The sequence below is a fragment of the Sinomonas atrocyanea genome (genome assembly GCF_030811715.1).
In the GTDB taxonomy this organism is placed as follows: domain Bacteria; phylum Actinomycetota; class Actinomycetes; order Actinomycetales; family Micrococcaceae; genus Sinomonas; species Sinomonas atrocyanea_A.
In genome coordinates, this window is the sequence record NZ_JAUSRH010000005.1 from 168,921 (window position 1) to 225,472 (window position 56,552).

Annotated in this window: 52 protein-coding genes (2 of these 52 cut by a window edge); 26 read left to right on the plus strand and 26 right to left on the minus strand. The window is 71.4% G+C overall.

Features of this window, described 5'->3' with window-relative positions; translation table 11 throughout:
• The 7 genes in view from J2W21_RS10215 to J2W21_RS10245 are tightly spaced (at most 57 nt apart) and all read left to right on the plus strand, a layout consistent with a single transcriptional unit that may run on beyond the window.
• A protein-coding gene (locus J2W21_RS10215) for a carbohydrate ABC transporter permease (RefSeq protein WP_307114408.1) crosses the window boundary here: on the plus strand, positions 1-251 show its 3' end. It extends 592 nt beyond the left edge of the window; 251 of the gene's 843 nt are visible here — the last part of the coding sequence; the start codon falls outside the window, past its left edge; its stop codon occupies positions 249-251.
• 4 nt (positions 252-255) lie between these two features.
• Positions 256-675, plus strand: a complete 420-nt coding sequence (locus tag J2W21_RS10220; RefSeq protein ID WP_307114409.1) for a C-glycoside deglycosidase beta subunit domain-containing protein — start codon at positions 256-258, stop codon at positions 673-675.
• Positions 672-1,796, plus strand: coding sequence for a sugar phosphate isomerase/epimerase family protein (locus J2W21_RS10225; RefSeq protein WP_307114410.1), 1,125 nt, complete (start codon positions 672-674; stop codon positions 1,794-1,796). The genes J2W21_RS10220 and J2W21_RS10225 overlap by 4 nt, the downstream gene beginning before the upstream one ends.
• On the plus strand, positions 1,783-2,211 hold the full coding sequence (locus J2W21_RS10230) for a C-glycoside deglycosidase beta subunit domain-containing protein (RefSeq protein WP_307114411.1): 429 nt from the start codon (positions 1,783-1,785) through the stop codon (positions 2,209-2,211). Before J2W21_RS10225 ends, J2W21_RS10230 begins: the two co-directional genes overlap by 14 nt.
• Positions 2,211-3,218: a sugar phosphate isomerase/epimerase family protein gene (locus J2W21_RS10235; protein WP_307114412.1), complete on the plus strand. Its 1,008-nt coding sequence runs from the start codon at positions 2,211-2,213 to the stop codon at positions 3,216-3,218. The genes J2W21_RS10230 and J2W21_RS10235 overlap by 1 nt, the downstream gene beginning before the upstream one ends.
• Positions 3,219-3,232: 14 nt before the next feature.
• Positions 3,233-4,009 (plus strand): sugar phosphate isomerase/epimerase family protein, encoded by a 777-nt coding sequence (locus tag J2W21_RS10240; RefSeq protein WP_307114413.1) that lies wholly within the window; start codon positions 3,233-3,235, stop codon positions 4,007-4,009.
• A 57-nt stretch (positions 4,010-4,066) separates the two neighbouring features.
• Entirely contained in the window at positions 4,067-6,877 is a 2,811-nt protein-coding gene (locus J2W21_RS10245; RefSeq protein ID WP_307114513.1) for an alpha-L-rhamnosidase, read from the plus strand.
• A 65-nt stretch (positions 6,878-6,942) separates the two neighbouring features.
• Here the strand turns inward: J2W21_RS10245 and J2W21_RS10250 are convergent, their stop codons facing one another.
• From J2W21_RS10250 to J2W21_RS10285, 8 genes are read right to left on the minus strand one after another with little or no spacing between them, the layout of a single operon-like run.
• Entirely contained in the window at positions 6,943-7,914 is a 972-nt protein-coding gene (locus J2W21_RS10250) for a sugar phosphate isomerase/epimerase family protein (protein ID WP_307114414.1), read from the minus strand.
• On the minus strand, positions 7,911-8,888 hold the full coding sequence (locus J2W21_RS10255; protein ID WP_307114415.1) for a sugar phosphate isomerase/epimerase family protein: 978 nt from the start codon (positions 8,886-8,888) through the stop codon (positions 7,911-7,913). Before J2W21_RS10255 ends, J2W21_RS10250 begins: the two co-directional genes overlap by 4 nt.
• Entirely contained in the window at positions 8,885-10,087 is a 1,203-nt protein-coding gene (locus J2W21_RS10260) for a Gfo/Idh/MocA family protein (protein WP_307114416.1), read from the minus strand. The genes J2W21_RS10255 and J2W21_RS10260 overlap by 4 nt, the downstream gene beginning before the upstream one ends.
• Entirely contained in the window at positions 10,084-11,103 is a 1,020-nt protein-coding gene (locus J2W21_RS10265; protein ID WP_307114417.1) for a sugar phosphate isomerase/epimerase family protein, read from the minus strand. The genes J2W21_RS10260 and J2W21_RS10265 overlap by 4 nt, the downstream gene beginning before the upstream one ends.
• A 20-nt stretch (positions 11,104-11,123) precedes the next feature.
• Complete coding sequence (locus J2W21_RS10270; protein ID WP_307114418.1) at positions 11,124-12,041, minus strand: sugar phosphate isomerase/epimerase family protein; 918 nt, start codon at positions 12,039-12,041, stop codon at positions 11,124-11,126.
• Positions 12,038-12,427: a C-glycoside deglycosidase beta subunit domain-containing protein gene (locus J2W21_RS10275; RefSeq protein WP_307114419.1), complete on the minus strand. Its 390-nt coding sequence runs from the start codon at positions 12,425-12,427 to the stop codon at positions 12,038-12,040. Before J2W21_RS10275 ends, J2W21_RS10270 begins: the two co-directional genes overlap by 4 nt.
• Complete coding sequence (locus J2W21_RS10280; RefSeq protein ID WP_307114420.1) at positions 12,420-13,982, minus strand: GMC oxidoreductase; 1,563 nt, start codon at positions 13,980-13,982, stop codon at positions 12,420-12,422. Before J2W21_RS10280 ends, J2W21_RS10275 begins: the two co-directional genes overlap by 8 nt.
• 4 nt (positions 13,983-13,986) lie before the next feature.
• Positions 13,987-15,000 carry a VOC family protein gene (locus tag J2W21_RS10285; protein ID WP_307114421.1) on the minus strand — a complete coding sequence of 338 codons (1,014 nt, stop codon included), beginning with the start codon at positions 14,998-15,000 and terminating at the stop codon, positions 13,987-13,989.
• Positions 15,001-15,267: 267 nt separating this feature from the next.
• On the opposite strand from J2W21_RS10285, the gene J2W21_RS10290 reads away from it, so the two are divergent.
• The 6 genes from J2W21_RS10290 to J2W21_RS10315 are packed head-to-tail and all read left to right on the plus strand — an operon-like array spanning position 15,268 to position 21,304.
• A complete protein-coding gene (locus J2W21_RS10290) occupies positions 15,268-16,254 on the plus strand; it encodes a fumarylacetoacetate hydrolase family protein (protein ID WP_307114422.1) in 987 nt (328 codons plus the stop codon).
• Positions 16,251-17,231 (plus strand): cyclase family protein, encoded by a 981-nt coding sequence (locus J2W21_RS10295; RefSeq protein WP_373423098.1) that lies wholly within the window; start codon positions 16,251-16,253, stop codon positions 17,229-17,231. Before J2W21_RS10290 ends, J2W21_RS10295 begins: the two co-directional genes overlap by 4 nt.
• A 15-nt stretch (positions 17,232-17,246) precedes the next feature.
• Positions 17,247-18,389: an FAD-dependent monooxygenase gene (locus J2W21_RS10300; protein WP_307114423.1), complete on the plus strand. Its 1,143-nt coding sequence runs from the start codon at positions 17,247-17,249 to the stop codon at positions 18,387-18,389.
• Entirely contained in the window at positions 18,386-19,426 is a 1,041-nt protein-coding gene (locus J2W21_RS10305) for an amidohydrolase family protein (protein ID WP_307114424.1), read from the plus strand. Before J2W21_RS10300 ends, J2W21_RS10305 begins: the two co-directional genes overlap by 4 nt.
• On the plus strand, positions 19,423-20,403 hold the full coding sequence (locus J2W21_RS10310) for a fumarylacetoacetate hydrolase family protein (RefSeq protein ID WP_307114425.1): 981 nt from the start codon (positions 19,423-19,425) through the stop codon (positions 20,401-20,403). The genes J2W21_RS10305 and J2W21_RS10310 overlap by 4 nt, the downstream gene beginning before the upstream one ends.
• Positions 20,396-21,304 carry an alpha/beta hydrolase gene (locus J2W21_RS10315; RefSeq protein ID WP_307114426.1) on the plus strand — a complete coding sequence of 303 codons (909 nt, stop codon included), beginning with the start codon at positions 20,396-20,398 and terminating at the stop codon, positions 21,302-21,304. Before J2W21_RS10310 ends, J2W21_RS10315 begins: the two co-directional genes overlap by 8 nt.
• 40 nt (positions 21,305-21,344) lie before the next feature.
• Here J2W21_RS10315 and J2W21_RS10320 read toward each other — a convergent pair whose 3' ends face one another.
• The 7 genes from J2W21_RS10320 to J2W21_RS10350 all read right to left on the minus strand — a co-directional run bounded on the left by J2W21_RS10320 (position 21,345) and on the right by J2W21_RS10350 (position 29,625).
• Positions 21,345-22,271, minus strand: a complete 927-nt coding sequence (locus J2W21_RS10320) for a LysR family transcriptional regulator (protein ID WP_307114427.1) — start codon at positions 22,269-22,271, stop codon at positions 21,345-21,347.
• Between the two features lie 90 nt (positions 22,272-22,361).
• A complete protein-coding gene (locus J2W21_RS10325) occupies positions 22,362-24,407 on the minus strand; it encodes a sugar phosphate isomerase/epimerase and 4-hydroxyphenylpyruvate domain-containing protein (protein ID WP_307114428.1) in 2,046 nt (681 codons plus the stop codon).
• Positions 24,407-25,312, minus strand: coding sequence for a shikimate dehydrogenase (locus J2W21_RS10330; RefSeq protein ID WP_307114429.1), 906 nt, complete (start codon positions 25,310-25,312; stop codon positions 24,407-24,409). Before J2W21_RS10330 ends, J2W21_RS10325 begins: the two co-directional genes overlap by 1 nt.
• Before the next feature lie 30 nt (positions 25,313-25,342).
• Positions 25,343-26,164, minus strand: a complete 822-nt coding sequence (locus J2W21_RS10335; RefSeq protein WP_307114430.1) for an IclR family transcriptional regulator — start codon at positions 26,162-26,164, stop codon at positions 25,343-25,345.
• Positions 26,165-26,264: 100 nt separating this feature from the next.
• The gene (locus J2W21_RS10340; RefSeq protein ID WP_307114431.1) at positions 26,265-27,032 is read right to left on the minus strand and encodes an enoyl-CoA hydratase/isomerase family protein; all 768 of its coding nucleotides are present in this window, start codon (positions 27,030-27,032) and stop codon (positions 26,265-26,267) included.
• Entirely contained in the window at positions 27,029-28,300 is a 1,272-nt protein-coding gene (locus J2W21_RS10345; protein WP_307114432.1) for a CaiB/BaiF CoA transferase family protein, read from the minus strand. The genes J2W21_RS10340 and J2W21_RS10345 overlap by 4 nt, the downstream gene beginning before the upstream one ends.
• Complete coding sequence (locus tag J2W21_RS10350) at positions 28,297-29,625, minus strand: MFS transporter (protein ID WP_307114433.1); 1,329 nt, start codon at positions 29,623-29,625, stop codon at positions 28,297-28,299. Before J2W21_RS10350 ends, J2W21_RS10345 begins: the two co-directional genes overlap by 4 nt.
• A 228-nt stretch (positions 29,626-29,853) precedes the next feature.
• Here J2W21_RS10350 and J2W21_RS10355 point away from each other — a divergent pair, with 228 nt between their 5' ends.
• The 3 genes from J2W21_RS10355 (at position 29,854) to J2W21_RS10365 (ending at position 33,220) form a co-directional block, all read left to right on the plus strand.
• On the plus strand, positions 29,854-30,702 hold the full coding sequence (locus tag J2W21_RS10355) for an IclR family transcriptional regulator (RefSeq protein WP_307114434.1): 849 nt from the start codon (positions 29,854-29,856) through the stop codon (positions 30,700-30,702).
• A gap of 122 nt (positions 30,703-30,824) precedes the next feature.
• Positions 30,825-31,799, plus strand: a complete 975-nt coding sequence (locus J2W21_RS10360) for a LacI family DNA-binding transcriptional regulator (RefSeq protein ID WP_307114435.1) — start codon at positions 30,825-30,827, stop codon at positions 31,797-31,799.
• Positions 31,800-31,855: 56 nt separating this feature from the next.
• Positions 31,856-33,220, plus strand: coding sequence for an MFS transporter (locus J2W21_RS10365; protein ID WP_307114436.1), 1,365 nt, complete (start codon positions 31,856-31,858; stop codon positions 33,218-33,220).
• 98 nt (positions 33,221-33,318) lie between these two features.
• Here J2W21_RS10365 and J2W21_RS10370 read toward each other — a convergent pair whose 3' ends face one another.
• Together J2W21_RS10370 and J2W21_RS10375 are read right to left on the minus strand one after the other, a co-directional pair.
• On the minus strand, positions 33,319-35,160 hold the full coding sequence (locus J2W21_RS10370; RefSeq protein ID WP_307114437.1) for a glycoside hydrolase family 15 protein: 1,842 nt from the start codon (positions 35,158-35,160) through the stop codon (positions 33,319-33,321).
• Position 35,161: 1 nt separating this feature from the next.
• Complete coding sequence (locus tag J2W21_RS10375) at positions 35,162-36,184, minus strand: glucose 1-dehydrogenase (protein WP_307114438.1); 1,023 nt, start codon at positions 36,182-36,184, stop codon at positions 35,162-35,164.
• Positions 36,185-36,407: 223 nt separating this feature from the next.
• Between J2W21_RS10375 and J2W21_RS10380 the strand changes: the two genes are divergently transcribed.
• A complete protein-coding gene (locus J2W21_RS10380) occupies positions 36,408-37,208 on the plus strand; it encodes a VanW family protein (RefSeq protein WP_307114439.1) in 801 nt (266 codons plus the stop codon).
• Positions 37,209-37,279: 71 nt separating this feature from the next.
• Here the strand turns inward: J2W21_RS10380 and J2W21_RS10385 are convergent, their stop codons facing one another.
• The 5 genes from J2W21_RS10385 to J2W21_RS10405 all read right to left on the minus strand — a co-directional run bounded on the left by J2W21_RS10385 (position 37,280) and on the right by J2W21_RS10405 (position 42,115).
• Entirely contained in the window at positions 37,280-37,684 is a 405-nt protein-coding gene (locus J2W21_RS10385; protein WP_307114440.1) for a DUF779 domain-containing protein, read from the minus strand.
• Positions 37,684-38,718 carry an alcohol dehydrogenase AdhP gene (gene adhP, locus J2W21_RS10390; RefSeq protein ID WP_307114441.1) on the minus strand — a complete coding sequence of 345 codons (1,035 nt, stop codon included), beginning with the start codon at positions 38,716-38,718 and terminating at the stop codon, positions 37,684-37,686. The genes J2W21_RS10385 and adhP overlap by 1 nt, the downstream gene beginning before the upstream one ends.
• A 27-nt stretch (positions 38,719-38,745) precedes the next feature.
• The gene (gene adh, locus J2W21_RS10395; protein WP_307114442.1) at positions 38,746-40,269 is read right to left on the minus strand and encodes an aldehyde dehydrogenase; all 1,524 of its coding nucleotides are present in this window, start codon (positions 40,267-40,269) and stop codon (positions 38,746-38,748) included.
• 129 nt (positions 40,270-40,398) lie between these two features.
• Entirely contained in the window at positions 40,399-41,382 is a 984-nt protein-coding gene (locus tag J2W21_RS10400; protein WP_307114443.1) for a CapA family protein, read from the minus strand.
• 22 nt (positions 41,383-41,404) lie between these two features.
• Complete coding sequence (locus J2W21_RS10405; RefSeq protein WP_307114444.1) at positions 41,405-42,115, minus strand: hypothetical protein; 711 nt, start codon at positions 42,113-42,115, stop codon at positions 41,405-41,407.
• 96 nt (positions 42,116-42,211) lie between these two features.
• Between J2W21_RS10405 and J2W21_RS10410 the strand changes: the two genes are divergently transcribed.
• Positions 42,212-42,715: a LysM peptidoglycan-binding domain-containing protein gene (locus J2W21_RS10410; protein WP_307114445.1), complete on the plus strand. Its 504-nt coding sequence runs from the start codon at positions 42,212-42,214 to the stop codon at positions 42,713-42,715.
• Here the strand turns inward: J2W21_RS10410 and J2W21_RS10415 are convergent.
• Positions 42,679-44,553 (minus strand): glycoside hydrolase family 15 protein, encoded by a 1,875-nt coding sequence (locus tag J2W21_RS10415; RefSeq protein WP_307114446.1) that lies wholly within the window; start codon positions 44,551-44,553, stop codon positions 42,679-42,681. The two genes, J2W21_RS10410 and J2W21_RS10415, sit on opposite strands and share 37 nt — an antisense overlap.
• 10 nt (positions 44,554-44,563) lie before the next feature.
• A complete protein-coding gene (locus J2W21_RS10420; protein WP_307114447.1) occupies positions 44,564-45,040 on the minus strand; it encodes a hypothetical protein in 477 nt (158 codons plus the stop codon).
• A 286-nt stretch (positions 45,041-45,326) separates the two neighbouring features.
• Here J2W21_RS10420 and J2W21_RS10425 point away from each other — a divergent pair, with 286 nt between their 5' ends.
• The 5 genes from J2W21_RS10425 to J2W21_RS10445 all read left to right on the plus strand — a co-directional run bounded on the left by J2W21_RS10425 (position 45,327) and on the right by J2W21_RS10445 (position 50,501).
• Complete coding sequence (locus tag J2W21_RS10425; protein WP_307114448.1) at positions 45,327-46,703, plus strand: MFS transporter; 1,377 nt, start codon at positions 45,327-45,329, stop codon at positions 46,701-46,703.
• A 112-nt stretch (positions 46,704-46,815) separates the two neighbouring features.
• Positions 46,816-47,463 (plus strand): GntR family transcriptional regulator, encoded by a 648-nt coding sequence (locus J2W21_RS10430; RefSeq protein ID WP_307114449.1) that lies wholly within the window; start codon positions 46,816-46,818, stop codon positions 47,461-47,463.
• A gap of 31 nt (positions 47,464-47,494) precedes the next feature.
• Positions 47,495-48,283: an aspartate/glutamate racemase family protein gene (locus J2W21_RS10435; RefSeq protein WP_307114450.1), complete on the plus strand. Its 789-nt coding sequence runs from the start codon at positions 47,495-47,497 to the stop codon at positions 48,281-48,283.
• On the plus strand, positions 48,280-49,773 hold the full coding sequence (locus J2W21_RS10440; protein ID WP_307114451.1) for an amidohydrolase family protein: 1,494 nt from the start codon (positions 48,280-48,282) through the stop codon (positions 49,771-49,773). Before J2W21_RS10435 ends, J2W21_RS10440 begins: the two co-directional genes overlap by 4 nt.
• A 2-nt stretch (positions 49,774-49,775) precedes the next feature.
• Complete coding sequence (locus tag J2W21_RS10445) at positions 49,776-50,501, plus strand: maleate cis-trans isomerase family protein (RefSeq protein ID WP_307114452.1); 726 nt, start codon at positions 49,776-49,778, stop codon at positions 50,499-50,501.
• A gap of 79 nt (positions 50,502-50,580) precedes the next feature.
• Here J2W21_RS10445 and J2W21_RS10450 read toward each other — a convergent pair whose 3' ends face one another.
• Positions 50,581-51,195 (minus strand): TetR/AcrR family transcriptional regulator C-terminal domain-containing protein, encoded by a 615-nt coding sequence (locus J2W21_RS10450; RefSeq protein WP_307114453.1) that lies wholly within the window; start codon positions 51,193-51,195, stop codon positions 50,581-50,583.
• Positions 51,196-51,387: 192 nt separating this feature from the next.
• On the opposite strand from J2W21_RS10450, the gene J2W21_RS10455 reads away from it, so the two are divergent.
• From J2W21_RS10455 to J2W21_RS10465, 3 genes are all read left to right on the plus strand, one after another.
• Complete coding sequence (locus tag J2W21_RS10455; protein WP_307114454.1) at positions 51,388-52,860, plus strand: APC family permease; 1,473 nt, start codon at positions 51,388-51,390, stop codon at positions 52,858-52,860.
• Positions 52,850-54,472 carry an amidohydrolase gene (locus J2W21_RS10460; protein ID WP_307114455.1) on the plus strand — a complete coding sequence of 541 codons (1,623 nt, stop codon included), beginning with the start codon at positions 52,850-52,852 and terminating at the stop codon, positions 54,470-54,472. Before J2W21_RS10455 ends, J2W21_RS10460 begins: the two co-directional genes overlap by 11 nt.
• A gap of 112 nt (positions 54,473-54,584) precedes the next feature.
• The gene (locus J2W21_RS10465) at positions 54,585-55,169 is read left to right on the plus strand and encodes a dihydrofolate reductase family protein (protein WP_307114456.1); all 585 of its coding nucleotides are present in this window, start codon (positions 54,585-54,587) and stop codon (positions 55,167-55,169) included.
• A 15-nt stretch (positions 55,170-55,184) separates the two neighbouring features.
• On the opposite strand, the gene J2W21_RS10470 is transcribed toward J2W21_RS10465, so the two are convergent.
• Positions 55,185-56,552 carry the 3' portion of an aspartate ammonia-lyase gene (locus J2W21_RS10470; protein WP_307114457.1) on the minus strand. The gene runs 21 nt beyond the window's last position, so only the last 1,368 of its 1,389 coding nucleotides appear in the window; its start codon lies off the right edge, out of view; its stop codon occupies positions 55,185-55,187.

Sequence of the window (56,552 nt, forward strand, 5' to 3'; positions counted from 1 at the left end):
CAGCCACGGGCACCGTATCGATCCTGGCCGGCCTCATTGTCTGGAACGACTTCTTCACCGCGCTGATCTTCCTCAACGGGACGCCCTACCAGACGCTCCCCGTGGTCATGTACAGCTTCGTGGGCTCGCTCGTCTCCCAGTGGAATCTCATCTTCGCCGTGGTCATCATCTCGATGATCCCCATCCTCGTCTTCTACAGCTTCGCCCAGAAGAAATTCATCCAGGGCTTTGCCGGCGGACTGAAGGGCTGACCCAGTGCTCCCCGAACGAATCATTGATCCCGAAAGCTTCGCCGCCTCCGGCGAGCGTGTCCGACTCTCAATCCGCATGCCGTGGTACCGCGCCCTCCCGCTCTCCTCCGTGGCCGACGTCCAGTGGACGGTCGACGGCGCCGCAGTCCCGCGGGACTCGATCACCTGGACCGTCGGCGGCACCACGCGACGGCTCGACGAGCTGCCTCCCCGCCACGACGAGTGGTGGTACGTGCTGGACTCGGCTGTCCTGGAAGGCGCCGCGCCCGCGGGGGGCGACCGGCCGGCGTCGGACGCCGGAGAGCCCGAGCACGAGGTCGCGATCGTCCTCGCCCTGTTCATCCCCTACATCACCACAGACTTCGGCGTCCTCAAGATCGAGGAGTCCGACCGGAAGCGGATGCGGAAGAAGGCGATCGCATGAGCGGGCTCGGAACCCCCATCCAAGGCGTCACCCTGTACAGCTTCACCCGGCAGTTCCATGCGCGGCAGTTCGCCGTCGAGGAGCTCCTGCGGGAGGTCGCGCGCCGCCGACTCGGGCCGGGGATCGAGCTCGTCGGATTCCAGAGCTTCCGCGGCTTCCCGCACCTGGACGCCGAGGCCGTGCGCTCGTTCCGGACCACGATCGACGAGACGGGCCTCGTCCTCACCGCCCTCGCAGCGAACGCCGATGCGGGCCTGCGGCGGGACCGGATGCTCACCGACGACGAGCTTGTGCAGTACATGCGCCCGCAGATCGAGGCGGCGTGCGAGCTCGGCTTCCCGATCGTGCGCGTACAGATCTCCCTCACGCCCGATGACATGGAGCGGCTGCTTCCCGTGGCCGAGGCCAATGACGTACGGCTCGGGCTCGAGGTCCACTCGCACCAGCATGCCCGGCACCCGCACATCCAAGCGCTCCTCGAGCGGTTCGAGAAGCTCGGCTCCCCCTATCTGGGGTTCATCCCGGACTGGGGCGCGTCCCTCGTGGCTGTCCCCCGGACGCTCCTGCAGAAGTATCGGCAGCTCGGCTTCCCGCCGCAGCTCCTCGACAATCTCGAGGAGCTCTGGAAGCGGCACCATCGCGAAGGGCCGCCGCTCACCGACGAGCAGCACGGCCGCTGGTTCGGCGAGGTCATGGAGGCCGCCCACCGCGCCGGCGTCGGGGAGCGGGCCGTCGAGGTTGCCGTCAACCTCACGGGCCTGTTCGGGCACGCCCCCGTCGAGGACTGGACCCCGCTGCTGCCTTGGACCGTCCACACGCATGGGAAGTTCTACGAGATCGACGCTTCCGGCGAGGAGCCCTCGGTGCCGGTCCGCAGGCTCATTGACCTGTGGGTCCGCTCGGGCTATTCGGGGAGCATCTCGAGCGAGTGGGAGGGATTCCACTGGAACGACTGGGACGACGCCTTCGACGTCGTCGCGGACGAGCAGGCGCTCGCGCGCCGGGCGGCCGCCGCGAGCGGCTCCCGGATGGTCGTGGACGCCGCCGAGGCCCGCGGCCTCCTGGCCGACGCGCAGCAGAAGACCACACAGAAGAAGGGAGCGGTCCTTGGCGACCGATGACACCATCCTGACGGCGGAGAGCCTCTCCGCCCATCCCGACGGCCTCGCCGTCTCCCTCCAGATCCCCTGGTACCGCAGCCTGTGGCTCTCGAGCGTGAGCGACCTGTCCATCGAGGTCGACGGCGAACCCGTGCCGCGCGGCGACCTCAGAGTCGACGTGGCCGGCAAGTCCTTCCGCGTGGACGAGCTCCCGGAGCAATGGGACACCCTCTGGTTCGTCCAGGACCGGCTCGAGGTCATAGTGCCCCGCGACACGCCCCCTGCGCCCGGCGAGCGCGTCTCGGTCGAGGCGACCCTCGACCTGCGCCTGCCGTACATGCAGATCGCCCCCGAGGTGTACGTCACCAACCACGCCTCGAACCACCGGGAACTCGTGGTCCACGCCGCGCCCGCAGCCCAGGGAAAGGACCTTTGATGATCAAGCTCGGCACCACGCTCTACTCGCTGACCAGTGAATGGGCCGCCCGGCGCTACGACCTGGCCGGCCTGCTCGATGTGGTCGAGCGCGCCGGAATCGGCCCCGGCATCGAGATCGTCGGTTCCCAGACCCTGCGCACCTACCCGGCCGTGACGGACGAGTTCGTGCGCGAGTGGCACGACGCCTTCGACCGCCACGGCTTCGTGCCGAGCGCGTTCGGGCTCAACCTCGATATGGGCCGGCGCCACGACCGCGACATGACGCCGGACGAGGAGTACGAGTTCACCGCCGAACAGTTCCGCAGCGCCCATCGGCTCGGCTTCCACCTGGTCCGCATCCAGAGCGCCAAGCCGGCCCTCCTCCGCCGTCTGCTGCCGCTGGCCGAGGACCTCGACCTGACGATGGGCTGGGAGATCCACGCCCCCATGGGGCCGAACGCGCCGCACGTGGTCGAGGTGCGCGAGCTGTACGACGAGATCCAGTCGCCGAGGCTCGGGTTCGTCGCCGACTTCAGCTCGACCATGCACAGCATGTCCCCCACCCTCCTGCGGGCCCTGGCCAAGAAGGGCCTCGAGCCCCAGGACCTGGACGTCCTACAGCGAATCTGGGCGAAGGAGACGGGCATCAACGAACGCCACGGGGAGTTCATCGAGTACCTCGGTTCCCGTGGAATCGCCCCCGAATCCCTCGGTTCCTTCGCCCGGCTGGCCTTCAACATGCACGGGCATGTCGACCCCCGCGAATGGTCGGACATCATCCCGCAGATCGTCCACGTCCACGCCAAGTTCTACGACATCGACGAGAACGGCGACGAGCCGGCCATCGACTACCCGACGATCGTCGGCGAGTTCGTCCGCGGCGGCTATTCGGGCTTCTTCTCCAGCGAATGGGAAGGGCACGCCTTCGCCGACCTCGACGAGGCCGATCCCGTGGAACTCGTCCGCAAGCAGCATGACCTCATCCGGCGGTCCATCGCCGCCGTCTACGCCGAGACCTCGGCCTGAGAAAGGAAGCACCAGTGGCCTACCGCCTCTCCCCCAATGTCGACCTCCTCTTCACCGAAGCCGGGGACATCCCGGACCGCATCGCCGCCGCGGCTGCGGCCGGTTTCGACGCCGTCGAGCTCTGGGGCACCCTCGACCGCGACGTCGCGGCCATCAGACGCGCCGCCGACGACCACGGCGTCGAGGTCACCTCGGTCCTCGCCGAGCCGCGGACCAACTTCACCTTTCCCGGGACGGACCTGACCGCCTACTTCGACGGCCTCGCCCGCGGCGTCGAGAACGCGGCGGCCCTCGGTTCGCCGCGCATCGTCCTGGGATCCGGCATGGGCTTCCCGGGCGCGAAGCGGGGCGTGCAGCTGGAGAAGCTCGCGGAGGTCTTCGCCGAATCCGTCGAGCGGACCGCCGGGTCGGAAGTCAAGCTCATCCTCGAGCCCGTCAACGTCCGCGTGGACCACCCGGGCGCGCTCCTCGACCGCACCGGCGACGCCGTGGCCATTGCCCGCGCCGTGAACTCGGAGCGGTTCGGCATCCTCTACGACCTCTACCACTCGATCACCGAGGGCGAGGACCCCGCGGCAGAGCTCGCCGCTGCAGGGAGCTACCTGGACTATGTCCAGATCGCCGACGCCGCCGGCCGCGGCGAACCGGGCACCGGCTCGGTCGACTGGGCCCTCTCCCTCAAGATCCTGCGGGAGGCCGGGTACACCGGGCCGCTCGGCCTCGAGTATTTCCCGACTGTGGAGTCGGCGCGGTCCACTGAGTACATCCGCGCGATCGCCCAGGAGGCCTAGCCCTCAGCGCCCCAGCTGCTGTTAGATCCCTCGACTGAAGGAACCAGACCCGCCGTGATGCCACCAGACGTCCACGTTCGCGAACTCGCGGCCGGCCGTGCGCGCCAGCTCGTCGTCGACTCGGCGACGCCGCCGCTCAGCTGGCGTTCGGAGACCACGAGGACGGGGTGGCGGCAGGCCGGCGCGGACCTCGAGCTGGTGGCCGGCGACGGTACCCGCGCTGAAGCCAAGATAGAGGGGCGGGACTCCGTCCTGGTCCCCTGGCCCTTCGCACCGCTCGCCCCGGGCACCACGGCGTCGGTCCGGGCCCGGGTCCGCGGCGAGGACGGGAGCGAGAGCCGGTGGAGTGAGCCCCTGGAAATCGTGGTGCCGGTGGCCGACTTCGGCGCCACGGAGGCCATGGTCACCGTAGTTGGGGCCGCTGAGGACTCGGACGCCGCGGTCCACCAGTACCGCCTGCGGTTCACCCTGGCAGCCGAGCCAGTCGAGGCACGCCTCACGATCACCGCGCGGGGCGTCTACGAGGCCGAGCTCAACGCACGGAAGATCGGCGACGAGCACCTCGCGCCAGGCTGGACCGCCTACGACGACCGGCTCCTGGTGAGCACCCAGGTCGTGACCCCGATGCTCCGCGAAGGAGCCAACAGTCTCGGCGTCTGGGTCGGCCCCGGCTGGTTCGGCGAGGAGTACGGCTTCTTCGGGCGCACAAGCCGGGCCTACAGCGGGCCCCTCGGGGTGTGCGCCCGGCTCGAGGTGCGGTGTGCCGACGGCAGCGTGCTGCGCTTCGGCACCGGACCTGCCTGGGAAGGAAGGACGGGCGGCCACCCCCTGCTCGCCTCGAGCATCTACCATGGCGAGTCCTACGATGCACGGCTCCACACCCCCTTGTGGGCGATGGAGGACGACGGCGAGTGGCGCGCCTGCGTTCCGCTCGCCGTCGACCGCGGCATCTACCGGCCTGCCGCCGTCCAACCGGTCCGGACCACCGAGGTCCGGCGCCCCACTCTCACCCGCACACCGGCCGGCCGCCTGGTCGCGGACGTCGGAGAGAACGTCGTCGGCGTCGTCCGCTTCACGGCCCGCGCCGACCGGGGGCATCTGGTCACCTTCCGGCACAGCGAGGAGCTCGACGAGCACGGCGAGCCCTCCTACGCCTCCCTCAGGACGGCCCGTGCCACCGACACCTATGTGTTCTCGGGATCCGGACGCGAGAGATGGGCGCCCCGCTTCACGTTCCACGGGTTCCGCTACGTCGAGATCGACGGCTGGCCGGAGGACCCCGAGGCTGAGCTCGAGGTCGAGGTCTGGCACACGGACGCCGCGCCGACGGGCGACTTCGACTGCTCCAACCCGCTGGTGACCCAGCTCTTCCGCAACATGCGGCGAAGCCTCCGCGGAAACATCGTCTCGGTCCCCACGGACTGCCCTCAACGCGATGAGCGGCTCGGCTGGACCGGAGACCTCCAGGTGTTCCTGCCGGCCGCGACCTCGCTGTGCGACGTGGACGCCCTCGTCGCCTCGTGGCTCGAAGACCTCTCACTCGAGCAGGCCAAGGCCGGGGGCTCGGTGCCGGTCATCGTCCCGACCGTCCTGCCCGGGCATGCAGCGAGCGTCGCGGGATGGGGCGACGTCGCCGTCACTGCGCCGTGGACGCTGTACGAGCGGTACGGCGACGCCGCGATCCTGGGCCGCCAGTACGCGAGCATGACCTCGTGGATCGACACGGTCCTGCGCTCCGTCAACCCCGCGACCGGCCTGTGGGACATCGGCCTGCAGATCGGCGACCACCTCGCGCCGGGCCGCTCACCGTGGTTCCCCGGCAGTGCGCCCACGGACAATGTCCTGCTCGCCAGCGCGTATCTCTGCCGTTCCGCCGGCATCACCGCCGCGGCAGCTGGGGTGCTGGGGTACGACGACGACGCGCGCCGCTTCACGGACCTCGCCGACCGCACGCGTGCGGCAATCCTCGATGAGTACGTCACGCCCCAGGGGCGCGCGGTGAGCGACTCGATCACCGCGTACGCCCTCCTGATCGTCTTCGGGGTGGCGGAGGGCGAGATCGCCGCGCGGATGGGGCAGCGCATGGCCGAGCTCATCGCGGAGATCGACTACCGGATCGGCACCGGCTTCCTCGGGACGCCGCTGCTCATGGACGCCCTGGCGGAGACCGGCCAGCTCGACACCGCCGCACGCCTGCTCACCCAGACCCAGTGCCCCTCGTGGCTGTATCCCGTCACCCAGGGCGCCACGACCATCTGGGAGAGCTGGGACCTCCGCCGTCCGGACGGGACGCTCGCCAGCGGCGACTCCGCCTCGTCGAACCACTATGCCCTGGGCGCCGTCACGGATTGGCTCCAGCGCCGGCTCGCGGGGTTGGGCCCCGCCGCCCCCGGGTACAGCGTCATCCGGATCGCACCCTGCCTGCTCCCCGGGTTCACCTCGGCGGGGACCACGATACAGACGCCCTACGGCGCGGCCTCCGTCGAGTGGGTGCTGGAAGGCTCTGCGCTGACCGTGATGGCCCAGGTCCCACCGAACACCTCGGCGCTCGTGCAGCTCCCGGGCTCTGCCGAGGCCGTCGCGGTGGGATCGGGCCGCCACCGCTGGACCGTGCAGGTGGAGCAGCCGGCGCCCCGGGCGCGCGGGCCCGTCACGCTGGACACCCCGCTCGAGCAGATCGTCGACGATCAGGAGGCCCGCGGGATCGTCGTCGCGGCGCTGCGGGAGCACGAGCCTGCCCGGGCCGCGGCGTTGGAGGGCGCGATGGCCTGGCGCAGGGGGGTCCCGCTGCACGCGGCGCTCATGTTCGTGCACCCCTCGGCCCTGGACGCAGTCAGGAACGGCTTGGCAGCGCTCGCCCGCGGGTGAGGGGACACGCCGAAGGGGCGGCCCTGGAGGATTCCCTGCAGGGCCGCCCCTTCGTCCTCCGTTCCTCAGACCCGGGCCACCCCCAGCTCGTGCTGGATGAACCAGCTGTTGAGCATGGCGAGCTCGCTCGGGTTGCTGCCGTGATCGCTCTCGACGACGACCCAACCGCGGTAGTCCTGGGCGCGCAGCTCCGTCACGAACCCTTCGACGTCGACCAGGCCGCCCTCGGTGCCGAGCTCGTAGAACCAGCGCTCGATCCGGCGTCCCGCGCCGCCCCGGAGCATGGTCATCTCGGCGGCCGGAGCGAGGAACTCCTCCCCCGTGTCGGCGTACCGGGTGTCCTTGAGGTGGACGTGCGACACCCGGTCTCCGTGGTCCCGGAGGAAGGCGACGGGGTCGATCCCGGCGATGGCGAACTCGGCCGTGTCGAGGGCGAGGCCCACGAGGGCCGGATCCGCCGCCCCGAGGAACGTCTCGAGCTGGGCGCGGGTGTGGATCCCGGACAGGCAGTCGTAGTGCGCGGCGAGGCCGATCCCGGCCTCCCGCGCCTCCTGGCCGACCCGGTTCCACAGGGAGGCCACGAGGCCGATCGCGCCGTCATCGAGCAGGCCCGTCATCCAGGCGGAGCCGACGGGACGCACCACGAGCTGCTCGGCGCCGATGTCGGCGAGGAACCGGATGAACGGACGGGCTGCCTCCACGATCCCGTCGTGGTGGGAGGGATCGAGCGGGGTCCTGAACTCCCAGCCCTCCTCCTCGGCCGGCTGGCCCGGGTCCCAGAACATGCTGGAGACCCCGGCGAGCGAGCCCCGGCGGAGGAATGCTGTGAAGCCTTCGCTGCTGCCGTGGTTGAGCAGGATGGTCTCGGGCCGGCCGAGGTTGTCCCACCGGCCCGTGCCGGAGGAGAGCTCGATGTGCTCGAACCCCAGCACGGACACGGTGCGGAATGCCCTCAGCTGCTCCTCGTGCCGCACGAAGACATCCATCCGCGGGTTCCACTGGTTCAGGGCGTAGGCCCAGCGCAGAGTGTCCTTCACCGCACGCTCCCCTCGGTCACGAGCTGCGCCTCGGCTTCCGCCTGGGCTTGGCCGAGCACCGTGTCGATATACCACTTGGCCACGCACGTCGCCTCGGCGTAGCTGCCGCCGCCGAGGTCAGCCTTGTCGTGCTCGACCGTCAGCCAGCCGTCGTAGCCGGACGCGACGATCTCGCGCATGAGCGCCGGGAAGTCGACGAGCCCGCCCTCCGTGCCCATCTCGTAGAACCAGCGGTCCACCCCTGGGGCCATGAGTTCGGCGTCCGGTGGGGTCCGGTAGGCCTCGTTCGTGTCCACGGTATGGGTGTCCTTGAAGTGGAACCCGGTGCAGCGGTCACGGTAATCGCGGAACATCTGGATCGGGTCCACGCCGGCGATGGTGTGCTGGGCGGTGTCGCAGAAGAAGTGCACATAGCGCGGGTCCGTGTTCTCGAAGAAGAGATCGAGCTGCTCGCGGGTGCGGATCGCGCCCCAGAACTCGAAGTGGCACGTGGTCTTCAGGCCGTGCTCGAGGGTCATCTCGCCGACGCGGTTCCACAGCTCGGCCATGGCCTTGATCTTGTCGTGGGTGACCGGCTCCGTCTGGAAGTAGGTGCTCGAGGGCATGACGATGAAGTTCTCGACCGAGAGCCCCTCGAGCGCGCGGACCGTGTGGAGGCTGTCCGCGAAGATGCGATCGTGCGTCTCCCGGACGTGCGGCGCGGTGTACTCGGTAGCGTAGGGGTAGGCCGAGAAGATGCCGGTGATCTTGTCGAAGCCGTTGTCCTGCAGGAACTCCTCGAACTTCTTCACCGAGCCGTACATGCCCTCGAGCATCGGCAGGTAGAAGAAGAACGTGTCGAAACCGCGGAATCCGAGGGACGAGAGCTGCTTGATGTAGCGGTCCATGTGGGCGCGGTTGAACGACGGTGGGAGAGGCCCCTGCGGCGTCTGCGTCACCCAATGGTCCATGTAGGACCACTTGGTCCAGGTCATGACGTCACGCTCCTTTCGAGTGGGTGGATGTCGAGCCAGGCGGACCCTGCCTCGGAGCTGCGTTCGACGGCGTCCAGCACCCGCTGGACCTGCAGTCCGTCCGCGAACGACGGCGCGGGCTGCTTCCCCGCCGCGATCGCCCCCACGAGGTCCCTGACCTGGTTCGAGAAGCCGTGTTCGTAGCCGAGCCCGTGCCCGGCCGGCCACCAGGCCCCCGCGTAGGGGTGCTCGGGCTCGGTGACGAGGATGCGGCGGAAGCCGGCGTTGGCGCCGTCGGACGTCGTGTACAGCTCGAGCTCGTTGAGCCGCTCGAGGTCGAACGCGATCGCGCCCTCCGTGCCGCTGATCTCGAAGCGCAGGCCGTTCTTGCGGCCCATTGCCATACGCGTCGCCTCGAACGTCGCCACGCCGCCCCCGATGAGCGCTCCCGTGAAGAGGGCCGCGTCGTCGACCGTCACGGGCCCGCGCTCAGCGCCGCCCGTTCCCGGCAGGCCCACCGAGGAACCGAGCACCGGGCGCTCCGTGACGAAGGTGCGCAGGAGTCCGCTCACGGACTCGATGCTCTCGCCGGTCACGTACTGGACCATGTCCACGATGTGCGCGCCGAGGTCGCCGAGGGCGCCGGAGCCGGCGATCCGCTTGTCGAGCCGCCAGGTGAGCGGTGCGTCTTCGGAGGCCAGCCAGTCTTGGAGGTAGGCGGCGCGGGCCTGCCGGACCGCACCGATCTCCCCTGCGGCAATCAGGTCGCGGGCCAGAGCGGTGGCCGGGACCCGGCGGTAGGTGAAGCCGACCATCGCGAAGACCCTGCGCTCGGCGGCCTCCGCGGCGGCCTCGGCCATCGCCTCGGCCTCCCCGACCGTGTTGGCCAGCGGCTTCTCGCACAGCACATGCTTCCCGGCCCGCAGCGCAGCGATGGCGATCTCCGCGTGGCTGTCGCTCGGGGTGCAGATGTCGATCAGGTCGATGTCCTCGCGCTCGATGACCTCGCGCCAGTCCGTCGCTGCCTCGCGCCAGCCCAGCTTCGCGGCCGCCTTCTCGGCCTGCTCCCGATCGCGGCCGACGACGACGGCCATGTCCACCTCGAGCGGGAGGTCGAAGAACCGCGGCGCGGTGCGCCAGCCCTGCGAATGCGCCGCGCCCATGAAGCCGTACCCGATCATCGCGACGCGCAGCGCCTTGGCTGCTCTCGGCGTCGTCATGACCGCCTCCCCATCGCATCAGCGGAGAACGCGGCGTCGAAGGCGGCAGCGGACGGTTCGAGGGCGTTGCGCCGGACGAAGTCGAGCGCCTGGGGCGCCCCGACGAGCCGGTCCATCCCGGCGTCCTCCCATTCAACCGAGAAGGGGCCCTCGTAGCCGATCGCGTTGAGGGTGCGGAAGCAGCGCTGCCATGGGACATCGCCCAGGCCAACCGAGACGAAGTCCCAGCCCCGGCGGGGATCGGCCCACGCGAGGTGCGAGGAAAGGCGGGCGGCGCGCCCGTCACCGGTCTGGACCTTCGAGTCCTTGCAGTGCACGTGGTAGATCCGGTCCGAGAAGTCGAGGAGGAAGCCGACCGGGTCGACCTGCTGCCAGACCATGTGGCTCGGGTCCCAGTTGATGCCGAACGCGGGCCGGTGGCCGATCTCCTCGAGCGCGCGCTTCGCGGTCCAGTAGTCGTACGCGATCTCGGACGGATGCACCTCGAACGCGAAGCGCACGCCGACCTCGTCGAAGACGTCCAGGATCGGGTTCCACCGGTCGGCGAAGTCCCGGTACCCGGCCTCGATCATCTTCTCCGAGACCGGCGGGAACATCGCCACCGTCTTCCAGATCGCCGAGCCGGTGAAGCCGGTCACGGTCTTCACGCCCAGCTTGGCCGCCATCCTCGCGGTGTCCTTCATCTCCGCTGCGGCGCGGCGGCGGACGCCCTCGGGTTCCCCGTCGCCCCACACCCGCTCCGGGAGGATGTCCCGGTGCCGCTCGTCGATCGGATCGTCGCACACCGCCTGCCCCACGAGGTGGTTCGAGATCGCGAACACCTGGAGGCCGTTGCGCTCGAGGATCTCGCGGCGGCCGGCGACGTAGGCGTCGTCGTCCCAGCGGGAGACGTCGAGGTGGTCGCCCCACGAGGCGATCTCAAGCCCGTCGTAGCCCCATTCGCCCGCGAGCCGGGCCACCTCCTCGAACGGCAGGTCGGCCCATTGGCCGGTGAACAAGGTGATAGGTCGCGTCATCGCGTTCCCTCCTTCTCTCTTCAGCTCTGCTTCTCAGCGGCGAGGAGTCGCAGCAGCGCGTGCTGGCGTCGCAGCTGGTCCGCGGCCCGGCCCGTCGCGTAGTCGCCCTCGTATTCGCTCGAGAGGTAGCCGCTCCATTGGTGCCGGTCGAGCACGTCGAGGATCTCCCGCCACGGGATGTGGCGGTCCACGAGCTCGTCGTCGATCTCGTAGAACTTCGCCTGGATGTGCACCACCTTGTCGATGACGTCCTCGAGGTCCGAGACCGGGACCACGGGCGTGATCGGCGGCCGGGCGGAGCCGTCACCCAGACGGCTCGCGACCCCGCCCCCCCGGCGGTGCATCGACGTCTGGAAGACACCGGTGTCCATGAGCAGCCCGAAGTGCTCGGTTCCGGTGCGGTCGATGAATCCGAGGTAGTCGTCGACGACCTTGGACTTGATGACCGAGGGCCAGTGGATCTCGGGGCAGATGACCACGTCGAGCTCGGCCGCGAGGTCGAGCACGCGTTCGGTGGCCGGCTCCCAGACGGGGTCCGGCTCGAGATCGGAGGTGACGACGCCGAGCTTGGGGCGCAGGAAGCGAAAGCCGAGCCGGGCCGCGAGCCGGAGGTCCGTCTCGAGCTGGTTGACGGCCTCATCCTCGGTCAGGCTCCGCCCGGCGAAGCGGCGTGTGTCCACCCACGAGCCGTAGCACGTGGGCTCGAGCCGGTACCGCTCGAGCGCCATGAACCAGGAGTCGACCCACTCGGCCTTGGGTCCGGGGTAGCCGGGGATGTGCGCCTCGCCGAGGATCTCAATGCCGGTGGCGCCGAGGTCGGCGACGTCCTCGATGCAGTCCTCGAGCGTGAGCGTGACGCCGTACTCGTTGGTGTAGCTGTAGAGCGAGACGCCGTACTTGAGGTCGGCACTGCCCGCTGCTGTCGGTTGCGTGCTCATCGTGTGATCGCCATCCTGCGTTCCTCGGTCGAGATCGTGGGCTGGAGTTCTTCGGGGATGTAGGACATCCGCAGGCGGAGGTCCACGGCCACGTCATGGAATCCGACGCCGAGGGGCTCCGACGCGGGGACGATGAGCGTGGCCGGCTCGTCGACGGCCCACCGCAGCGAGGTCGACGACGTCAGCTCGCCGAGCGTGTACTCCTCGCCGCCGAGGCGCCAGCGGACGGACTCCGCGGGGTAGGCGACGCCGTCGACAGTGACCGAGGCCCCCTCGAGGAGGCTGGCCCACTGGCCGCGGTAGTAGGGGAGGCGGACCCTCAGTTCGAAGCCGCCGTCGTCGCGGTTCCGGAATCCGCGCGTCTGGATCATGGTCGTGTCAAGCACTTCTTCCTCCTTCGGTGTCGGAGACGAGCTGCGCGCCGAGACGCGCCGCGATGTCCCGCGCGCCGCCGACCGCGAGCGCGACCGACGTGAGCGTCGGGTTGCACGCGATGGGCGTCGGGATGACGTTGTTCCCCGCGACGTAGAGCCCGTCCACGCCCCAGACCTGGCTCGTGGGCCCGCAGACCGACGTGCCGTCGTCGTGGGCTCCCATGCGGGTAGTGCCCTGGTAGTGCAGGGACGCGCCCGGCGCCAGCACGAGCGGCGCGTCGCCGATGGGCCGACCGAGGGCGCCCGCGGCGCGCCGGATCGCGGCCTGTGCCGCGTCGATGGTTGCGTGGTCGCGCTCGGTGAGCCCGTAGTGGACGGCGACGGCGGGAAGGCCCCACTCGTCCAGCCGCGTCGGCGAGAACTCGAGCCGGTCCTCGGGGCGGAGGTCCTTGGCGCAGAACCAGCCGAGGCCCACGATGGTGCCGGGCGCCGGTTCGTCCTCGTCAACCAGCGGGATCGGCGAGGCATCGAGCTGCATGACCTGCCCGTGGAACGGCTCCCTGTCCGTAAACGGGACCCACGAAACGCCGCCCTGTTCGACGATCGTGCCGTCCTCGGCCGCGCGCCGGTGGTCCACCTCAGCGTCGTCCACTCCGTCAAGGCGGACGGCGAAGACGATCTGCGGCTGGTCGTTGAGGTACCGGCCGAGGGCCTCGGGCCGCACCTCGGAGGCGAAGAGCAGCTGGGGCGTCCGCAGCGCGTCGGCTGCGACGACCACGGCCCGGGCCCGGACCTCGTGGGCCTCGCCGCTCTGCCTGTCGAGGACGCGCACTCCCACGGCGCGTCCGTCCTCGACGAGCACGCGCTGCACCTGGGCCTCGGCGAACAGCTCGAAGCGCGGATTGGAGCGGGTCACGGCGCCGAAGACGACATCGGGGCCGCTCCAGGCGAGCGACCCGTCGTCGTGCACGGTCACCGCCAGGGGCATAGGGGCTATGCGCCGGCCGGGTGCCCGGTCGCGGTCGAACTCGGCGGCGAGGCGCTCCCGGACGACGTCGGCGAACGGCGCGCCGGCGAAGGGGTCCGGATTGACCCCGAGGATCCGCTGGGCCTCGCGCAGCCAGTCGTCCAACTCGGGCAGGAACCCGATGCGCTCCGACTCGCCGGGGACCGGGCACGCGCAGGTCCAGTGCGCGCCCATGCCGCCGACGTTCGCGGACATCGCGAGGGCCGGCATGCCGGCGCCGTCGGCGGGATCCGGGGACTCGGGGAGCAGGAACGTGCCCGGCCGCACGACCCGCCGCGACGGGTCCGCATAGGAGCGCTCCCCCGCGACGACCGTGTGGGGGTGGAGCCCCTCCGAGCCGCGCTGGGCCCGCGCCCGGGCGGCGTCGTCGGCGATGTTCTTCACGTGGAGCCCCGGCGGGTCCGCCAGGAGCGGCCCGACCTCGAACATCGCGATCGTCGCCTCGGGCAGCCGCTCGCTCAGGATGCGTGCGTAGGCGGCCCCGGTGGGGCCGCTGCCGACGATCGCGACGTCGACGGCAGCGGGGAACGAGCGCGCCACCGGGTCAGCCCCGGCCGTGCTGGGCGTACGGGTTGAGGAGCGCGTCGCGGATCTCGTCCGGCACGCCCTCCTCCGTGGCGCTCGGGCCGTCGGCGGCCGGGAAGGACTCGGTCATCGACATCGGCATCGCGCTGTTGCGGTAGAAGTTGTTGGAGCCGAGGGACGGCTTCCACGTGTTCGGCTCCCAGTCCGGGACGTAGTTGCGGTAGCCGCCGGTGTTCATCTCGATGCGCAGGCTCGAGGGCTCGCGGAAGTAGAGGAAGTTCTGTTCGCCGATGCCGTGGATGGAGGGCCCGTACTCCATCGGCGTGCCATTCTCCATGAGCACGTCGGCGGCCTGGAGGAGGTCCTCCCTGGTGTCGACCCAGAACGCGTAGTGGTTGACTCGGCCGGCGCGGGTCGAGCCGTCGAGCACGACGCCGAGATCGTGGGACTTCTCGTTCGTGGTGAGGACGCTGAAGACCGAGAGGGGCGCCTCGTCGAGCACGGTGCGCGCCATGATGCGGAAGCCGAGGACCTCGTTGTACCAGGCGGCGAAGGCATCCACGTCCGAGGCGGCGATGGTCACGTGGTCGAGCTGGCGAGGGGCACCGAGGTGCCGGCTGCGGCGGCCGGGGCGGTCGGGGTAGATCGAGGCGTTCGCCTCGGCCCGGTAGTGCTCGACGTCCCAGTGAAGCGTCATCGAGTGGCCCCACGGGCCCACGAAGGTGTAGCCCTTGCCGAAGGCCTGCAGGTCGACCCACTCGCCCGCGATGCCCTTGGCCTCGATGCGGCAGACGGCTTCATCGAGCGCCTCCGCGCTCGTGGTGCGCCAGGCCATCGTGGCGAGCGAGGGCTCGCTGCCCGGCTTCACGACCACGCTGTAGCGGTAGTAGTCGCCCCAGCAGCGGAGGTAGACGTCCTCGCCGACCCGGTCGACTACATCGAGGCCCACATGCTCCTCGTAGAACTTCACCGACTTCTCGACGTCCGGGGCGGTGATCGCCACATAGGAGAGGTGGGAAAGCAGTGTGATCATCATCGATCCTTCCGTCTGTGTTCCGGCTCAGGGGGGCCGGGCTTTGCCACCACGCTAGTGAGCGGCCGGCTATAAAGGAAGTGCGGTTTGACTATCTGCTACATCATTCAAAATGATGTCACGCGAGCCCAAACAACATCACCAAAATCGATGTGCAGCATTGCTGCATCGATCTTGGCTTTGCCTTCGTGGTAGGGCAGAGTGATGGATGTGCGCGGCGCCACACAGTGGCCCGCGCGAGCAGCACAGCGATGAGAAGGAGCAACGATGCCCCCCGAAGACGACGCGGCCCATCTCGCACACGGGCCCGTGCCGAAGTTCGCCCTCGTGCGGTACGAGGAGGACGGCCGCACCCTTCCCGGCGTCCTGACAGAGGGGCGGGTGCACGCCCTCGACCTCGCCTCCCTCGGGCTCAGCTGCTTCAACGACCTCTTCGAGCACTGGGACGAGGTCGCTCCCCGCATCCGGGAAGCCGCGCACGACGCCGGGCGTCCCCTCGAGGCGGTGACGCTCGCCGCCCCGGTCGAGCCCCGCCAGCTCCTGCAGACCGGCGCGAACTACCGCACCCACGTGATCGGCCTCGTGGTCGGCCACCGCTCCCCCGACGACCCCCGGTCGGTCGAGGAGGTCCGCGAGGCCGCCGCGACCATGATGGACGAGCGCGCGGCGCACGGCGACCCCTATTTCTTCATCGGCCTCCCGCAGACGGTCGCGGCGCCCGGCGCCGACCTGTCCCTCCCCGCGTCCAGCGACCGGCACGACTGGGAGCTCGAGCTCGCGGCGATCATCGGCACGCCGGCCTTCCGTGTCTCCCGCGAGGAGGCCATGGACCACGTGTGGGGCTACACGATCGTCAACGACATCACCACGAGGGACCTCGTGTTCCGCAAGGACATGCCCGAGATCGGGACCGACTGGTACCGGGCGAAGAACTCACCCGGGTTCAACCCCACCGGCCCTTTCGCCGTGCCCGCCGGGGACCTGCCGGCAGCAGACAGCTTCACGCTCCGGCTGGACGTCAACGGCGAGACCATGCAGGCCGCCTCCACGGACGACCTGCTTTTCGGCCTGCCCGCCCTCGTCTCCGCAGCATCCCAGACCGTGCCGCTCCTGCCGGGTGACCTGCTCCTGACCGGCAGCCCGGCCGGCAACGGGCAGGCGCGCGGCATCTTCCTCCGCCCCGGCGACGAGCTCGTCGGCTCGATTTCCGGGCTGGGGACCCAGCGCTTCCGCTGCGTCGAGGGGGACCAGTGACCACCACGCCGCAGATCGACTGGAGCGACCCGGACAACGAGATCGCACGCGCCGCCAAGGCCTGCCGGAACTGGGGCCGCTGGGGCGAGGACGACCGCCGCGGCACCGCGAACTTCATCACCCCCGAGGGCCGGCGCGATGCCGCCGCCCTGGTGCGCCGCGGCGCCGTCTTCAGCCTCTCGCAGTCCTTCGACGAGCATGGGCCGCAGAACGGCTGGCGCCGCCGCACCAACCCCGTGCACACCATGCTCGACACCGGCCTCGACGCCGAGTTCGGTGACCAGGGGTTCCCGCACGGCATCGGCGGAGCCGACGACGTCATCGCCATGCCCCTCCAGGCCTCGACCCAGTGGGACGGCCTCGGCCACATCTTCGACCGGGGCAAGGCCTGGAACGGCCGCCCGGCCGGCCGCGTCGTGACGAGTGAGGGCGACCAGGTCACCGGCATCGAGCACATGAGCTCGGCGCTGACCGGGCGCGGCGTCCTCCTCGACGTGGGACGCCATCTGGAGGACGACGGCGAACTGCCCGACGGCTTCGCGATCACCGCCGAGCATCTGGAGGCGACCATCGCTGCCCAGGGCGAGACGGCCGAGGTACGCCGCGGCGACCTGCTCCTGGTGCGCACCGGCCGGCTCACCAGGGCGCGGCGCGAAGGGTGGAACGGCTACGCCGGCGGTCCCAGCGCCGGGCTCTCCTTCACGACGGCCGGCTGGCTCCACGATCGCGAGGTGGCCGCGGTGGCCACCGACACGTGGGGGTTCGAAGTCCGGCCGAATGAGTTCCACAACGCCTTCCAGCCCCTGCACCAAGTGGCCATCCCCAACATGGGGCTCACCATCGGGGAGCTGTGGGACCTGGACTCCCTCGCGCAGGACTGCGCCGCCGACGGTGTCTGGGAGTTCCTGCTCGTCGCGGCGCCGCTCAAGGTCACCGGCGCCGTGGGAGCGCCCGTCAACCCGATTGCCATGAAGTAAGTGAAGGAGCCCGTCATGCCCGCTGTCTCGCACGTCGGCGTCGTGGGCGCCGGCTTCGCCGGCGCCGCCGCCGCCATCCTCCTCGCCGAGGGCGGCGTCGAGGTCGATCTCTTCGACGCCAAGCCCGAGGTGAGCGCCCTCGGTTCCGGGATCACCATCCAGGGCAACGCCTGCCGCATCCTCGACCAGCTCGGGGTCTGGGAACAGGTGCAGGAGAATTCCTACCCGTTCGACATCCTCGGCCTCCGCGCCCCGGACCCGGAAGGATCGGTCATCGCCGTCATCCCCGACGCCAAGATGGGCGGCGAAGACTACCCCGCGACGATCGGCATGTACCGGCCCGACCTTGCCGCCATCCTCGTCGAGCGGGCAGAGAAGGCCGGCGTCCGGCTGCACTGGGGCGCCAAGGTCGACAGCCTGCGGCAGGACGAGACCGGCGTTGACCTCGAATGGATCGAGGGCGCCACCCGGCGGACCGGGCGCTTCGACCTCGTCATCGGCGCCGACGGACTCCACTCCGCGGTGCGTGAGCTGATCGGGATCGACGCGCGCCCGCAGCAGAACGGCATGGGGATCTGGCGCGCGTTCGTGCCGCGCCCCGAGCAGGTCACCCACACCGACCTCGTCTACGGCGGCCCCTGCTACATCGCCGGCTACTGCCCGACCGGTCCCGACCGGATGTACGCCTACCTCGTCGAGGAGGCCCAGGACCGCACCGTCCTGAGCCCCGAGGAGCAGCTCGCCACGATGCGGACCCTCGCGGCCGGCTACCACGGCCCATGGGACGAGGTCCGTGCATCGCTCGGCGCCGACTCCCGCATCAACTACACCTGGTTCACGCGCCACCTCATCGACGGCCCCTGGAACCGAGGGCGCGTCGTCGTCATCGGGGACGCAGCCCACAGCTGCCCACCCACGATGGCGCAGGGCGCGGCGATGTCCCTCGAGGATGCCGTGGTGCTCGCCGAGATCCTGCTCGCCTCCGAGGGGCTGGACTCCTCGGTCTGGGCGGAGTTCCAGGACCGCCGCCTTCCCCGCCTGCGGGAGGTGGTCGACGCATCCTCGCAGCTCGCCGACTGGCTCATCGCCCACGAGCGGGACGCCGACGTGCCCGGCCTCATGCGGCGCGTGGCCATGACCGTGAGCCAGCCGGCATGAGCGCCGGCATCGGTGCGGGACAGCGGCCCGTGGTCGACGTGCACGCCCACGTCCTCCTGCCCGCGCTCCAGGCCTCCGCGCAGCAGTCCGATCCGGAGGGCTTCGCGGCCGCTGCAGACCTCGACCTGAAACGCCAGGGCCCCGAGTCGGCGGCGGCCTCGGGACGGATGATCGGCGAGCGCTTCGAGCGCCTCACAGTCCTCGGCCGGCGGCTCGCGGACATGGACCTGGCCGGAGTCGACGTCCAGGTCGTCTCACCGTCGCCCTCGCACTTCTACCCGTGGGCAGGCCGCGACCTCGCGGATCGGAATGCCCGAGCGGCGAACCGCGCCGTCGCCGCCCTCGTCGCCGAGGCCCCCGATCGCCTCGTAGGGCTCGGGATCGTCGCCCAGCAGCACCCGAATCTCTGCCCGGACCTCCTCGACGACGCACTCGGCATGGGGCTGGTCGGGGTCGAGATCTCCTCGTTCGCGCAGGACGTGGAGCTGAGCGATCCCCGGCTCGACGCCTTCTGGTCCCGGGCGGAGGAGACGCAGGCGCTGCTCTTCCTGCACCCCTTCGGCTGCAGCCTCGATGAGCGCCTGGACCGCTTCTACCTGTCGAACACTGTGGGGCAGCCGGCAGAGAACGCCGTCGCGCTCTCGCACCTCATCTTCGGCGGGGTCCTCGACCGCCACCCCGGCCTGCGCATCGTGGCTGCTCACGGGGGCGGCTACCTGCCCACCGTGATAGGGCGCAGCGACCATGCCTGGCACACCCGGCCCGACTCGCACTCGTGCGCGGAGCCGCCGTCGTCCTACCTGCGGCGGATCTGGTTCGACTCGCTCACCCATTCGCCCCGTCAGCTCGCCGCCCTGGTCGAGGCCGCTGGGCCGTCCCAGGTGCTCCTGGGATCCGACTACCCCTTCGACATGGGGGCTGAGGATCCCGTCGCCGCCGTGCTCGCCGCCGGCCTGGACGACCGCGAGGCCGACGCCCTCCTTCGGGGCAACGCCGCGACACTGCTGGCCGGCATCCTCGAAAGGAACCCGTCGTGAAGCTCGCACGCTGGCAGTACTCCGACCAGGTGGAGGAAGGCCTCGTCATCGACGACCGCGCCGTCCCCTTCACCGACGGCGTGGGGATCCAGGACCTGCTCGACTGGGGGCTGGCGCGCGCGCTCGAGTACGGCCGCGGCGCGGCGGGCGGAGCGGGCCGCCCGCTGGCGGACGTCGTGCTCCTGACCCCGCTCCGGCCCCCCGCGATCCGCGACTTCGTGGCCTTCGAGGAGCATGTCGAGGGTGTCGTGCGGAGCGTTGACTCCTCGAACGGGGTAGTGCCGCAGTGGTACGAGGCTCCCACGTTCTACTTCACCAATCCCCACACGCTCCTCGCCACCGGCCAGACGCTGGTTCCGCCCGCGAGCGAGCGCCTCGACTTCGAGCTGGAGGTGGCCGCCGTCGTCGGCGGTGTCCCCGGGAGCGACGGCCGCAGCCTCACCCCCGAGGAAGCCCAGCAGCACATCTTCGGCTATGCGGTGTTCAATGACTGGTCCGCGCGCGACCTCCAGTCCCGCGAGATGCAGGTCCGGCTCGGGCCGTGCAAGGGCAAGGACTTCGCCTCGACGCTCGGGCCGTGGATCACGACGGCGGACGAGGTCGCGGACCGCCTCGACGCGGACGGCTTCCTCGACCTGGCCATGGCGGTCTCGGTCAACGGGCGCGAGATCGGTCGGGACACACTGGCCAACATGGGCTGGCCGTTCCGCGACCTGCTCGCGTACGCGTCCCGCGACTCCCGCATCGTCCCGGGGGACCTCCTCGGGTCCGGGACCGCAGGTTCCGGGTGCCTCGCCGAGCTGTGGGGCCGCGCCGGCGAGCTCACCCCTCCCCCGCTGCGACCCGGCGACGAGGTGACCCTGACGGTCGAGGGCCTCGGGACGGTCACCAACATCGTCGGCCAGCCGCTCCCCTCCCCCGCAATCCCCCGGGCCCGGCAGCGGCCCGGCTCGAAGGCGGTGAAGGAGCATGCCTGACATCGACGACCTCCGCCGGATGTCGGTCGCCGAGATGATCGGCTGGCTCACGGCCAACGGCGAGCCCGACGATCCGCGCACGGACATCGACACGGCCTCGCTGGTGCGCCGGTTCCCGCGGCTCGCCGGCGTGCAGATCACCGACAGGAGCGTCCCGGGACCGCGGGGAGACCTGCCCACCCGCATCTACAGCGACCCCGCGAGCACGCCCACCGGATTCGGACTCGTCTGGTTCCACGGCGGCGGGTTCGTGGGCGGCACCCTCGATATGCCCGAATCGCACTGGGTCTCGATGGAGCTGGCCGCGCGGGGGATCCCCGTCGTGGCAGCGGACTACACGAAGTGCCTAGGCGGCGTGCACTACCCGGCGCCCTCCGACGACGCCCTGGCCGTGTTCGCCGACGTCCGCCAGAAGAGCATGGAGCTCCTCGGCGTTCCACCGCAGCGGCTCCTGCTCGGCGGCGCGAGCGCCGGCAGCGCGCTTGCCGCCGGTGCCGTCGAACGGCGCCGCAGGGCGGGCAACGATGTACCGGCCGGCCTCCTCCTCGTCTATCCCGCGCTGCACCCCTCCTCCACTCATCCCGGGCAGGAACCGGATGCGGCGGCTCCGCATGGCCAGCTCGCGCTCAACTTCGCAGGCTCGGCGGAAGCCCTCGCAGATCCCTGCGTCTTCCCGGGCCTCGGCGACGGCTACGGCTGCCCGCCGACGCTCGTCGTCGTGTGCGAGGAAGACGATCTGCGCCCCTCCGGCGAGGCATTCGCCGAAACGCTCCGCACCGCCAACGTCGCCGTCGAGCTGTACCTGGAGAGGGACGCGCACCACGGGCACATCGATCGGCCCGAACTGCCCGAAGCCCACCGGACTCTCGACCGGGTCACCGAGTGGGTCGGGCGCCTCTGATTCCTCCGCCCCCGGTCTCACTCGGGAGCAGCTCCGTCGGTCAGGACGCCGCGGCCTCGTCCGCGACGTTCCCATGCAGGCGGAACTGCTCCCGCATCCAGTGGTGGCCCGGATCCTCGTCGTGGGCCGGGTGCCACCAGAGGGCGTCCCGGAGCGGCACGATGTCGAAGGGCGGCTCGATGAGCCGCAGATCGCCGAGCGCCGTCACCCTGTCGGCGAGCGCTGCCTGGATGAACCCGATGCGCTCGGTGCCGGCGATGAAATAGGGCAGCGCGAGGAAACCCTCCACCACGACGTCGACGTGGGGATCGATCCCGGACATCTGCAGCTGGCGGGCGGCCGGCGTGAAGGCGCTGCGGCTCTGGTAGGTGAACACCCAGGGCAGCTCGCGCAGATTCGCGATGGTCAGCTGCTCCCCGACTGCCTCGTTGTCCTTGGCGACTACGCAGAGCCAGTTGTCCTCGAACACGTCGATGCCGGACAGTCCTGAGGTGAAGCCGTGCGGCAGCAGGATGCCGTCGACCGTCCGCAGGGTGTCCAGGCGATCCTCGACGATGGCGGGCGTGTGCTGCATGAACCGGAACCGCACCGACGGAGCGATCTCGCGGACCGCCGTGGAGACCCGGCTCCCGATGGCAGCGAAGGCGTAGTCCGAGCCGTAGATCTGGAACTCGCGCGTGGACGTCGACGGGTCGAAGACGGCCTCGCTCGCGAAGACCTTCCTGGCGGCGTCCAGCGCGTTCGCGGTGGGGTCGGCCAGGCGCGCTGCCAGCGGAGTGAGGCGGTAGGAGTTCCCGTCCCGGACCAGGAGCTGGTCGTTGAAGTGGCGCCGCAGCCGGGCGAGCGACGCGCTGAGAGCTGGCTGCGTGAGGCCCAGCTTCGCCGCGGCCTTCGTGACGCTCTTCTCGGACAGCAGGGCATCGAGGGCGACGAGGAGGTTCATCTCGGGGCGGAGCATCGATCCCATCATCCTTCCGAGTATCGGCATCGTTAGATATAAGCCGACTCTATACTTCAACCCCCACTCCGGGAAGGGCAGGCCCTCGGACCATCGGCCTCAGCCGCCGGGCCGGGCCCCGTGCCGCACGGCGTGCTGCACCGCGTGGCGCACGGGCGCGTTGGGCGCGCCGAAGCCGTCGTACCCGCCGAGCCGCTGCACCACCTCGAAGAACACGCTGCCCACGCTCGCGGTGTAGAAGTGCAGGAACGCGCCCTGGGCGTCGCGGTCGTACAGCAGGTCCAGCCCGCGCAGCGTCGCGAGGAAGCCGGGCTCGAGGTCGTACCGGGCGTCGAGGTCCTCGTAGTAGTTCTCGGGGATCGGCAGGAATGGCAGCCCCCTGCCGCGGCACGCCCGGGCGTGGGCCACGAGGTCGTCCACCTCGATCGCCACATGCTCCTGGAAGGTGTCCGTCCGAGCGCCCTTGACCGAGTCCGACTGGATCCACGGCGCCAGGTTCAGCGCGAGCCGCACGTCCCGCCGCCCCAGCCCGCCCTCGGGCCTAGCCGTCTGCATGACCTGCGAGCGCACGAGCCCCGTGGGGCTCGAGACGTCCTGCGACGCCTCCGGGGTGAGCGCGAGCACCGACGAGTAGAACAGCACCGCCTCGTCGAAGTGCTGCCACGGCTGGGCGAGGTTGATGTGGTCGATGCGCGCGGTGCCGGAGCCGGCGGAAGGCGATCCGGCGGATGGCGATCCGGCGGATGGCGATCCGACGGACGACGGCGACCGCTCGCCGTCGTCTGTCCCCTCGCCTCCCGCGGGGGCGCCGGCCTGGTCCTCGCCGAACTCCGCCACCCAGCGGGTGTCCTCGCACAGGAAGACCTCGGTGCCGTCGGGGGCGTTGACGGCCTGGAGGATCTCCTCGTTGGCCTGCGAGGGCCGGGGCACGGGGACGGCCCTGAGCTGCACGGCGCGGGCGGCCGCGGCGACGCCGTCCTCGACGTCGAAGCCGAGCGCGGAGATGGCCGGCTCGAGCCCGCGGGCCTGCTGCCGGTTGAGCACGATCCGGGCGTCGCCGAGGGTCCACAGCGAGACGGGCTTGGTGCGGTGCTCGCCGCGGGAGGCGAAGCCGAGCTGGGCGAGGAGCCGCTCGAGCTCGGCGGTGCGTGGGGCGCCGTCGGCCGAGATGACCTCGGCGAAGTTGATGCCGGTGGGCGGGGCGACCTGCGGGAGCGTGGTGAGCGGCATGGCATAGGCGCGGGAGGCCCGGGCCAGCTCTGCCGGCGAGGGGCCCTCCGCGGAACCAGCGGCGCCGTGCCCCCCGGCCTCGACCGCGAGGTGCCGCGCGGTGCGCTCCTCGAGCCAGATGAGCGAGCGCATCGCATCCACGGCGGTGCGCTCCACGTCGGCCTGCCGGAAGGTGTCGTTGAAGACCTCGAGGGACACCGGGCCGTTGTAGCCCGCCCGTGCTACATGCCCGAGGAACTTGGGCAGGTCGAACTGCCCCTCGCCCGGGAACACGCGGTAGTGGCGGCTCCACGAGAGCACGTCCAGCGAGAGCTTGGGGGCGTCGGCGACCTGGACGAAGAAGATCTTCTCGCCCGGGATCTTCTCGATCGACGCGGTGTCCGGGCCCCCGGAGGGAAGACGGGCGAGGATGTGGAACGTGTCGAGGCACGTGCCGAGGTTCGGGTGGCCGGCGTCGGCCACGATCCTCCACGCGTGCTCGTAGTCGTTGACGTACGTGCCCCACGCGAGCGCCTCGTACGCGACCTTCACGCCGTGGCCCGCGGCGAGTTCGGCGAGGCCGTGGAGCTGCTCGGCGCGCAGGGCGTCGTCGTCGATGCTCGCGGTGGCGACGTTCGAGCACACGAGGATGGTGTCCATCCCGAGCCGGCCCATGAGGCGGAACTTCGCCTCGGCGCGGCGCAGGTTGGCGCGGTAGAGCTCCTCGGGCACCGAGTCGAAGTCCCGGAACGGCTGGTACAGGTCCAGCCCGAGGCCGAGGTCCGCGGCGAGGGCGCGCACGTGCTCGGGGCTCAGGGGCGAGGTGACGAGGTCCGTCTCGAAGATCTCGATGCCGCCGAACCCGGCCTTCGCGGCGGCGCGCATCTTCTCCTCGAGCGTGCCGGACAGGCAGACGGTCGCGATCCCGGTGCGCATCAGGCGGCCCCGGCCGCGAGGGCCCCGCGCCGGTTCTCCTCCTCGATGAGCCCGAGGAAGTGCGCGCGCATCCGCTCGGCGTCCGGCTCGAGGCCGGTGAAGATGCGGAACGCGTCCACGGCCTGGCCCACGGCCATGCGCCCGCCGTCCAGCACTCGGCAGCCGATCGCGCGGGCGTCCCGCACCAGCTGGGTCTCGATCGGCCGGTAGACGATGTCCGCGACCCAGTGGCTGGGGGTCAGGAGCGAGGTGTCGAAGGGGGTGCCCGGGTGAGCGGCCATCCCCACGGGGGTGCAGTGCACGACGCCGTCCGCCTCCGGCAGCAGCGTGGCGAGGGCCGCCGTCGTGCCTGCCGTGACGGACGCCGCGGGGAAGAGCGCGGCCAGCTCGGCGGCGCGTGCCCCGGCGCGCGCGGGGTCGAGGTCCACGATGGTGAGGTGCTCCACGCCGGCGGTGAGGAGGGCGTAGGCGACGGCGGAGCCCGCGCCGCCGGCTCCGAGCTGGACCACGTGGCCGAGCGCGGCGTCGGGCAGGCCCGCGCGGAAGGCGGTGAGGAAGCCGGAGAAGTCGGTGTTGTGGCCCACGGTGCGCCCGTCCTCGCCGATCACCACGGTGTTGACGGCGCCGAGGCGGGCGGCGTTCTCGTCCACCTCGTCGAGGTGCCCGATGACGAGCTGCTTGCACGGATGGGTGATGTTCAGCCCGTTGTAGCCGAGGTTGCGGGCGGCGCGGACCAGCTCGCCGACGCTCTCGGGCGGGAGGCCCAGGGCGGTCAGGTCGATGGGCCGGTAGAGGTAGAGGAGCCCGTGCGCGGCCCCCTCGCGCTCGTGCATGGCGGGGGTGAGGGAGGGGGTGACGCCGTCACCGATCAGGCCGATCAGGTACGACTCGCTGGGCAGGCTCACGGAGAGTCCTTTCGAAGATCCGAAGGAAGGTCAGGGGCGGGGCAGGCGGGCCGCGAGCTCCTCGGCGGCCTGGCGGAGGGCGGGGAGCTGGGCGACGAGCTCGTCGACGCCCATGCGGACGGTCGGGGCGGAGCAGGCGATGGCGGCGAGGGCGCGCGGCTCGCCGTCCGCGGAGGCGGCGAGGACGGGCACGGCGATGGCGCGCATGCCCACCTCGTTCTCCTCGTCCATGACGGCGTAGCCCTGGGCGCGGACGTGCTCGATCTCGGCGCGGAACCGGGCGCGGTCGGTGATGGTCCTCGGGGCGACGGGGACGAGGTCCACCGTGTCGACGAGGTGCTCGCGCTCCTTCTCGGGCGCGAACGCGATGAGCGCCTTCCCGAAGGCCGAGCAGTGGAGGTGGCCGCGGTAGCCGGGATCGCTCGTGACGCGGAAGGCCTTGGGGCCGTCCACCTTGGCGACCGTGAGGAAGCGGTCGCCGTCGAGGACGGCCAGGATGCTCGCTTCGCCGGTCTCCTCGGTGAGCCGCTCGAGCACGGGGGTCGCGGTGCCCGCGAAGCCGAGGCTGTTGGAGACGTGCAGGCCGAGCTGGAACACGCGCAGGCCGAGGCTGTACTTCTTGCCCTCCGGCTCGAAGTCGACGAACCCCGCGCGCTGGAGTGACTGCAGGAGCCGGTACGCGGTGCTGAACGGCAGCTCGGCGCGGCGGGAGAGGTCCGCGGCGGTCGTGGCGCCCGGGGCGTCGCCGAGCATGGTGAGCAGGCTCAGAGCCTTGCCCACCATGTCCGTCTTGCCGCGCTTCTCGTCGCCGACGGCGGCGTCAGCGGCGTCGTCGGACGTGATGGAGGTCATGCACCGATGGTCGCATGATTTTCACATCGTGGCAACGGCACTCACTTTGTGGCAATGAAGGCGGGCGGACGACGGCGGGCGGCTGGGCGGGCGGGGCCCGTCACCTCCGCCGGTCGAAGAAGGCGGCGATCCGCGGCGGGAAGTCCTCGGCGTCGACGGCGGGCCCGGGCGGCTCGCGCCGGGCCGGGCCGGTGATCGGCTGCAGTCCGCGGTCCACGGCGGCCTTCGCCGCGCGCAGGGACGCCGGCGCGAGCGCTGCCCACTGGGCGAGGAGCCGCCCGAGCTCCGCCTCGACCTCGCCGTCCGCGGCCAGCGTGCTCACGAGCCCGATCCGGTGCGCCTCCTCCCCGCTGAGCATCCGGCCGCCGTACAGGAGGTCCTTGGTCCGCGACGGCCCGATGCGCAGTGCCATGCGGGCGGCGAAGGGCGCCGAGGGCAGGATCCCGAGCCGGGAGATGGGCATGCCCACCTGCGCCGTGGCGGCCGTGATCTGCAGGTCGCACGCGAGCGCGAGCTGGCACCCGCCGCCGGCGGCCACGCCCTCGATGACCGCGACGGTGGGCATCGGCAGGTCCTCGATGGCCCGCAGCGCCTGCTCGAGCTGCCAGAAGCTGCGGTCCACTTCGGCCATCGGCGCATGCTCCCACTCGCGCAGGTCGGAGCCCGCGCAGAACACTCCCCCGCGGCCGCGCAGCACCACCGCACGCAGCCCGTTCCGGCCGGCGAGGGAGGCGGCGGTCCGCGCGAGGGCCTCCCAGTGCTCCGTCCGCAGCGCGTTGAGGCGCCGCCCGGTGCCGAACGTGACGACGGCGAGCGAGCCGTCGTCGTCGACCGTCACGTCCGCGGCCTGCACCGCGACGCCCGTCACCCGAGCGCCCCGGTGGCGTGCAGGCGCTCGAGGTCGTCCTGGCTGTAGCCGAGGCCGGCGAGCACCTCGTCGCTGTGCTGGCCGAGCAGCGGCGGGGGCGTCCGCACGGCGGCGGGGGTGCGGGAGAGCCGGACGGGGCACCCGAGGGTCCTGAGGCGTCCCGCGGTGGGGTGCTCGACCTCGGCGACCATGCCGCGGGCGAGGACCTGCGGGTCCCGGACCGCCTCGGCGACGGTCTGGATCGGGCCCACCGGCACGCCGGCGGCGTCGAGCGCGGCGAGCCAGTCCGGCGTCGGCCGCGTCTGCAGGACCTCCTCGAGGAGGGGGATCAGCTCGTTGCGGTGGGCCACGCGGAGCGGGTTGGAGCGGAAGCGGGGGTCCTCGGCGAGGTCGGGCCGCCCCACGGCCTCGGCGAAGCGGCGCCAGAGCCCGTCGTTGCCCACCGCGACCATGATCCAGCCGTCCCGTGTGGGGAAGGCCTGGTAGGGGGCGATGGTCGGGTGGGCCGAGCCGTACCGTTTCGGGGTCTCGCCGCTGGCGAAGTAGCCGCTGGCCACGTACGTGAGCCAGGAGACGGAGCCGTCGAGCAGGCTGATGTCCACCCACTGGCCGCGGCCGGTGCGGTCGCGCTCGTGCAGGGCCGCGAGGATCCCGATCACGGCCCACGTGCCCGCGATGAGGTCGGAGCCGCTCACCCCGAACCGGACGGGGGGCCCGTCCGCCTCCCCCGTGACGCTCATGATGCCGCTGCGGGCCTGGGCGATCGCGTCGTAGCCGGCGCGGGAGGCCTCGGGCCCGGTCTGGCCGTAGCCGCTGATCGAGGCGTAGACGAGGCCGGGGTTCTCGGCGGCGAGCTCCTCGTAGCCCAGGCCGAGCCTGGCCGCGGTCCCCGGGCGGAAGTTCTCCACCACGACGTCCGCGCGGCGGGCGAGCCGGCGGACTGCGTCGAGCCCCTCCGCAGACTTGAGGTCCACGGCCAGGCTGCGCTTGTTGCGGTTCACGGAGAGGTAGTAGGCCGCTTCATCGCCCTGGAACGGCGGGCCCCACTGCCTCGTGTCGTCACCGTGGCCGGGCTGCTCGACCTTGATCACGTCCGCGCCGAGGTCCGCAAGCGTCATGGTGGCGAACGGGCCGGAGAGGATCCGGCTCAGGTCCAGGACCACGAGGTCGCGCAGCGGGCCCTCCGGCCCGGAAGCTAGCCCGGGCGCCGGGCCGGGCGCGGCGTCCGGGGCCGCGCCCGCGCGGAGGTGCGCCTCGTGCACCGTCACGCGTGCCTCATCGACTTGTGCGAGCGGCGGGCAGTCGGCGCCGGGGCGCCCGCCGTGCGCCGGCTGGGGAGGAGCAGGAGCGCGGCCATGCTCACCACGGCGCAGATGATGATGTAGATCGAGATCGCGGTGGAGCTTCCCGTTCCGGCCAGCAGGGCCGCGGCGATGAGCGGGGCGGGGCCGCCGGCGATCACGCTCGCGAGCTGGTACCCCATGCCCGCGCCCGTGTACCGGATGTCCGCGTCGAAGCTCTCCGCGATCAGCGCGGCCTGGGGCCCGTACTGGATGTCGTGGAAGATCAGGCTCACCACGACCGCAATACCGATGAAGAGGGCGTTGCCCGTGTTCATGAGGCCGAAGTACGGGAAGGCGTAGAGGGCCGTGAGCACCACCCCGATGCCGTAGATGAGCTTCCTGCCGAACCGGTCCGAGAGCATGCCGAAGACGGGAATGCTGATCAGCCCGAGGGCCGCCGCGATGAGGGTGTCCACGAGGATCGCATCGCTGTTGAACTTCAGCTGCTTCGTCGCGTAGGTGATGACGAACGTGATGAACAGGTAGAACGGAGCCTGCTCGGACGTGCGCACGAGCGCCGAGAGGAGGATCTCCTTGGGCTGGCGGCGGATCGCCTCGAGGAGCGGCACGCGCACGACCTTCTCGGACTTGCGGACCTCCTCGAACTCCGGGCTCTCCACCACGCGGAGCCGCACGAAGAGGCCGACGCCGACGAGGATGATGCTCAGCAGGAACGGCACGCGCCAGCCCCACGCGGAGAAGTCCGCGCCGGTGACCCCGGAGGTCAGGCGGACCAGGCCGGTCGAGAGCACGAGGCCCAGCGGGACGCCCATCTGCGGCCAGCTCGCCGAGAGGCCGCGGCGCTCCTTGTGGCCCCACTCCATGGCGATGAGCACCGAGCCGCCCCACTCGCCGCCCACGCCGATGCCCTGGATGATGCGCAGGACGGTCAGGAGGACCGGGGCCCAGACGCCGATCGCCTGGTAGGTCGGGAGCACGCCGATGAGCACGGTGCCGAACGCCATGAGGAACAGGGTGACCATGAGGGTCGTCTTGCGTCCGATCCGGTCGCCGTAGTGGCCGAAGATGGCCGCGCCGACCGGGCGCGCCACGAAGCCCACGAACTGGGTCCCGAAGGCCGCGATGACCCCGGCGAAGTTGTCCCCGCCCGGGAAGAACAGGTGCGGGAAGACGAGGGCGGCCGCCGTCCCGTAGAGGAAGAAGTCGTACCACTCGATCGTGGTGCCCACCACGCTCGCATAGGTGGCTCGGCGTACGGCCTGTTCGCGGGTTACTGCTTGAACACTCATCAGTCCTCCATTGGCATGATGCGGGGTCCAGTGGGCCCTGGCTTCGGGGCGATCTCCCGGCTCGTCTGCAAGCGCTCCCCTGCTCGTCTTCGAGCTGCGAAACCCGTATTGTGATTTGCGTACCCATATTCCGGGTTGAACAAACGGCATGTCAACGCTTTTTCCGGAGAGAATGTGAGCTGGGCCACGAGGGCGCAGGGCAGGCACACGGAGGAGGGCATCGGAGTGATGGCGAAGGAATCGGGCAGCGTCGGCGCACCCCTGCTGGTGCTCGCGAAGGTCTCGGCGATCCTCGACTGCTTCTCCGCGGAGGCGCCCGAGCCCACGCTGCAGCAGATCATCCGGGGCACGGGCCTGCCCGCGAGCACGTGCCAGCGCCTCGTGCAGAACATGGTGCGCGAGGGCTTCCTCGACAAGGACGGCGACACGTACCGGATCGGGATCCAGCTCGTGCGGTGGGCCACCCCCGGCACCATCGGCCTCGACATCGTGCGCACGGTGCGGCCCATCCTCCACGCCCTGCGCGACACCACCGGGGAGACAGCCTGCCTCTACGTGCGCGACGGCGCGCACCGCACCGTGGTGTCCGTGGCCGAGACCAGGCACGTGGTCATGCGGCCGTTCTACGTGGGCCAGGTGATGCCCATCCACGCGGGGGCGCCGGGGAAGATCTTCCTCGCGTTCGATCCTGACGCCCGGTCCGCGATCCAGGACGCCGAACTGACCAGGTTCACGGCCCACACCCCGGACAGCTGGGAGCAGCTGGACGAGCAGGTGGAACGCGCCCGCCTGCAGGGGTTCTTCGCCGCCTTCGGCGAGCGCAACAGCGACGTGGGCTCCATCAGTGCCCCGGTGTACGGCCACACCGGGGAACTCGCGGCGGTGCTGGGCGTCGGCTTCCCGGTCCAGCGTGTGGGACCGGACGACGTCGACCGGCTGGGGCCCGCCGTGGCGCGCGCCGCACGCGAGGCGAGCGAGGCGATGGGCTACCGGCCGCCGGAACCTCGCCCGGCCGCCGCCCCAGCGTCCGGAGCGGGCGGCCGGGCCGCGCGCCGGCTCCCCGCCGCGGGAGCCTAGGGCGCCGCTGCATCCGTTCCAGCAAGTTTCTGCAACGGCTTGACGCGTTGCAGAAACGGTGTCAATCTTGAGTGGTCGCTGTGATGGCGGCCACAGGAGTGAACCGGAACGAGGAGGTCCCGATGGCGACGATCGCTGACATCGCCAGCGCCGCCGGCGTCTCCAAGTCCACCGTCTCCCGGTCCTTCACGCGGCCCGACTCGGTCAACACCGAGACCCGCGAGCGCGTCCTGGCCGTAGCCGCACACCTGGGCTACAACGCCGCCCCGGTCCGGGCCGAGTCGACCGGGACCGTCGCCCTGTACATCCCGGACATCTCCAACCCCTACTACCCGCCGCTCGTGCGCGCCGTCCAGTCCTCGTGCCGCAGGCAGTCGCTCTCGCTCATCATCGTTGACGGCGACGACGACCCGGAGGCGGATGCCGAGGAGCTCGAGCGGATCATCGGGCGGGTGGACGGCGCGATCGTCTTCGCCCCGAGGCTGGACGCCGCGCGCATCCACGCGCTCGACGCGGTCTCGCCCGTGGTGCTCATCAACCACGTGGTCGAGGGCCTGCCCTCGGTGATCCTCTCCGCGCCGGAGGGAGCCCGCCAGGCGGTCGAGCACCTGGCGGCCCTCGGCCACCGGGCCATCGCGTACCTCGCCAGCTGGGAGGACAACTACACCTCCCGGGTGCGCCTGGCCGCCGCGGAGGAGGCCGCCGACCACCTCGGCGTCACCCTGCGCGTGCTCACCCACGCCGAACCGACCTACATCGCCGGGGTGCGGGGCGCGGACTTGGTCCTCGCCGAGCCCGTCACCGCGGTGATCGCCCACAACGACCTCATGGCCTTCGGGTGCATGAACCGCCTCACGGACCGCGGGATCCGCGTGGGCAAGGACGTCAGCGTCGTCGGGTTCGACGACGTCTGGCTCGCCTCCGCCTCCCGTCCCACCCTGACCACGGTGACCACGCCGTACGAGCGGGGCGGCGCCGTCGCCCTCCGCATGCTGACCGAGCGGATCGGCGACCCCGACCGACCTGCCAGCACGGTCCACCTGTCCGGGGACCTCGTGGTCCGCGACAGCACTGGCCCCGCCCCGGCGCTCGCCTGACCGGCCCCGCGCTTCCTCCTTTCTCCGTTCCGCCCTCAGTGACGAAAGACGAGCTCATGAGCAGCTACTCCGACACGCCGTCCGGCATCGTCGATCCAGACATCGCAACTCCCCAGGAGCAGGCGCGCCGCGTCCGGCGGGCCAAGAAGGCCGCCCTGGCCGCCTTCCTCGGCGGCGCCCTCGAGTACTACGACTTCTTCGTGTACGCGACCGCGGCGTCCCTCGTCTTCTCCAAGATCTTCTTCCCGGCCGGCGATCCGGTGGTCGCACAGATCTCGTCGTTCGCCACCTTCGGCGTGGCCTACGTGGCCCGGCCCTTCGGCGCGATCTTCTTCGGGCACCTCGGCGACCGGATCGGGCGCAAGAACACGCTCGTGCTCACGCTGGTGCTCATGGGCGCCTCGACCTTCCTCATCGGCGCGCTCCCCGACTTCCACGCGGTCGGCTACCTCGCGCCCGTCCTGCTCGTGGCCCTGCGGCTGCTGCAGGGGCTCTCGGCCGGCGCCGAGACGGCGGGGGCCTCGGCCCTGACCATGGAGGAGTCCCCGGTGGGGCGCCGTGCGTTCTTCCCGTCGTTCTCGATGAGCGGCATCTCCACCGGCATCGTCCTGGCCTCGCTCGTGTTCCTCCCCGTCGCCGCGATGTCGAACGCCGACCGCCTCGCCTGGGGCTGGAGGATCCCCTTCTGGTCCTCGATCGTGGTCCTCATCGTCGCGTTCCTCGTCCGGCGCACCCTTGAGGAGCCCGAGGTCTTCGAGGAGAAGGCCCAGCACCACGAGCTCGTGAAGCTGCCCTTCCTCGACATGCTCAAGACCCACCCGGCGCAGTTCATCCAGGTCGCCCTCATGTCCTTCGAGACCGTGACCAACACGTTCATGCAGTCCTTCGGCCTGGCGTACGCCGTGTCCGTGGGCATCAACGCCCAGACCATGCTGTGGGTCAGCATCGTCGGCAACGTCCTGGCCATCGCCACCCAGCCGCTCTCGGCGATGTTCGCCGACAAGTTCGGCCGCAAGCCGATCTTCATCGCCGGCGTCAGCGGCTCGGCCGTGCTCATCTTCGTGTACTTCTGGGCCATCTCCACGGCGAACATCCCGCTCGTCTTCGTGGTCTCGACCCTCATCACGGCCGGCACCTACGCGATGTCCAACGCCATCTACCCGGCCTGGTTCGCCGAGCTGTTCAACGTCCGCGTCCGCTACTCGGGCATGGCGGTCGGCCTCCAGATCGGCATCCTCTGCGCGGGCTTCACCCCGCTGCTCGGCACCGCCCTCGTCGGCAAGGTCCCGGCCAACTGGGGCCCGGCCGCCTGGATTGTGGCCGGCTCCACGATCCTCGCGCTCATCGGCGCCATCTGGGCCCGCGAGACGTTCCGCACCCCGATCCACGAGCTCGGCAACCCGGTGCGCGGCAGCAAGTAGCATCTGGCCCACGGGGACGCGGATCCGACTCCTCACCATCAGGGACATGACCCCTCAACGCGAACACCGTTGAGGGGTCATGTCCCTGTGTTGAGGGGTCATGTCCCTGAGTTCGCGGCCTCACCCTTCTGATGGCCCCGGCGGCGCCGGTGTCCCCCGACGGGCGCGTCGCTGCCGTGGGCGCCGCCATGGTGGAGCTGCATCGCCGTCGTGATGAGCGCGAAGTGGCTGAACGCCTGGGGCGTGTTGCCGAGCTGGCGGCGCGCGTCCGGGTCCCATTCCTCGCTGAGCAGGCCCACGTCATTGCGCAGCTCGAGGAGGCGGCAGAACAGCTTCTCGGCCTCGTCGTTGCGACCGGCGCCGATGAGCGCCTCGACGAGCCAGAAGGAGCACGCGACGAAGATGCCCTCGCGGCCGGGAAGGCCGTCGTCGCTGCTCTCGGGGTTGTACCTCAGCACGAACCCGTCCCGGGTGAGGTCGCGCTGGATGGCCTCGATGGTCCCGATCACGCGGGGGTCGTCGTGCGGGAGGAAGCCGACGCGCGGGATGAGGAGCAGGCTCGCGTCGAGCTCGTCGCTGCCATAGGACTGGACGAACGTGTTGCGCTTCGCATCGAAACCGTGCTCGAGCACGTCGGCATGGATCCGGTCCCGCAGCTCACGCCACCGGTCCACCGGGCCGGGAAGGCCGCTCTCCTCGACGCCCTTGACCATGCGGTCGGCGGCCACCCACGCCATGACCTTGGAGTGGGTGAAGTGCCGGCGCGGCCCGCGCATCTCCCACAGGCCGTTGTCCGGCTGGTCCCAGATCTTCTCGAGATGCTCCATGATGGCGATCTGCAGGTCCCAGGACTCGTCGCCGTCATCGGAGAGGGTGTTGCGGGTCAGCGCGAGGCCGTCGAGGACCTCGCCCCACACGTCCAGCTGGAACTGCCCCGCAGCAGCGTTCCCGATGCGCACGGGGGAGGACCGCTCGAAGCCGGGCAGCCAGTCGAGCTCGGCCTCCGGCAGGCGGCGGGCCCCGTGGAGCGAGTACATGATCTGCAGGTCGGCCGGGTCACCGGCCACCGCCCGCAGCAGCCAGTCCCGCCATGCCGCCGCCTCGTCGGTGTACCCGCCTGCCATGAGGGACTGCAGCGTCCACGTCGCGTCGCGGAGCCAGCAGTAGCGGTAGTCCCAGTTCCGGGGACCGCCGATCTGCTCCGGCAGGGACGTCGTCGCGGCGGCGACGATCCCGCCCGTAGGCATGTAGGTCAGCGCCTTGAGGGTGATCAGCGAGCGCTGGATCGCATCGCGGTATGCTCCGGTCGCCTGGCTCCGCGCCGTCCACTGTTCCCAGTAGTCCATGGTCCGCCGCAGGGCCTTCTCCGCGTCCACGGCCCGGGGGCGGGCCTCGTGGCTCGGACCCCACGTGAGGACAAAGGACGCCCTCTCCCCCGCCGAGACGGTGAACTCCCCCACCGTGCGGAAGTGCGCGCCGTGGAGGGGGACGGTGCTGGCCAGATACACGGAGTCCGGGCCGGCGACGGCGTGCAGGCCCCTCTCGGTGCGGCGAACCCAGGGGACGACGTGCCCGTAGTCGAACCTGAGGACGAGCTCGGTCTGCATCGTGACGGTCCCGCGGACGCCCTCGACGACCCGGACCACGTCCGCCACGCCGTCGCGCGGCGGCATGAAGTCGATGACCCGGACGGCGCCGTCCTCGGTCTCCCACTCCGTCTCGAGCACGAGGGTGCCCTCGCGGTACTGCCGGCGCGTGCACCTCGAGGCGCCGTCCGGGGCGATGACCCATCGCCCCGCCTCGGGGTCGGCGAGCAGGGAGGCAAAGCAGGCCGGGGAGTCGAAGTGCGGCAGGCACAGCCAGTCGATGGATCCGTCCATGCCCACAAGCGCCGCCGTGTGCAGGTCGCCGATGAGCGCGTAGTCCTCGATCCGCGCCATGTCAGGCCCCCTGGACGTCAAGGACGACCTTGACATCGTCCTTCTGGCGCTCGAAGGCCTTCTCGAAGTCGTCCAGCGGCACGCGGCGGGTGATCAGCCGGGCCAGCCAGTCGCCGTCGGCCTTCTTCAGCGCCTCCGCGGCGGCCTCATAGTGGCTGCGGTTGGCGTTGACAGAGCCGAAGACCACGTCGTTGCCGAGCACCGCCTCCCGGTTCGCCGCCCCGACATCGACCGGGAGGCGCTTGCCCGTGGACGAGACGCCGGTGAGGCAGGTGACGGCGTCGAGGCTGTGCCGGGTGATGGTCTCCATGACCACCGACGGTACGCCGGTGCACTCGATGAGGACGTCTGCGAGGACCCCCGAGTCGGTCAGCGTGTCCGTGTGGTAGGTGGCCCCGAGCGCCTTCACGAGGTCCGGCTTCGGACCGTCCTGCACCTGGTCGAAGACGTGCACCTCGAGTCCGCGCTGGACTCCGAGCAGCGCGGCGAGCAGTCCGACCGGGCCCGCCCCCGTCACGACCGCGACCTTCGGCTCGAAGAACGCCCGCTGCCCGATCGCCTCGGTGTGCTGCCACGCCTTGGCCACGATGGTGGTCGGCTCGAGCAGGACGCCCACGCCCTCGAGTGCGGGATCGAGCTTCACGAGGGCGTCCGGGTCGGCGCGGTACTGCTCGCGGGCGAACCCGTGGAGGCCCTTGATGCCGTGCTCGGTGTACTTTCCGTTGCGGCACATGTCCCACTGGCCCTGGGCGCACGCCGCGCACGGCTCCGGGTCGGGGCGGCGCACGATGCCCACCACGAGGTCACCCTCCGCCAGGCCCGAGCCTTCGGGGGCCGAGAGGACGCGGCCCAGATTCTCGTGGCCCAGGATGAGGTGGTCGCTCCCGGCCGGCGCCTCCCCGTACTCGGCCGAGACGATCTCCTTGTCGGTCCCGCAGAGGCCGACGGCGACGACCTCCACGAGCACGCTGCCCTCCGACTCTGCCGGCGCATCCACCTGCAGCAGTTCGAGGGAATCCTTCACACCCGGCCGTACGCCCAAAGCCCTCACTGGGTCCACCTTCCACGCGGTCGCTGTCCATTGTGCTGTCCTGTGAAGCCTTCCCGCGGGTGGGGACCCCGAAACGGATTCTGGGCGGGCGCCGAGGCGGCTCCCAGCGGATTCCCGGCCGGTGTCCCCGCCCGGATTCGGTGCAAGGAGCTCCTATGCTGGGGCCATCATCGAGGCAGCTGACGAGGTGGGTTCCATGGCGCGCAGGCTATTCGGCGAGATTCACCCCATCACGTACCGCATGTCCGTGGCCAAGGGCAGGTTCCTGCGGAATGTCAGTGACCTCCGGCCGTCCCTGCGCCTGGCGAGGACCCGTGATGCGGCGAACCTTCCGGCGGTGGTCTACCGGCACAATTCCCTGATCCGCAGGCGATTGGGCAACGTCAATCCGGAGCTGCAGGAGAACAAGGCCGTGAGCCTGTCCATCGCGGCCCCGAAGGTGGACGGCGTGCTGATCCGCCCCGGAGAGGTGTTCTCGTTCTGGAAGCTGGTCGGGCCGGTGACCGCCCGGCGCGGCTACAAGGAGGGCCTCACGATCGACCACGACCGCGCGGCGAGCGGGATCGGCGGGGGGATGTGCCAGTTCACCAACCTGATCCATTGGATGGTGCTGCACACGCCCCTGGCGATCGTGGAGCACCACCACCACTCGGGGCTCGACCTCTTCCCGGACTTCAACCGGCAGATTCCCTTCGGCACGGGAACGTCCATTGTGTACAACTATTTGGATTACCGATTCCGGAATCCGACCTCGCAGACGTTCCAGCTGCGGGTCTCGGCTGGTCCTGAGTACCTCTCGGGGAGCTCCGCGCGGAATCCGCCCTCCCGCTCAAGTACCACCTCCACGAGGAGGAGTCCTGCTTCTTTCGGGAGGACGGACGCGTCTACCGGCACAACTCCATCTACCGGACCGCGCGGGACAAGCGCACCGGGCTCGAGGTCATGCGCCAGCACTTGTCCACCAACACGGCGCTGGTCCGCTACCCGGAGGAGCTGATTCGCTTCCCGATCCTGGACGGGCGCCCTTCCGTCGCCCCGGTGGACGCCCGCTGACCGGCGGGGACACGCCTAGGGGCTGTCCAGGATCTCGCTGCGGATCAGGAACCGCTTGCCCTCGGGGGCCTCGAGCGAGAAGCCGCTCCCCCGGCCCGCCACCACGTCCACGGTGAGATGCGTGTGGGACCAGTACCCGAACTGCTCCCGGGACATCCAGAAGGGCAGTTCCCCACGGCTGGGCAGGTCGAAGACGCCGAGGAGCACATCCGCGTCGCCCGTGATGAAGTCCCCGGCGGGGTAGCACATGGGCGCGGACCCGTCGCAGCACCCGCCCGACTGGTGGAACATGAGCGGCCCGTGGCGCTCCCAGAGCATGTCCAGGAGGGCCAGTGCGGGCGCGGTCAGCGCGACCCGGGAGAAGTCCTCTCCGGGCCGCACCGGCCGTGCCGCGAGCGCTGCCGCGTGCTCGGTGGCCATCAGTACTTGATGACCACGCGGCCGTCGATCTTCGCGTGGTGCATCTCGTCGAAGACCTGGTTGATCTCCTCCAGGTCCCGCGTGTGGAACGTGGGGTGGATGAGCCCGCGCGCGTAGAAGTCGAGCGCCTCCTCGAGGTCCTGCCGCGTGCCCACGATCGAGCCGCGGATCGTGAGCCCCTTGAGCACGATGTCGAAGATCGGGGCCGGGAAGTCCCCCGGGGGCAGCCCGTTGAACACGATGGTCCCGCCGCGGCGCGTCATGCCGATCGCCTGGCCGAACGCTGCCGGGTGGACCGCGGTGACGAGGACGCCGTGGGCGCCGCCGGTGGCCTCCTGGATGGCCGACGCCGGGTCCTCGGCGAACGCGTTGACGGTCACCTCGGCGCCGTGCTTCTTCGCGAGGGCCAGCTTCTCGTCCGCGACGTCGACGGCGGCGACGCGCATGCCCATCGCCACCGCGTACTGCACCGCGATGTGGCCCAGGCCGCCGATGCCGGAGATGACGACCCACTCGCCGGGCCGGACCTCGGTCTGCTTGAGGCCCTTGTACACGGTGACCCCGGCGCACAGGACCGGTGCGACCTCGTACGGGTCGGAGCCCTCCGGGATCCGGGCGGCGAACCTGGTGTCGACGAGCATGTACTGCCCGAACGAGCCGTCCACGCCGTAGCCGCCGTTCTGCTGGGCCTCGCAGAGGGTCTCCCAGCCGGTGCGGCAGTACTGGCAGGTGCCGCACGCGCTCCACAGCCACGCGTTGCCGACGAGGTCGCCCTCGGCGACGTCGGTGACGCCCTCGCCGACGGCGACGACGGTGCCCACGCCCTCGTGGCCGGGGACGAGCGGGAGCTTGGGCTTGACGGGCCAGTCGCCCTGGGCCGCGTGGAGGTCGGTGTGGCAGACGCCGCTCGAGATGAGCTTCACGAGCGCCTGGCCCGGGCCGGGCGTGGGGACCTGCAGGTCGTCGACGGTCAGTTCGGCGCCGAAGCTGCGGACGACGGCGGCCCTGAACGTCTCGGGAGTGGTCGTGGTCATGGTCATGCTCCTTTGCATGGCGGGGGTTTAGAAGAAGCCGAGCTTGGACTCGGCGTAGGAGACCAGGAGGTTCTTGGTCTGCTGGTAGTGCTCGAGCATCATGAGGTGGGTCTCACGGCCGATGCCGGAGGACTTGTACCCGCCGAACGCGGCGTGGGCGGGGTAGGCGTGGTAGTTGTTCACCCAGACGCGGCCGGCCTGGATGTCGCGGCCGGCCCGGTAGGCGGTGTTGCCGTCGCGGGACCAGACGCCGGCGCCGAGGCCGTAGAGGGTGTCGTTGGCGATCTCGAGGGCTTCCTCGTAGTCGGAGAACTTGGTGACCGAGACGACGGGGCCGAAGATCTCCTCCTGGAAGATCCGCATCCTGTTGTTGCCCTCGAACACGGTGGGCTCGACGTAGTAGCCGCCCGCGAGCTCGCCGGGGAGCTCGGCCCGCTTGCCGCCGGTGAGGACCTTGGCGCCCTCGGCCTTGCCGATCTCGATGTAGGAGAGGATCTTCTCGAGCTGGTCGTTGGAGGCCTGCGCGCCGATCATGGTCTCGGTGTCCAGCGGGTTGCCCTGCTTGATGGCCTTGGTCCGCTCGACGACGTCGCCCAGGAACCGCTCGTAGATGCCCTCCTGGACAAGGGCGCGGGACGGGCAGGTGCAGACCTCGCCCTGGTTGAGGGCGAAGAGGGTGAAGCCCTCCTGGGCCTTGTCGTAGAAGGCGTCGTCCTTGGCGGCGATGTCGTCGAAGAAGATGTTCGGGCTCTTGCCGCCGAGCTCGAGGGTGACGGGGATGAGGTTCTGGGACGCGTACTGCATGATGAGCCGGCCCGTGGTGGTCTCGCCGGTGAAGGCGATCTTGCGGATGCGCGGGCTCGAGGCGAGGGGCTTGCCGGCCTCGACCCCGAAGCCGTTGACGATGTTGAGCACGCCGGCCGGGAGGAGGTCCCCGATCAGCTCGGCGAGGACGAGGATGCTCGCCGGGGTCTGCTCGGCCGGCTTGAGGACGACGGCGTTGCCGGCCGCCAGGGCGGGGGCCAGCTTCCACGTGGCCATGAGCAGCGGGAAGTTCCACGGGATGATCTGCCCGACCACGCCGAGCGGCTCGTGGAAGTGGTACGCGGTCGTGTTCTCGTCGATCTGGGAGAGCGAGCCCTCCTGGGCCCGGATCGCGCCGGCGTAGTAGCGGAAGTGGTCGACGGCCAGCGGCAGGTCCGCTGCCAGGGTCTCGCGGACGGGCTTGCCGTTGTCCCAGGTCTCGGCGACGGCGAGCATCTCGAGGTTCTCCTCGATGCGGTCCGCGATGCGGTGCAGGATGAGCGCGCGCTCGGCCACGGAGGTCTTGCCCCAGCCGGGGGCGGCCTTGTGGGCGGCGTCGAGGGCGAGGTCGATGTCCGCGGCCTGCGAGCGGGCGACCTCGCAGAACACCTTGCCCGTGACGGGCGTGATGTTCTCGAAGTACGCCCCGCCCACCGGGGCGACCCATTCGCCGCCGATGAAGTTCTCGTAGCGGTCCTTGAAGGTGACCTTGGATCCCTCGGTGCCGGGGAAGGCGTAGACGGTCATGGCGAAACTCCCTTGTCTCAGGTGACGTGCCTGCGGCCGGTGGTGCCGGCCCGGGCTGCCGGCGGACCGGCTTGACTGAGAGCGTAGGAGCGGAGGGGTTGCGGGCTGGTTGCAACGGTGTGGCGGGGGTCACAGCTCGACCAAGAGGCGCCCTTCCCCGGGCTCCCACACGGCTCGGGTGCCCAGCGCGGCGCAGAGCCGTTCCATCCGCGCCGCGATGGGCCGCGCGGCGCGGCCGGCAAGGACGGCGCGGCGGTCCACGATGAGGGTGGGCCAGAGCAGGAGCCTCGGGCCGGCCCCACCGTCGCGAGCGCTGCCGCCGAGGTCGAGCATGAAGATGAAGGACTGGTCGTTGCGCTCGACGGGATCGACGGCGTAGTCGTCGATGAAGTCGCCCGCGCCGTAGATGACGGGGCGCCCCCGGTGGACCTCGATGCCCCGGACGATGTGCGGCGAGTGGCCGAAGACGAGGTCGGCGCCGTCCTCGACAAGGGCATGCGCCAGCGCCCGGTGCTCGGCCGGCACCTCGGCGCCCCAGTTCCCGCCCCAGTGCGCGGAGACGATCAGGACGTCCACCGCGGGGCGCGTCGCCCGGACCACCTCGCGCAGGCGGCGCCCGAGCGGGTGCGCGGCGTCCACGGGGGCGTACGCCACCCCCGGGGAGCGCGGCGCGGCGGCCCAGTCGGGGGTGTTGTCGGTGAAGGCGACGAGGCCGACGTCGAGCCCTCCGGCGCGCACGACGGCCGGCGACCACGCGGCGTCGTCATCCGCGCCGGCCCCGGCATGGCGGATGCCCGCCGCGTCCAGCGCCGCGACCGACTCGAGCAGCGCCTCGGGCCCGTAGTCGAGCGTGTGGTTGTTGGCGAGCGAGACCGCGTCGATGCCGGCCGCCGTGAGGCACGCGACGTTCTGCGGGGCGGAGCGGAAGTGGAAGACCTTCCCCGGCCAGGGCGTGCCGCCCCGGGCGAGGACGCACTCGAGGTTGGCGATGCGCAGGTCGGCGCCCGCGAGGACCGGCAGCGTGTCGCCCCAGACCGAGGCGGGCGCCGCGGTGCGCAGCCGCTCGTCGACGAGGCGGCCGAGCATCACGTCGCCCATGAACGCGATCCGCACGTGCGGCCCCCTGCCAGGCCCTCTACCCCGCTGCCGGCGCCCTGCCGCCCACCACGAGGTGCTCCATGCGGGCCCCGAGCGCGTCGATGCTGGGGTCGAACTGGGCGCCCAGGCCGGCGATGCGCACGTAGCCCTCGAAGGCCAGCAGGAGCAGCGCAGTGATGTGCGCGTCGAGCGCGGGCTCCCGCTCCTTGGGCAGGAGGCGGAGGAGCCAGCCGTGCCGGTCCGCGGACTCCTCGAGGTACGGGGACGCGCTGGCCGTGCCGGGATGGGATTCGCGCTGCGCCCGCGTGAAGAGGCGCAGGAGGTCGGAGCCGCCGTCGGGCTCCACCGCCTGGCCGAGGTGGTCGTGCTGCAGCGCGCCGAGGAGCTCGAGCTCCTCCTCGCTCAGCCCGCGGCCGGCGTCGAGGTGGACGCCCACGAGGATCTCCACGGCTTCGGAGCGTTCGCGCCGTCCCGCCCACACGAGCCTGGCGGCGTGCTCCACGAAGGAGCACACGAGCGGGGCGGCCTCGGCGCCGAAGCCGAGCCGGTCGAGTCCCAGCACCGCCTGTGCCGTGCGCTTGGCCCGCATGAGCCAGCCCCAGGCCACCGCGACGGCTCGGGCCTCGTCGAGCTCCTCCCGCGAGCCGTTTTCAATCCAGTGCGCCGGCGCCGGGATGGGGTGGTCGATCAGGGCGACCAGGTCATCGAGGGCATGGGTCCAGCTGTCAGCCGGCACGTTCTCCGCCATGCCACCAGTGTGCGCCCGCGCCCCCGCTGCGGGGGAGGCCCATAGCCTCTGGCGCGGGCCTTGTGGCGTGCGTCGGGCGGGCGTGAGACTGGGGGCATGCCGAACCTGCCGAAGATCAGCCTCCGCACCCCGCTCCCCTTCGACATCCTCGGCGCCCAGGTGGCCGTGGCCGGACTGGGGTCCGCGTTCGAGGGCGTGTACGGGTCCGTCGTGGTGCGCGACGGCGGCGGCCACGTGGTCGCCGAGTCCTACCTGCTCGGCGGGGGCAACGGATTCTCGCTGTTCCACAGCGCCTTCGGCCTGGGCGTGCCGTCGACACCGGAGGGCACCGTCACCGTGCAGGCCACCAACCCGAGCGGCCTGCCCGAGAACGCCGCGTCGGTGACCGTGCCGGTGACCTTCGGGCGGACCCTCATGGGCGGGACGTACTCGGGATTCACGCTCCACACGGTCGTGGAGGGCGACACGCTCTCGGGGATCGCGCAGCAGGTCTACGGCGACGCGGGCAAGGCCGGGCTCCTCTTCACGGCGAACCGCGACATCCTCTTCGACCCGGACGTCATCTACCCGGGCATGGGGCTGCGGATCCCCCTCGCCTGACGCTCGGCGTCGCGTGGAGCGGACGACGCCGGGTGGGATCGTGATGCGCCGGAAGCGGTAGCCCGCAGGGCGAGCGCAGCCTGCACGAGGGCCGCATGGGTGAGGCACTGCGGGAAGTTGCCCCAGTGTTCGAGGGTGTCCGGATCCATTTCCTCGCCGTAGAGCCCGAGGGGCGTCGCCAGGTCCAGGAGGGCCTCGAACGTGCGCTCCGCCTCGCCGTGCCGGCCGGTGAGCGCGAGCGCCTCGACCATCCAGAAGGAGCAGGGGAGGAACGCCCCCTCTCCCCCGGGCAGCCCGTCCCGGCCCGGAGGGTACCGGTAGAGGAGCGGGCCGCCCGCGGCGAGGTCGCGGCGTATCCGCTCCACTGTGGCAACCAGACGCGGGGAACGGGGGTCCTCGAAGCCCAGCCCAGGGAGCATCAGCAGGGCCGCATCGGGCTCGTCCGAACCGTAGGCGCGGCGGTAGGCCCCGGTGGACGGATCCACGCCCCGCGCCCGGACCTCCGCCGCGATCCGCTCCCGGGCCTCCCGCCAGCGGCGCAGCGTGCGCGCCCGCGCTCCCTGCCGCGAGGCGATCCGGAGCGCCCGGTCCAGCGCGAGCCACGCCATCACCTTCGAGTGCACGTGATGTGCAGGGGCGCCGCGGACCTCCCAGATCCCGGCGTCCGGGTCCTGCCAGTGTGCGGCCACGTAGTCGGCGAAGGACCGCATGGCCCGCCACATCTCCGAGGAGAGGGGGTGCCCGCCTCCCGCGGAGGCCCACGCCGCATCCAGCACCCACCCGTACCCGTCGAGCTGATGCTGCGTCGCCGCCAGGTTCCCCACGCGGACGGGTTGGCTGCCCCGATAGCCGGGCCAGCCCGTCAGGGTCCGCTCGGCGGGCACGGGCGTCCCCCACAGCGTGAGCAGCGCCGGGAGGCGGGGCCTGTCCAGCCGGCTGGCATGGAGCAGCCAGCCCAGGAACCGCGCGGCGTCGTCGGCCTTCCCCACGGCCAGGAAGGTGCGCGCGCCAAGGCTCGCGTCCCGGGGCCACGTGTAGCGGTAGTCCCAGTTCCGGAGCCCGCCCGGCTCCTCGGGCAGCGACGTGGTCGGCGCCGCGACCGGCGCGCCCGAGGGCGAGAAGCTCAGCAGGCGCAGGGTCAGCAGGCTCCGCACCACGGCCTCGCGGTGCAGCAGGTCATCGTCGACCTCTGCAGACCACGCCCGCCACCGGTCCTCGTCCGCGGCGACCAGGTCCCAGGCCGAGGCCGGATCGAGGAGCACGAGGGGCTCGCCGCAGGCGATGGAGAGGACCAGGGTGACCGGCCGGCCGGGCACGACGACGGCCCGTGACGGCACTCCGGGCCGCACCGTCAGGGAAGGATCAGCCGCGAAGGACAGGGCGAGGCGCCCGGCCTCGGCCACGAGGTGCTCTCCCCGCCGGCTCCAGCGGCAGCGGGACCTGCCGGGGCGGGGGTCGAGCATGATCGAGACCTCGACGGGCCCCCGGGAAGCGCTGAGCCGGCGCACCAGGACAGAGGCCGGGGCCAGCGAACCCGCAGTCTCCGCCACCATGGCCTCCTCCAGCAGCAGCCGCCCCCCGCCGGTCTCCCACTCCGTCTCGAGCGTGGCCGTCTCGCGCCGGTACCGCCTGGCCCCGGGCGGGACGGGCGCCTCGGGACCGACGGCGAAGGACCCGGCTTGCTCGCCTCCCACGAGGGCGCCGAAGACGGGAAGGCCGTCGAAGGAGGGAGCGCAGAGCCAGTCGACAGAACCGGCGGAGGAGACCAGGGCTGCCGTGCGGGTGTCCCCGAGCAGCCCATAGTCAGCGATCGGGACACCCGGAATGCCCGCCATCATCGCCGTCTCCCTACTGCGGTCCCAGCAGCAGGCCGAGGACCGCGCCGTACAGGACGTGGGCCACCGCGGTCACGACGGGGGTCTGGATCCCGTAGTTCAGTCCGAGCAGGCCCGGTGGCTCGAGGACGGCGCGCGTGGACGGGCCGGAGCGCGCCGTTGCCATCCGCGGGTGTGCGCCCGGCAGGAGCGGCAGGACCACGGTGAGCGCCACCGATGCGTGCAGCGCCCCCAGCAGGGCGCCCGCCCACCAGCTGCTCGCGCCCAGCAGTGCGAACGCCGCCGCGTAGCCGAGGGCGAAGCACTGCCCGGCCGCCAGGTGCAGGAAGAAGCCGAGGACCCGTGCCCGGTCCGGGTCCGGGGTAACCATGGTGCCCAGGAGCAGGGGCAGGTCCATCCGGGTGAGCCCCGCCATCTGGGCGACGATCATCGCAGCGGTCAGGGCGCCCGTCGCCATGAGTCCGAAGACCGCCCATCTGGCCCAGTCCATCTCGCCCCCCTCCGGCTACGGGAAGAAAATCCATAATCCTTTTTACCAATTTTAGATGCCCCGGCGGCCCGTGAACAGGCTTCGGCGCCGCGGGAACGCGCGCAGACACAGGATCCCAATTTGGGATCCCAAGTGCTTGACTGTGGCGCCCCTCACCTCTTATGCTCTCTTTTGGGATCCCAGAACGGTATCCCACCGAGTTCTCGACCAGTTGCGCGGCCCGCTCGGGCACGGCAAGCATGCTCCCTGCTTGCCACCTTCTCCCCAATGCTGTGAAGGAGGACGCATGTCCCTTCGAGAAGAACACCCAGACCACGCCGGTCTGGCCGATGCCCCGGCGCTCGTCGCCGAGGCACCGGCCCACGCGCCGGCCGAGGCGACGGCCAGGGCGAAGCGCACCGGCGTCCGCTGGAGGCTGTTCATCCTGCTGCTGGTCCTCGTGACCGTGAACTACGTGGACCGCGGGTCCATCTCCGTGGCGCTGCCCATCATCCAGAAGGAGTTCGCCCTCTCCCCCGAGCTCGTCGGGCTGCTGCTCTCCGCCTTCTTCTGGACCTATGCGCTCATGCAGGTCCCGGTCGGCTGGCTCATCGACCGGTTCGGCGCCCGCAAGGTCGTCACAGCCTCGTGCGTCGGCTGGGGCGCAGCCACCGCCGCGTCCGGCATGGCCGGCGGATTCCTGAGCATGTTCATCGCCCGCGCCGCCATCGGCGTCACCGAGGCCGGCGTCATGCCCGCCGGCGGCAAGCTGAACGCCCAGTGGATGCACTCCAAGGAGCGCGGGCGCGGCGCGACGATCCTCGATGCGGGCGCACCGCTCGGGGCCGGCGTCGGCGGCATCCTCATCACCTGGCTCATCGCCGCCACCGGCGGCTGGCGGATGTCGTTCGTCATCGCCGGCATCGCCACGGTAGTCCTCGGTGCCGTCATCTGGTGGTACGTGCGGGACAACCCGCGCGACCACCGGGCAGTCAACGCCGCCGAGGCCGAGTACCTCGAGGCCTCGCACGCCGCGGAGGACGCTGAGGCCGAGGCTGCGGGCAGCACCTCCAAGCGCGGCCTCCTGCCGTACCTGAAGTTCCGCTCCTTCTGGGCCATGTGCTTCGGCTGGCTCGGCTTCAACGGCGTGTTCTACGGGCTGCTCACGTGGGGCCCCCTCTACCTCGCGCAGGCCAAGCACTTCAACCTCAGCTCGATCGGCTGGTCCACCTTCGTGATCTTCGGCGCCGGCTTCGTCGGCGAGATCCTCGGCGGCGCCCTCGCCGACCGGCTCCGCGCCCGGGGCCACGGCGCCAACGCCGTCATGCGCACCCTGCTCGGTGCCTCGAGCGTGATCGTCACCGGCGGACTCGTCGGAGTCACGGTCGTCGGCGACCCGATCACCGCCGTCGCCCTCCTGTCCGTGGTCCTGTTCTTCCTCCGCTGGGTGGGCCTCTTCTGGGCGGTCCCCGCAACCCTCGGCGGGCGCACCAACGCGGGCGTCCTCGGCGGCGCGATGAACCTCAGCGGAAACATCGCCGGGTTCGTCACGCCGATCGCCGTCGGCTTCATCGTCGGCGCCACGGGCGGCTACACCTGGGCCCTGCTGTACTTCGTCGGGTCCGCGATCATCATGGGCATCTCGGTGCTCACGCTGGACTACAGCCGGAGGCTTCCGGTCTGACCCGCAGCCGGGCGGGCGGCCCCGCGCCGCCCGCCCGGCACCCACCGTGGTCGAATGGACCACATCAGGCGCGCCGGCCCCGCCGGCCCCGACCACCCGTCAGGAGCGTTCAATGGCACAGCCAGTCGAGGAGTCCCTCCGGGACCGGCCCCTCCGCGAGGTCATCCGTGACACCCTGCGGACCCGGATCTTCGAGGGCTACTACGCGCCGGGGACGCGGCTGATCGAGCGCGACCTCGCCGCCGAGTTCAAGGTCTCCCGGCTCCCGGTCCGCGAGGCCCTGAGGATGCTCGGCCAGGAGGGGCTGCTCGCGGAGCGCGCCACCCGCGGCTCGGTGGTCGCCGGGCTGAGCGAGAAGGAGGTCGAGGACCTCTTCGACGTCCGGGCCTCCCTCGAGGTCCTCGCCTGCCGGCTCGCGTCCCAGCGCGCCACGCCCGAGGACCTCTCCCGGCTCGACGGCCTCCTGGCCGGCGCCGCCGATGCCCTCGCCCGCGGGAGCATCAACGAGGCGCACCGCTTCAACAACGACTTCCACGACGAGGTCACGAGGATCGCGGACAACACGTTCCTCCGCACCGCGCTCGAGCCGCTGCAGGGCCGCATGCACTGGCTCTTCCGCCACGTCACGGACCTGCCCGAGCTCATCGAAGAGCACCGGGACCTCCTCGCGGCCATAGCCAGCGGCGACCCCGAGCGGGCCGCGGCGCAGTCCGCCCAGCACATCGGCAAGTACAGGGAGCAGTACCCGGACACGGTCTGACCGCGGCCCCTGCCCTACCCAAGGAACCACCATGAGACTTCTGGTCATCAACCCCAACATCAGCGAGGACGTCACCTCCCTGATCCGCACCGAGGCCGAGCGGTCGGCCGCCCCCGGCACCGAGCTCCTCGTGCGCACCGCCGCGCACGGCGTCGAGTACATCGAGACCCGCTTCGAGTCCCTCGTCGCCGCGGGGGCGGTCGCGGAGCTCATCGCCGAGCACGCCGGCGAGGTCGACGGCGTCGTGGTCGCCGCGTTCGGCGACCCCGGCATGCCGGCGCTCAAGGAGCTCGTCAGCGTCCCCGTCGTCGGCATCACCGAGGCGGCCCTCTGCGCAGCGGCCCTGACCGGCCGGCGCTTCTCGATCATCGCGATCTCGGACCGCATCACCGCCTGGTACCGCGAGTGCGTCGAGGGCTTCGGGCTCGGCTCCCGGCTCGCCTCGATCCGCTCGATCAAGGACGCGCTGCGGGGCATCGGCAGCGTCCAGGAGGACTTCCGCCCCACTCTCGTGGAGCTCGCCCGCCTCGCCGTCGCCGAGGACGGCGCCGACGTCGTGATCCTCGCGGGCGCGCCGCTGGCGGGCCTCGCCCGGGACGTCGCGGACGAGATCCCGGTCCCGGTCATCGACGGCATCGGCGCCGGCATCCGGCTGACGGAGGCCCTCGTGGGGCTGTCCCCCGGGGCGCACCGGGCCGGCTCGTTCGCCGCGCCCCCGCCCAAGCGCCGCGCCGGGCTCTCGCCCGCGCTGGATGCCGCGCTCGACGCCGCCCAGCTGGCTTCGCAGGGCACCGGCACCGCCGCCGGGGGCCGGGCATGAGCGCCGCCCAGGGGCCCGGCGTGGCCGACCTCGTCATCGCCCACGGCCTCGTCGTCAACGCCACCGGCCGCCGCCGCGCCCACGTGGTGGTCGACGCCGGCCGCGTCACCGCCGTCGTCGACGCCGCCGAACCGGTGCCCGCCGCCCGCCGCGTGATCGACGCGACCGGGCGTGTGGTCGTCCCCGGCGGGATCGACGGGCACTGCCACGTCGCCCAGGTCACCGGCCGGTGGCGCACCCTGGACGACTACGCCGTCACCTCGGCGGCGGCCCTCTGGGGCGGGACCACCACGATCATGGACTTCGGCATCCCCCGGGACGCGGACGAGACCCCGCTCGAGGCCGCCGCGAACAAGCTCGCCCTCGCCGCCGAGGCGCGCTGCGACGTGGCGCTGCACGGGTCCGTCGTCGACTGGGACGAGACCGTCCCGGCCCAGCTCGAGGAGCTGGCCCGGCTGGGCATCCGGTCCGTGAAGATGTACATGACGAACCGGGGCTCCACCATGGCGGACAACGACACCGTCCTGAAGGTCATGCGCGAGATGGTGCGCCTCGACGGGCTCACCTACATCCACGCCGAGCATGACGCGATGATCGTGGACTGCACCCAGGAGCACGCCGACGCCGGCGCCATCGGGATCGGCCACCTGCACGAGACGCGGCCGGAGCTCGCCGAGGAGGCCTCGGTGCGGGAGGTCCTCGCCATGGCCGAGTACACCGGCGCCCCGGTGTACTTCGTCCACCAGTCCACCCCCGGGGCCGTGGACCTCGTGGCCGAGGCCCGGGCCCGCGGGCTCGAGGCGCACTCGGAGACGTGCCCGCACTACCTCGTCCTCGACGACGGCGTGTACTCCTCCCGGTTCCCAGAGTGGTACGCGTGCTGCCCGCCCATGCGCTCGGCGGAGACCGTCGCGGCGCTGCGGGAACGCTTCGCGGACGGCTCCATCCACACCGTCTCGAGCGACCATTCGTGCTACGACCTCACCCAGAAGCGTGAGCGCACCGACGACATCCGGCAGATGCCGCACGGCCTCCCCGGCGTCGAGACCCGTATGCCGGTGGCCTTCACCGCCCTCGCCGAGGGCTGGGACGGCGCGGACGCGCACGACGGCGGGGGCCTCCTCGAGCGGTTCGTCGACCTCTTCGCCGCCGCGCCCGCGCGGATCAACGCGCTCCCGGGCAAGGGGGCCATCGCGCCCGGGTTCGACGCGGACCTGGTCGTCTTCGACCCGTCCGAGGCGCGCACCGTGGACGGGGCGGCGCTGCACATGGGCACGGACTTCTCGCCGTTCCACGGCCGCAGCCTGCGCGGCTGGCCGCAGCACGTCGTCGCCGGCGGCCGCGTGGTGCTCGACGACGAGGGGTTCCACGACCCCGGGCCCGTGGGACGCGTGGTGCAGCGCCTCGGCTACCGCGAGTCGCTCGGCGCCGCGCTGGCCGTCCCGGCCCCTGCCGCCCCCGTGGCCGCCGCCGTCCCGGAAGGAGTCTGACCGTGGTGCAGACCGCACGCCCCGCCCGGCTGGGCATGATCGTCCCCTCGTCCAACACGTGCCTCGAGCCGATGAGCTACCGGATCCTCGGGGACCGCGAGGACGCCACCCTCCACTCCGCCCGGATCCCGGTGACCCGGATCGCGCTCGACGCGGGCTCGGACCGCCAGTTCGACGTCGAGGGCATGCGGGCCGCCGCCGAGCTGCTCGCCACCGCGGACGTGGACGTCATCGCCTGGAACGGCACGTCGGGCTCGTGGCTCGGGCTCGAGCACGATCGGCAGATCGCCACCGAGATCACCGCGGCGACCGGGATCCCCGCCACGACGTCCACGCTCGCGTACTTCGACGCCTTCGCCCAGTTCGGCATCGGGACCATCGGCCTCCTGACCCCGTACACCGCCGACGTGAACGAGCAGGTAGCCGCCCGCTACGCGGCCGAGGGCGTCCGCACCAGCGGGCACCGAGCGCTCGGGCTCAGCGACAACGAGTCCTTCGCCCGGGTGGCCCCGGCCGAGCTCGTCCCAGGTTCCCTCGAGCTCGCCGCGGACCTCCCCGATGCGCTCGTGTACCTGTGCACGAACCTCTACGGCGCCCCGGTCGCAGCGGAGATCGAGGAACGCACTGGCATCCCGGTGCTGGACTCGGTGGCCGTGACCCTCTGGCGCTGCCTCCAGCTCGCCGGCGCCCCTCTCCTCGAGGCGCGCTGGGGCAAGCTGCTCGCCTGAGGCGACTGCAGGCGGCCGGGGAAGCGGACGACGGCGGGGAGCACCCGCCGTCGTCCGCTCGCGTTCGGCGGAGGTGGGGTCAGTGCCGGGCGCCGAGCCGGGACCGCAGCCCCTCGATCAGCACATCGAGCCCGAACTCGAACGCGTCCTCCGCGCGCTGCGCCGGGGCCGGGGCGTGGCTCAGGGCGCGGGTGAGCGTCGGGTATCCCTCCCCCGGAGGCGCCCACACGACGTCGGGCGCGGCCATGTCCAGCGCGGCGCCGATGGCGAACGCGTCGATCGTCGAGATCGCGGCGAGCACCTCGCTCCCCGCGAAGCCGGCCCGCTCGAGCGTGAGCGCGATGTCCTCGTAGAGGCCGAGGACGAGGTCGTCCTGGATGGTCTGCTGGACGAGGAGCGGCGCGAGCCGCGGGTGGCGGGCGAAGCCGTCGCGGTAGGCGCGCACGAGCGAGCGCAGCGCGTCATCCCAAGGGAGGCCCCCGACCACGCCGCGTGGAGCCGTCTCGATGATGCGCCGGCGCATGCGCTCGACGATCTCGTCCCGCCCCTTCACATGGTGGTAGATCGAGGACTGTGTCACGCCGATCCGCTTCGCGACCCGGGGGAGGCTGAAGTCGCCGCTCTCGTCCACGAGGTCGAGCGCTGCGTCCGTGACGGCGTCGACCGTGATGAGGGGCTCGGAAGGGCGGGCCATGTTCGTCTCCCCTCGACCGGTGGACTGGGATCCGCCGCGCTGTCAGGCGGCTCCTCCCGACCCTACCGCGTCTCACTCAGACCTCCCCCTTGTGCTCCCGATCACAGCCGTGCATACTAACCGAAAGCCTTTCGATTAAGGCTTCCGAGATCTCGCCGTCCCCCCTTCGTCCCAGCCCCCCAAGGACTTCCCATGGCCCAGACCGAGACCACCCCCGGCACGCCGCCGGCCGCCGGCGCCCCTCCCGGCGACGGACTCAAGCGCAACGCGATCGGCACGTTCGGGATCGCCTTCCTCGTCATCTCCGCCGCCGCGCCCCTGACGGTGATGGCCGGCGTCGCCCCCGTCGCGATCGACCGCGGGGGCATCGGCGCCCCCGTCGGCTACCTCGCAGCGGGAGTAGTCCTGGCCCTCTTCGCGATCGGCTTCATGGCGATGACGCGGCACGCGAAGGCCGCCGGCGGCTTCTACACCTACATCACCCTCGCCCTCGGCAAGACCGTCGGCCTCGCGGCGGCGATCGTCGCCGTCGTCTCCTACAACTGCCTCCAGGTCGGCGTCTACGGGCTCTTCGCCGTGCAGACGCAGGCGATGCTCTCCTTCGTGTTCGGCCTCGACGTGCCCTGGCCCGTCGTCGCCTTCGCGGCGATCGCGGCCGTCTGGTTCCTCGGCTACAGGGGAATCGACGTCGGCGCCAAGGTCCTCGCGGTCCTGCTCACCGCCGAGACGGCGATCCTCGCCGTCATGGGCATCGGGATCCTCGCCCGCGGTGGGGCCCAGGGCATCACGGCGGGCTCGTTCGCCCCGCAGGCCATGTTCAGCCCCGGCGTGCTCGCCATCCTCGGCATCTGCTTCGCCGCGTTCATGGGCTTCGAGTCGACCGTCCTGTACCGCCGGGAGGCCCGCAACCCGGACCGTGCCGTCCCGCGCGCCACCTTCATCGCCGTCGGCTTCATGTCGGTGTTCTACGCCTTCATCGTCTGGACCGTGGTGCAGGCGTACGGGGACGCGGGCGCCGTGGCCGCGGCGGACAGCCAGCAGCAGGGCATGTTCTTCGCGACCATCGCCCAGTACGTCGGCCCGTGGGCCGAGACGGCCATGTACATCCTCATCGTCACGAGCGTCTACGCGTCCCAGCTCGCGTTCCACAACGCGATCAACCGGTACGTCTACATGCTCGCCCAAGACGGCGTCCTCCCCGCCTTCCTCGGCCGCACGCACCACAGGCACCGGTCCCCGCACCGCGCAGGACAGGTCCAGACGCTGCTCGCCGCCGCCGTCATCGGCCTGTGCGCCGCCCTGGGCGCGGACCCCTACCAGCAGCTGCTCATCTGGGTGAACACCCCGGGGATCTTCGGGATCGTGGGGCTCCAGGGCCTCGTCGCGGTGGCCGCACTCGTGTACTTCCGCCGCCATCCCGAGGCCGCCCGGAGCCGGCTAACCGTACCCATCACGGCGGCGAGCGCCGTCCTGCTCTTCGCCGCGGTCGCGCTGATCGGCATCAACATCGAACTCCTCACGTTCGCCGACGCCCTGACCAACGCGGTGCTCATGTCGATCACTCCGGTGGTCTTCGTGGCGGGCCTGCTGCTCGCCCGCTGGCTGCGCCGCGCCCGCCCGTCCGCCTACGAGCGCATTGGAAGCACCGAAGCCCATGAATCCTGAGCTCATCATCCTCTCCGACACCGTCCACACCCTCGACCCCGCGCACCCGGCGCCCGCCCAGGCTGTTGCCGTGAGCGGTGGCCGCATCGCCGCCGTCGGGACGCGCGACGACGCCGCCCGCTGGGCCGGCCCCGCCACCGAGACCCTCGACCTCGGCTCGGCCACGGTCGTCCCGGGCCTCGTGGACGGGCACGTGCACCCGGTGTTCGGCCTCGACATCACCGCAGGTGCCGACCTGAGCGGCGTGCAGGACCTCGACGAGGTCCGGCGCCTGCTCGCGGCCGAGGCGGCGCGGGTCGGCCCGGGCGAATGGGTCCAGGCGTGGGGGCTCGACCCGAACGCGTTCGACGGCGCACCGGTCACCTCCGCGGCGATCGAGGGCGTGCTCGGCGGACGCCCCGCGTTCGTCCGGCTCTTCGACGGCCACTCGGCGCTGACGAGCTCGCGGGCCCTCGAGATGGCCGGCGTCGACGGGCCGCGGGCGTTCTTGGGCGGGTCCTCGGTCGTGTGCGACGCCGGTGGGCGCCCCACGGGGCTGCTGCTCGAGTTCCCCGCGTGCGAGCTCGTCGCCCGGTGCCTCCCGGCGGTGACCTTCGAGGAGCGGCGCGACCGCCTGGCCGCCGTCCTCGACGGATTCGCCGCCGCTGGCCTCACGGGGGTGCACGTCATGGACCACTCGGACGAGTCGGCGGCGCTGTATCGGGCGCTCGAGGAGCGCGGTGAGCTCCCCGTCCGCCTGCGCTGCGCGCCATGGTGCCAGCCCGGCACCGGACCCGAGGACTGGGCTCGGCTCGCAGCCCGGATCGGCACCGGCGGGCGCCGCTGGGAGGTCGCCGGCATCAAGCTCTTCATCGACGGCACCATCGACAACGGCACGGCCTGGCTGCACGAGCCGGACACGTGTGGCGAGTCGACCTCGGCCTATTGGCCCGCCCCCGCCGACTACGCCCGCGCCGTGACGTTCTTCGCCGAGCGCGGGATCCCGACCGCGACCCATGCGATCGGCGACGCCGGTGTGGGCTACGTGCTCGACGCCCTGCTCGCCCTCGACCCTGCGGCCCGGGCCCGGGCCGTGCACAGGATCGAGCATCTCGAGACGGTGCCGGACACGGTGGTGGAGCGCTTCGTCGGCTCCGGCGTCGTCGCCTCGATGCAGCCCAGCCACTGCACGCTCTACTCCCGGGCCGACCAGAGCGACAACTGGAGCATGCGCCTGGGCCCGGTCCGCGCCGGGCGGGCGTGGCGGTGCCGCGACCTCCGCGACCTCGGGACGACCCTGGTGCTCGGCTCGGACTGGCCGATCGCGCCGTTCCCCCCGCTGCCGATCATCGCGGACGCCCAGCTGCGGCGCAGGGCCGGAACGCGGGAGGAGCCGATCGCGCCGGACCAGGCCCTCACGGCCCGCCAGGCACTGGAGGGGTACACCTCCCATGCGGCGCGGGCGGCGGGGCTGTGGACCGAATCCGGGTCGATCACGCCCCGGAAGCGGGCCGACTTCACCTTCCTCGAACTGGACCCGCTCGCGGCGGGGCCGGACGAGCTCGCCCGGTCGGCCGTGCTCGGGACCGCGGTCGACGGCGAGGTGCGCCTGCGGGACCCCGCGAGCGTGTGACTCCCGGGGGTCCCCGGGAGTCTCCCCGGGTGCTAGCATCCCCAGCATTCCGAAAGCCGCATGCTCGTTCCGACCCTCCAGGAGGCCCGCGGTGCCGAACACCACTTGCCACATGTCGATCTCGTTGGACGGCTTCGTCGCCGGGCCGGACCAGAGCCGCGAGAACCCTCTGGGGCGGCGGGGCCAGGAGCTGCACGCCTGGCACATGGGCGACCCGCGGGCCAACGACGCCGACAGGGCCGCGGCCGGGTGGCTCATGCGACCGCGGGGCGCGTACGTGATGGGCCGGAACATGTTCGGCCCGGTCCGCGGAGAGTGGGACGAGGACTGGACCGGCTGGTGGGGCCCCGAACCGCCGTACCACGCGCCGGTGTTCGTGCTCACCCACCATGCGCACGACCCGATCGAGATGGAGGGCGGGACGACCTTCCACTTCGTCACCGACGGCTTCGACGCAGCCTACGCCGCGGCGCGCGAGGCCGCCGGGGACAAGGGCGTGGACATCGCCGGCGGCGCCTCGACGGTCCGCCAGGCCCTGGCGGCCGGCGTGATCGACGAGCTCACCCTCGACATTGCCCCGGTCCTGCTCGGCTCCGGTGAGCGCATCTTCGACGGGTCCCAGTCTTTCGGCTTCGAGCCCGTCGAGGTGCTGCACTCGCCGCTGGCCACCCACATCCGCTACCGCCGGCCCAGCTGACCCCGCCGCAGGGGGCTAGCGGTTTTCCAGGAGCGATTCGACCTGATACGGGTCCAGGAGGCCTGCTGCGATGGCGAGGTCGCCGACGCTCTGCCCCGTGGTGAGGGCCTGGTGGGCGAGTTGGGCGGAAGCCTCGTAGCCGAGCAGGGGCAGGAACGCCGTGGCCTGCGCGGTGGAGGTCCGGGTGCGGGAGCGCAGCTGGGCCTCGTTTGCCTCGATGCCCTCCACGCACAGCCGCCTGAGGACGGCGCAGCCGTTGCCGAGCCACTGGACGGATTGGAGGAGGGCGTGGGCGATGGCCGGCTCGAAGGCGTTGAGCTGGAGCTGGCCGTTTTCGGCGGCCATGGTGACGGTGGTGTCGGCGCCTGCCACGAAGAAGGCGATCTGGTTCATCACCTCGGGCATCACGGGGTTGACCTTGCCCGGCATGATGGACGATCCCGCCTGGCGCGGGGGGAGGGTGATCTCCGACAGTCCGGCCTGAGGTCCGCTGGCGAGCAGGCGCAGATCGCTGGAGATTTTGGAGAGCTTGATCGCGGTGCGCTTCAGGGCTCCGGAGAAGGTCATGAAGGCCCCGGTGTCCCAGGTCGCCTCGACGAAGTCCTGCGAGCGGACGAGGCGGATCCCGGCCGACTCCGAGAGCCGCTGGAGGACTTCTGCCGGGTAGCGGGGGTCGGCGGTGATGCCGGTACCGATGGCGGTGGCACCGAGGCTGCACTCGCGCAGCAGGTCCGAGGCATCGCGGAGCCGGAGGATGTCCTCTCTGATGGTCACGGCGAAGGCGGTGAACTCCTGGCCGAGTGTCATCGGGACGGCGTCCTGGAGCTGGGTGCGGCCGATCTTCGGGATGGATGCGAAGTCCCTGCCCTTGGCGGCGAAGGCCGCGGCGAGGCCCTCGAGCTGGGCGGTGAGGTCCTCGAGGGCGAAGAGCAGGGCCAGTCGGGCGGCGGTGGGGTAGACGTCGTTGGTCGACTGGCACCGGTTCACGTGCGCGATCGGGTCGAGGACCTCGTAGGAGCCGGGCGCATGGCCCAGGCCAAGGAGTGCGAGGTTGGCGATGACCTCGTTGGCGTTCATGTTCGTCGAGGTCCCGGCCCCGCCCTGGACGACGTCGACGGGGAAGGCGTCGTAGGCCTCGCCGCGCAGGATGGTGTCGCAGGCCGCCGCGATGGCTGCGCCGACGCGGGCCGGGATGAGGCCGAGGTCGGTGTTCGTGAGGGCGGCGGCCTTCTTCACGTGGGCGAGGGCGTGCACGAGGTGGCGGTGGCGCCCCACGGGAAGGCCGCTGATCGGGAAGTTCTCCAGGGCGCGCTGGGTGTGGATGCCCCAGAGCGCGTCCCGGGGCACGGACAGGGTGCCGAGGCTGTCGCGTTCGAGCCTGGA

Coding starts and splice junctions, on each gene's coding strand:
- J2W21_RS10225 (WP_307114410.1), top strand. CDS start 672: ATGAGCGGGCTCGGAACCCCCATCCAAGGCGTCACCCTGTACAGCTTC.
- J2W21_RS10235 (WP_307114412.1), top strand. CDS start 2,211: ATGATCAAGCTCGGCACCACGCTCTACTCGCTGACCAGTGAATGGGCC.
- J2W21_RS10245 (WP_307114513.1), top strand. CDS start 4,067: ATGCCACCAGACGTCCACGTTCGCGAACTCGCGGCCGGCCGTGCGCGC.
- J2W21_RS10255 (WP_307114415.1), bottom strand. CDS start 8,888: ATGACCTGGACCAAGTGGTCCTACATGGACCATTGGGTGACGCAGACG.
- J2W21_RS10260 (WP_307114416.1), bottom strand. CDS start 10,087: ATGACGACGCCGAGAGCAGCCAAGGCGCTGCGCGTCGCGATGATCGGG.
- J2W21_RS10265 (WP_307114417.1), bottom strand. CDS start 11,103: ATGACGCGACCTATCACCTTGTTCACCGGCCAATGGGCCGACCTGCCG.
- J2W21_RS10270 (WP_307114418.1), bottom strand. CDS start 12,041: ATGAGCACGCAACCGACAGCAGCGGGCAGTGCCGACCTCAAGTACGGC.
- J2W21_RS10285 (WP_307114421.1), bottom strand. CDS start 15,000: ATGATCACACTGCTTTCCCACCTCTCCTATGTGGCGATCACCGCCCCG.
- J2W21_RS10290 (WP_307114422.1), top strand. CDS start 15,268: ATGCCCCCCGAAGACGACGCGGCCCATCTCGCACACGGGCCCGTGCCG.
- J2W21_RS10300 (WP_307114423.1), top strand. CDS start 17,247: ATGCCCGCTGTCTCGCACGTCGGCGTCGTGGGCGCCGGCTTCGCCGGC.
- J2W21_RS10305 (WP_307114424.1), top strand. CDS start 18,386: ATGAGCGCCGGCATCGGTGCGGGACAGCGGCCCGTGGTCGACGTGCAC.
- J2W21_RS10315 (WP_307114426.1), top strand. CDS start 20,396: ATGCCTGACATCGACGACCTCCGCCGGATGTCGGTCGCCGAGATGATC.
- J2W21_RS10320 (WP_307114427.1), bottom strand. CDS start 22,271: ATGGGATCGATGCTCCGCCCCGAGATGAACCTCCTCGTCGCCCTCGAT.
- J2W21_RS10325 (WP_307114428.1), bottom strand. CDS start 24,407: ATGCGCACCGGGATCGCGACCGTCTGCCTGTCCGGCACGCTCGAGGAG.
- J2W21_RS10335 (WP_307114430.1), bottom strand. CDS start 26,164: ATGACCTCCATCACGTCCGACGACGCCGCTGACGCCGCCGTCGGCGAC.
- J2W21_RS10350 (WP_307114433.1), bottom strand. CDS start 29,625: ATGAGTGTTCAAGCAGTAACCCGCGAACAGGCCGTACGCCGAGCCACC.
- J2W21_RS10355 (WP_307114434.1), top strand. CDS start 29,854: ATGGCGAAGGAATCGGGCAGCGTCGGCGCACCCCTGCTGGTGCTCGCG.
- J2W21_RS10360 (WP_307114435.1), top strand. CDS start 30,825: ATGGCGACGATCGCTGACATCGCCAGCGCCGCCGGCGTCTCCAAGTCC.
- J2W21_RS10365 (WP_307114436.1), top strand. CDS start 31,856: ATGAGCAGCTACTCCGACACGCCGTCCGGCATCGTCGATCCAGACATC.
- J2W21_RS10370 (WP_307114437.1), bottom strand. CDS start 35,160: ATGGCGCGGATCGAGGACTACGCGCTCATCGGCGACCTGCACACGGCG.
- J2W21_RS10380 (WP_307114439.1), top strand. CDS start 36,408: ATGGCGCGCAGGCTATTCGGCGAGATTCACCCCATCACGTACCGCATG.
- J2W21_RS10385 (WP_307114440.1), bottom strand. CDS start 37,684: ATGGCCACCGAGCACGCGGCAGCGCTCGCGGCACGGCCGGTGCGGCCC.
- adhP (WP_307114441.1), bottom strand. CDS start 38,718: ATGACCACGACCACTCCCGAGACGTTCAGGGCCGCCGTCGTCCGCAGC.
- adh (WP_307114442.1), bottom strand. CDS start 40,269: ATGACCGTCTACGCCTTCCCCGGCACCGAGGGATCCAAGGTCACCTTC.
- J2W21_RS10405 (WP_307114444.1), bottom strand. CDS start 42,115: ATGGCGGAGAACGTGCCGGCTGACAGCTGGACCCATGCCCTCGATGAC.
- J2W21_RS10410 (WP_307114445.1), top strand. CDS start 42,212: ATGCCGAACCTGCCGAAGATCAGCCTCCGCACCCCGCTCCCCTTCGAC.
- J2W21_RS10415 (WP_307114446.1), bottom strand. CDS start 44,553: ATGATGGCGGGCATTCCGGGTGTCCCGATCGCTGACTATGGGCTGCTC.
- J2W21_RS10420 (WP_307114447.1), bottom strand. CDS start 45,040: ATGGACTGGGCCAGATGGGCGGTCTTCGGACTCATGGCGACGGGCGCC.
- J2W21_RS10425 (WP_307114448.1), top strand. CDS start 45,327: ATGTCCCTTCGAGAAGAACACCCAGACCACGCCGGTCTGGCCGATGCC.
- J2W21_RS10430 (WP_307114449.1), top strand. CDS start 46,816: ATGGCACAGCCAGTCGAGGAGTCCCTCCGGGACCGGCCCCTCCGCGAG.
- J2W21_RS10435 (WP_307114450.1), top strand. CDS start 47,495: ATGAGACTTCTGGTCATCAACCCCAACATCAGCGAGGACGTCACCTCC.
- J2W21_RS10440 (WP_307114451.1), top strand. CDS start 48,280: ATGAGCGCCGCCCAGGGGCCCGGCGTGGCCGACCTCGTCATCGCCCAC.
- J2W21_RS10450 (WP_307114453.1), bottom strand. CDS start 51,195: ATGGCCCGCCCTTCCGAGCCCCTCATCACGGTCGACGCCGTCACGGAC.
- J2W21_RS10455 (WP_307114454.1), top strand. CDS start 51,388: ATGGCCCAGACCGAGACCACCCCCGGCACGCCGCCGGCCGCCGGCGCC.
- J2W21_RS10460 (WP_307114455.1), top strand. CDS start 52,850: ATGAATCCTGAGCTCATCATCCTCTCCGACACCGTCCACACCCTCGAC.
- J2W21_RS10465 (WP_307114456.1), top strand. CDS start 54,585: ATGTCGATCTCGTTGGACGGCTTCGTCGCCGGGCCGGACCAGAGCCGC.